At 63.0% G+C, this 56,629-nt stretch carries 55 protein-coding genes, 1 tRNA gene and 2 pseudogenes (2 of these 58 only partly in view); 38 read left to right on the top strand and 20 right to left on the bottom strand.

Translation table 11 applies throughout. The features are described 5' to 3' along the window. Positions 1-140: the 3' portion of a hypothetical protein gene (locus tag IVB26_RS30070; RefSeq protein WP_246931699.1), read on the top strand. The gene continues 70 nt to the left of window position 1, outside the view; 140 of the gene's 210 nt are visible here — the last part of the coding sequence; the start codon falls outside the window, past its left edge; its stop codon occupies positions 138-140. Positions 141-217: 77 nt separating this feature from the next. Continuing rightward, a complete protein-coding gene (locus IVB26_RS30065; RefSeq protein WP_247968684.1) occupies positions 218-1,687 on the top strand; it encodes a carboxylesterase/lipase family protein in 1,470 nt (489 codons plus the stop codon). A gap of 7 nt (positions 1,688-1,694) precedes the next feature. Here IVB26_RS30065 and IVB26_RS30060 read toward each other — a convergent pair whose 3' ends face one another. Continuing rightward, complete coding sequence (locus IVB26_RS30060) at positions 1,695-1,874, bottom strand: hypothetical protein (protein WP_246930086.1); 180 nt, start codon at positions 1,872-1,874, stop codon at positions 1,695-1,697. Positions 1,875-2,027: 153 nt separating this feature from the next. Between IVB26_RS30060 and IVB26_RS30055 the strand changes: the two genes are divergently transcribed. Further along, positions 2,028-2,822, top strand: coding sequence for a DODA-type extradiol aromatic ring-opening family dioxygenase (locus IVB26_RS30055; protein WP_247968683.1), 795 nt, complete (start codon positions 2,028-2,030; stop codon positions 2,820-2,822). 130 nt (positions 2,823-2,952) lie between these two features. On the opposite strand, the gene IVB26_RS30050 is transcribed toward IVB26_RS30055, so the two are convergent. From IVB26_RS30050 to glgC, 3 genes are read right to left on the bottom strand one after another with little or no spacing between them, the layout of a single operon-like run. Then, on the bottom strand, positions 2,953-3,213 hold the full coding sequence (locus IVB26_RS30050) for a SemiSWEET transporter (protein WP_247968682.1): 261 nt from the start codon (positions 3,211-3,213) through the stop codon (positions 2,953-2,955). A gap of 37 nt (positions 3,214-3,250) precedes the next feature. Continuing rightward, positions 3,251-4,705, bottom strand: a complete 1,455-nt coding sequence (gene glgA / locus IVB26_RS30045; RefSeq protein WP_247968681.1) for a glycogen synthase GlgA — start codon at positions 4,703-4,705, stop codon at positions 3,251-3,253. Continuing rightward, positions 4,702-5,964, bottom strand: coding sequence for a glucose-1-phosphate adenylyltransferase (gene glgC, locus IVB26_RS30040; RefSeq protein WP_247968680.1), 1,263 nt, complete (start codon positions 5,962-5,964; stop codon positions 4,702-4,704). Before glgC ends, glgA begins: the two co-directional genes overlap by 4 nt. A gap of 282 nt (positions 5,965-6,246) precedes the next feature. On the opposite strand from glgC, the gene IVB26_RS30035 reads away from it, so the two are divergent. Further along, complete coding sequence (locus IVB26_RS30035; protein WP_247968679.1) at positions 6,247-6,738, top strand: hypothetical protein; 492 nt, start codon at positions 6,247-6,249, stop codon at positions 6,736-6,738. Between the two features lie 124 nt (positions 6,739-6,862). Here the strand turns inward: IVB26_RS30035 and IVB26_RS30030 are convergent, their stop codons facing one another. After that, a complete protein-coding gene (locus IVB26_RS30030; protein WP_247968678.1) occupies positions 6,863-7,843 on the bottom strand; it encodes an ABC transporter substrate-binding protein in 981 nt (326 codons plus the stop codon). 474 nt (positions 7,844-8,317) lie between these two features. Between IVB26_RS30030 and IVB26_RS30025 the strand changes: the two genes are divergently transcribed. From IVB26_RS30025 to IVB26_RS29990, 8 genes are all read left to right on the top strand, one after another. After that, entirely contained in the window at positions 8,318-9,421 is a 1,104-nt protein-coding gene (locus tag IVB26_RS30025; RefSeq protein ID WP_247968677.1) for an ABC transporter substrate-binding protein, read from the top strand. Beyond that, the gene (locus tag IVB26_RS30020) at positions 9,399-10,421 is read left to right on the top strand and encodes an ABC transporter permease (RefSeq protein ID WP_247968676.1); all 1,023 of its coding nucleotides are present in this window, start codon (positions 9,399-9,401) and stop codon (positions 10,419-10,421) included. Before IVB26_RS30025 ends, IVB26_RS30020 begins: the two co-directional genes overlap by 23 nt. Continuing rightward, positions 10,415-11,212 (top strand): ABC transporter ATP-binding protein, encoded by a 798-nt coding sequence (locus tag IVB26_RS30015; RefSeq protein WP_247968675.1) that lies wholly within the window; start codon positions 10,415-10,417, stop codon positions 11,210-11,212. Before IVB26_RS30020 ends, IVB26_RS30015 begins: the two co-directional genes overlap by 7 nt. Further along, a complete protein-coding gene (locus IVB26_RS30010; RefSeq protein WP_247968674.1) occupies positions 11,206-12,378 on the top strand; it encodes an acyl-CoA dehydrogenase family protein in 1,173 nt (390 codons plus the stop codon). Before IVB26_RS30015 ends, IVB26_RS30010 begins: the two co-directional genes overlap by 7 nt. A gap of 30 nt (positions 12,379-12,408) precedes the next feature. Next, positions 12,409-13,509, top strand: coding sequence for an LLM class flavin-dependent oxidoreductase (locus IVB26_RS30005; protein ID WP_247968673.1), 1,101 nt, complete (start codon positions 12,409-12,411; stop codon positions 13,507-13,509). Positions 13,510-13,797: 288 nt separating this feature from the next. Further along, positions 13,798-14,643: a CmcJ/NvfI family oxidoreductase gene (locus tag IVB26_RS30000; protein ID WP_247968672.1), complete on the top strand. Its 846-nt coding sequence runs from the start codon at positions 13,798-13,800 to the stop codon at positions 14,641-14,643. A gap of 101 nt (positions 14,644-14,744) precedes the next feature. Beyond that, positions 14,745-15,062: a septal ring lytic transglycosylase RlpA family protein gene (locus IVB26_RS29995; protein WP_247968671.1), complete on the top strand. Its 318-nt coding sequence runs from the start codon at positions 14,745-14,747 to the stop codon at positions 15,060-15,062. Between the two features lie 46 nt (positions 15,063-15,108). Beyond that, a complete protein-coding gene (locus tag IVB26_RS29990) occupies positions 15,109-16,278 on the top strand; it encodes a Gfo/Idh/MocA family protein (RefSeq protein ID WP_247968670.1) in 1,170 nt (389 codons plus the stop codon). 257 nt (positions 16,279-16,535) lie between these two features. Here the strand turns inward: IVB26_RS29990 and IVB26_RS29985 are convergent, their stop codons facing one another. The 3 genes from IVB26_RS29985 to IVB26_RS29975 form a co-directional block, all read right to left on the bottom strand. Next, entirely contained in the window at positions 16,536-17,846 is a 1,311-nt protein-coding gene (locus tag IVB26_RS29985; protein WP_247968669.1) for an ABC transporter substrate-binding protein, read from the bottom strand. Positions 17,847-18,079: 233 nt separating this feature from the next. Further along, the gene (uvrA, locus tag IVB26_RS29980; RefSeq protein ID WP_247968668.1) at positions 18,080-20,590 is read right to left on the bottom strand and encodes an excinuclease ABC subunit UvrA; all 2,511 of its coding nucleotides are present in this window, start codon (positions 20,588-20,590) and stop codon (positions 18,080-18,082) included. Between the two features lie 248 nt (positions 20,591-20,838). Further along, positions 20,839-22,074, bottom strand: coding sequence for an SMP-30/gluconolactonase/LRE family protein (locus IVB26_RS29975; protein WP_247968667.1), 1,236 nt, complete (start codon positions 22,072-22,074; stop codon positions 20,839-20,841). Positions 22,075-22,391: 317 nt separating this feature from the next. Between IVB26_RS29975 and IVB26_RS29970 the strand changes: the two genes are divergently transcribed. The 5 genes from IVB26_RS29970 (at position 22,392) to IVB26_RS29950 (ending at position 28,034) form a co-directional block, all read left to right on the top strand. Continuing rightward, complete coding sequence (locus IVB26_RS29970) at positions 22,392-22,655, top strand: hypothetical protein (RefSeq protein WP_247968666.1); 264 nt, start codon at positions 22,392-22,394, stop codon at positions 22,653-22,655. Positions 22,656-24,168: 1,513 nt separating this feature from the next. After that, positions 24,169-25,731 (top strand): 2-isopropylmalate synthase, encoded by a 1,563-nt coding sequence (locus tag IVB26_RS29965; protein WP_247968665.1) that lies wholly within the window; start codon positions 24,169-24,171, stop codon positions 25,729-25,731. 284 nt (positions 25,732-26,015) lie between these two features. Beyond that, complete coding sequence (locus tag IVB26_RS29960) at positions 26,016-27,020, top strand: TRAP transporter substrate-binding protein (RefSeq protein ID WP_247968664.1); 1,005 nt, start codon at positions 26,016-26,018, stop codon at positions 27,018-27,020. A 195-nt stretch (positions 27,021-27,215) separates the two neighbouring features. Then, entirely contained in the window at positions 27,216-27,791 is a 576-nt protein-coding gene (locus IVB26_RS29955) for a Spy/CpxP family protein refolding chaperone (RefSeq protein ID WP_247968663.1), read from the top strand. 167 nt (positions 27,792-27,958) lie between these two features. After that, positions 27,959-28,034, top strand: a tRNA-Lys gene (locus tag IVB26_RS29950). Positions 28,035-28,095: 61 nt separating this feature from the next. Here the strand turns inward: IVB26_RS29950 and IVB26_RS29945 are convergent. Together IVB26_RS29945 and IVB26_RS29940 are read right to left on the bottom strand one after the other, a co-directional pair. Beyond that, positions 28,096-28,740, bottom strand: coding sequence for a site-specific integrase (locus IVB26_RS29945; protein ID WP_247968662.1), 645 nt, complete (start codon positions 28,738-28,740; stop codon positions 28,096-28,098). A gap of 270 nt (positions 28,741-29,010) precedes the next feature. Beyond that, positions 29,011-29,262, bottom strand: coding sequence for a DUF2937 family protein (locus IVB26_RS29940; RefSeq protein ID WP_247968661.1), 252 nt, complete (start codon positions 29,260-29,262; stop codon positions 29,011-29,013). 149 nt (positions 29,263-29,411) lie between these two features. Here IVB26_RS29940 and IVB26_RS29935 point away from each other — a divergent pair, with 149 nt between their 5' ends. The 6 genes from IVB26_RS29935 (at position 29,412) to IVB26_RS29910 (ending at position 34,771) form a co-directional block, all read left to right on the top strand. Further along, positions 29,412-30,344, top strand: a complete 933-nt coding sequence (locus IVB26_RS29935; RefSeq protein WP_247973306.1) for a LysR family transcriptional regulator — start codon at positions 29,412-29,414, stop codon at positions 30,342-30,344. 397 nt (positions 30,345-30,741) lie between these two features. Beyond that, positions 30,742-32,331: a Na+/H+ antiporter gene (locus IVB26_RS29930; RefSeq protein WP_247968660.1), complete on the top strand. Its 1,590-nt coding sequence runs from the start codon at positions 30,742-30,744 to the stop codon at positions 32,329-32,331. A 116-nt stretch (positions 32,332-32,447) separates the two neighbouring features. Further along, positions 32,448-32,726, top strand: a complete 279-nt coding sequence (locus IVB26_RS29925) for a hypothetical protein (protein ID WP_247968659.1) — start codon at positions 32,448-32,450, stop codon at positions 32,724-32,726. Positions 32,727-32,795: 69 nt separating this feature from the next. Continuing rightward, positions 32,796-33,689 carry a pirin family protein gene (locus IVB26_RS29920; RefSeq protein ID WP_247968658.1) on the top strand — a complete coding sequence of 298 codons (894 nt, stop codon included), beginning with the start codon at positions 32,796-32,798 and terminating at the stop codon, positions 33,687-33,689. A 46-nt stretch (positions 33,690-33,735) separates the two neighbouring features. Continuing rightward, positions 33,736-34,179 carry an OsmC family protein gene (locus IVB26_RS29915; protein ID WP_247968657.1) on the top strand — a complete coding sequence of 148 codons (444 nt, stop codon included), beginning with the start codon at positions 33,736-33,738 and terminating at the stop codon, positions 34,177-34,179. 76 nt (positions 34,180-34,255) lie between these two features. Next, entirely contained in the window at positions 34,256-34,771 is a 516-nt protein-coding gene (locus tag IVB26_RS29910; protein WP_247968656.1) for a nuclear transport factor 2-like protein, read from the top strand. Between the two features lie 280 nt (positions 34,772-35,051). On the opposite strand, the gene IVB26_RS29905 is transcribed toward IVB26_RS29910, so the two are convergent. The 8 genes from IVB26_RS29905 to IVB26_RS29870 all read right to left on the bottom strand — a co-directional run bounded on the left by IVB26_RS29905 (position 35,052) and on the right by IVB26_RS29870 (position 40,816). Continuing rightward, entirely contained in the window at positions 35,052-35,450 is a 399-nt protein-coding gene (locus IVB26_RS29905; protein WP_247968655.1) for a RidA family protein, read from the bottom strand. 32 nt (positions 35,451-35,482) lie between these two features. After that, positions 35,483-36,349: an alpha/beta fold hydrolase gene (locus IVB26_RS29900; protein WP_247968654.1), complete on the bottom strand. Its 867-nt coding sequence runs from the start codon at positions 36,347-36,349 to the stop codon at positions 35,483-35,485. A 75-nt stretch (positions 36,350-36,424) separates the two neighbouring features. After that, positions 36,425-37,165, bottom strand: coding sequence for an SDR family NAD(P)-dependent oxidoreductase (locus tag IVB26_RS29895; protein ID WP_247968653.1), 741 nt, complete (start codon positions 37,163-37,165; stop codon positions 36,425-36,427). A gap of 439 nt (positions 37,166-37,604) precedes the next feature. Next, positions 37,605-38,327 (bottom strand): SDR family NAD(P)-dependent oxidoreductase, encoded by a 723-nt coding sequence (locus tag IVB26_RS29890; RefSeq protein ID WP_247968652.1) that lies wholly within the window; start codon positions 38,325-38,327, stop codon positions 37,605-37,607. Positions 38,328-38,426: 99 nt separating this feature from the next. Continuing rightward, positions 38,427-39,458, bottom strand: coding sequence for an LLM class flavin-dependent oxidoreductase (locus tag IVB26_RS29885; RefSeq protein WP_247968651.1), 1,032 nt, complete (start codon positions 39,456-39,458; stop codon positions 38,427-38,429). Between the two features lie 44 nt (positions 39,459-39,502). Then, positions 39,503-39,763, bottom strand: a complete 261-nt coding sequence (locus tag IVB26_RS29880; protein WP_247968650.1) for a hypothetical protein — start codon at positions 39,761-39,763, stop codon at positions 39,503-39,505. Between the two features lies 1 nt (position 39,764). After that, on the bottom strand, positions 39,765-40,046 hold the full coding sequence (locus IVB26_RS29875) for a MoaF-related domain-containing protein (RefSeq protein ID WP_247968649.1): 282 nt from the start codon (positions 40,044-40,046) through the stop codon (positions 39,765-39,767). Positions 40,047-40,153: 107 nt separating this feature from the next. After that, positions 40,154-40,816 carry a hydrolase gene (locus IVB26_RS29870; protein ID WP_247973305.1) on the bottom strand — a complete coding sequence of 221 codons (663 nt, stop codon included), beginning with the start codon at positions 40,814-40,816 and terminating at the stop codon, positions 40,154-40,156. A gap of 130 nt (positions 40,817-40,946) precedes the next feature. Between IVB26_RS29870 and IVB26_RS29865 the strand changes: the two genes are divergently transcribed. Next, positions 40,947-41,855, top strand: coding sequence for a LysR family transcriptional regulator (locus tag IVB26_RS29865; protein WP_247968648.1), 909 nt, complete (start codon positions 40,947-40,949; stop codon positions 41,853-41,855). Between the two features lie 405 nt (positions 41,856-42,260). Continuing rightward, a complete protein-coding gene (locus tag IVB26_RS29860; protein ID WP_247973304.1) occupies positions 42,261-42,497 on the top strand; it encodes a GreA/GreB family elongation factor in 237 nt (78 codons plus the stop codon). Here IVB26_RS29860 and IVB26_RS29855 read toward each other — a convergent pair. Beyond that, complete coding sequence (locus tag IVB26_RS29855; protein WP_247968647.1) at positions 42,444-43,424, bottom strand: LysR family transcriptional regulator; 981 nt, start codon at positions 43,422-43,424, stop codon at positions 42,444-42,446. The two genes, IVB26_RS29860 and IVB26_RS29855, sit on opposite strands and share 54 nt — an antisense overlap. 102 nt (positions 43,425-43,526) lie before the next feature. Between IVB26_RS29855 and IVB26_RS29850 the strand changes: the two genes are divergently transcribed. The 12 genes and pseudogenes from IVB26_RS29850 (at position 43,527) to IVB26_RS29795 (ending at position 52,844) form a co-directional block, all read left to right on the top strand. Next, positions 43,527-44,471 carry a ketopantoate reductase family protein gene (locus IVB26_RS29850; protein ID WP_247968646.1) on the top strand — a complete coding sequence of 315 codons (945 nt, stop codon included), beginning with the start codon at positions 43,527-43,529 and terminating at the stop codon, positions 44,469-44,471. A gap of 4 nt (positions 44,472-44,475) precedes the next feature. Next, positions 44,476-44,862: a VOC family protein gene (locus IVB26_RS29845; protein ID WP_247968645.1), complete on the top strand. Its 387-nt coding sequence runs from the start codon at positions 44,476-44,478 to the stop codon at positions 44,860-44,862. 13 nt (positions 44,863-44,875) lie between these two features. Beyond that, on the top strand, positions 44,876-45,346 hold the full coding sequence (locus IVB26_RS29840; RefSeq protein ID WP_247968644.1) for a MaoC family dehydratase: 471 nt from the start codon (positions 44,876-44,878) through the stop codon (positions 45,344-45,346). Continuing rightward, complete coding sequence (locus IVB26_RS29835) at positions 45,343-46,569, top strand: CaiB/BaiF CoA transferase family protein (protein ID WP_247968643.1); 1,227 nt, start codon at positions 45,343-45,345, stop codon at positions 46,567-46,569. Before IVB26_RS29840 ends, IVB26_RS29835 begins: the two co-directional genes overlap by 4 nt. A 3-nt stretch (positions 46,570-46,572) precedes the next feature. Then, positions 46,573-47,400, top strand: a complete 828-nt coding sequence (gene aroE / locus IVB26_RS29830; RefSeq protein WP_247968642.1) for a shikimate dehydrogenase — start codon at positions 46,573-46,575, stop codon at positions 47,398-47,400. A 15-nt stretch (positions 47,401-47,415) separates the two neighbouring features. Then, positions 47,416-48,270, top strand: coding sequence for a shikimate dehydrogenase (locus tag IVB26_RS29825; protein WP_247968641.1), 855 nt, complete (start codon positions 47,416-47,418; stop codon positions 48,268-48,270). A gap of 51 nt (positions 48,271-48,321) precedes the next feature. Beyond that, positions 48,322-48,990: an amino acid ABC transporter permease gene (locus IVB26_RS29820; protein ID WP_247968640.1), complete on the top strand. Its 669-nt coding sequence runs from the start codon at positions 48,322-48,324 to the stop codon at positions 48,988-48,990. A 10-nt stretch (positions 48,991-49,000) separates the two neighbouring features. Next, on the top strand, positions 49,001-49,657 hold the full coding sequence (locus IVB26_RS29815; protein ID WP_247968639.1) for an amino acid ABC transporter permease: 657 nt from the start codon (positions 49,001-49,003) through the stop codon (positions 49,655-49,657). A gap of 48 nt (positions 49,658-49,705) precedes the next feature. Then, the gene (locus IVB26_RS29810; protein ID WP_247968638.1) at positions 49,706-50,533 is read left to right on the top strand and encodes a transporter substrate-binding domain-containing protein; all 828 of its coding nucleotides are present in this window, start codon (positions 49,706-49,708) and stop codon (positions 50,531-50,533) included. 59 nt (positions 50,534-50,592) lie between these two features. Then, positions 50,593-51,339 (top strand): amino acid ABC transporter ATP-binding protein, encoded by a 747-nt coding sequence (locus IVB26_RS29805; protein ID WP_276578699.1) that lies wholly within the window; start codon positions 50,593-50,595, stop codon positions 51,337-51,339. A 13-nt stretch (positions 51,340-51,352) separates the two neighbouring features. Then, the gene (aroQ, locus tag IVB26_RS29800; RefSeq protein WP_247973302.1) at positions 51,353-51,802 is read left to right on the top strand and encodes a type II 3-dehydroquinate dehydratase; all 450 of its coding nucleotides are present in this window, start codon (positions 51,353-51,355) and stop codon (positions 51,800-51,802) included. A gap of 6 nt (positions 51,803-51,808) precedes the next feature. After that, positions 51,809-52,844 (top strand): annotated as a pseudogene (locus tag IVB26_RS29795) (Gfo/Idh/MocA family protein). A gap of 231 nt (positions 52,845-53,075) precedes the next feature. Here IVB26_RS29795 and lipA read toward each other — a convergent pair. After that, a pseudogene (gene lipA, locus IVB26_RS29790) lies at positions 53,076-54,031 on the bottom strand (lipoyl synthase). A 633-nt stretch (positions 54,032-54,664) separates the two neighbouring features. Here lipA and aceE point away from each other — a divergent pair. Beyond that, positions 54,665-56,629, top strand: the 5' portion of a protein-coding gene (gene aceE, locus IVB26_RS29785) for a pyruvate dehydrogenase (acetyl-transferring), homodimeric type (RefSeq protein ID WP_247968637.1). The gene runs 723 nt beyond the window's last position; 1,965 of the gene's 2,688 nt are visible here — the first part of the coding sequence; it begins with the start codon at positions 54,665-54,667; its stop codon lies beyond the right edge, outside the window.

Here is a 56,629-nt window from a genome sequence, read left to right as displayed (position 1 = left end):
CGTATGGTGGCGATCACGACAGCCGCAGGTTCATCGCCGAGCGCCTGATCGAGGCGGCAGGGGCTGGCCACTCCACCCTCGGCGAGCTCGGCATCGTCGCGCGCCACGCGCTGGCGGAGCTCATTGCCAAGGGCGGCTAGGTCGCGCGAGGCTTGCCTCTCTGACGGCCGCGGACGTAATCTGCAGGAAACCGTCCGCGCATCGAGATGCTCCGAAGATGCAACCCCTGCTCGCGCTTGTTGCGGCTTCCATTGTCCTGTGCTGCGCCGGCTCGGCCGTGGCTCAGCCGGTCGGACAGTTTCCATTCGCACTGACGCGTGAAGGGCAGATGCTCGGCGCCGTCGAAGGCGAGGTGGCCTCGTTCAAGGGGCTGGCCTATGCTTCGCCGCCGGTCGGTGCGCTGCGCTGGCGCCCGCCGCAGCCGACGCTCGAAAGTTCGGAGATGCACACCGCCTACGAGTATGGCGCGCCGTGCCTTCAGCCGGCGCTACAGGCTTCGAGCGAGGATTGTCTCACGCTGAACGTGTTCCGTCCCTTCGGGGTCGACGGTCCGCTGCCGGTGATGATCTTCATTCACGGTGGCGGCTTTATCGGCGGCACGGCGAATGATCGGCTGTACGACGGCGCCAAGCTCGCGCAGGCCGGCCTCATCGTGGTCACCGTCAACTATCGCCTTGGTGTGCTCGGCTGGCTCGCTCACCCGGCGCTGTCGCAGGGCTCGGGCAATCACGGGCTGATGGACCAGATCGCGGCACTTCGATGGGTTCACGACAACATCGCGGCCTTCGGCGGCGATCCTGACAACGTCACCCTGTTCGGCAGCGATGCAGGCGCGACGTCGATCGCGCTGCTGATGCTGTCTGCGCAATCGCAGGGTCTCTTCCAGAAAGCCATTCTGCAATCGGTCCCCGCTCGCGCGCACCTGCGCTCGGCACAGGACGCCGAAGCCCTCGGCCGTCAGTTCGTCGCGGCGCTTGGACCGCAGGCCGATTGGCGTGCCGCCGAACCGCGGTACCTGCGTGCGGCCGAAAGCAGTCTGTTGCGGAAATCGCGACGCTGCTTCGCGCCAACCATAGACGGACGTCTCGTGACCGAGGAGATTGCCGCCGGCTTTGCGGCCGGACATCAAAGCCGCATTCCCCTGATCATCGGCTCGAACGATGACGAGACCGGTTTCGACAGTGAGTTCGAGATCAAGGAGGAGGTCGCATCTTCGGGCATCACAAACGATGAGCTGCACAGGCTCTATCCCGACCTTGCCAGGCCTTCGGAGCTTGCGGCACGGTTCTATACCGACAAGGTCTTTTCCGAGCCCGCAAGATTGCTGGCCCGCCTACATGCCGCAGGCGGCGCGGCGACCTTTCGCTATCGCTTCGCCTATGTGCCTGAGTCCGGCCGCGCCAATCCCGAGGGCGGGCACGGGCGGGAATTGCAGTTCATCTTCGGTGTGGAAGGCGTGCCAGGAGCGGGCATCCTCTCGCGAGGTGATCGCGAGGTCGCAAGTCGCATGCGGTCCTATTGGATCAACTTCGCCAGGAGCGGTGATCCCAACGGTCTCGATCTGCCGCATTGGAACGCCGCGGCAGGCCGCGATCGCCTGCTGCTGATCACGAACGATCGCATCGCGAGCGGGGACGATCCCTTCGCGGAGCGTCTTGACCGGCTCACAGGCGAGAGCAGAAATTGAGTTGGACTTAAGCCGCGAGCTCGACGCGCGGCGCCGGGCTCAGCCGGTCTTCCTCCAGATAGTCCATCGCACCGTCCTTCTCGACGGCGTAGAATTGCTGGCCATCCCGCGACTTGAAGGCGGCGCGAACGATGCCGCGGCGGCCCTTGTCACTGTTGACGACGTCCCCCAGCGCAAACTTCTTCATCTCACGTCTCACCTGTCTTCAGGCCGACTGCTTCGGCCACGTCCGGATTTTGGGCGGCAAATCGTTAACGACTTGCTAACCATGCCGGTTTGCCTATGCTCGCCGCCGGTCGCGCGGGCATTTGCACGCGCATGTTGCCGACGAGACGAACCCATGACGCGATTTCCGACCCTCTTCCTGTCGCATGGCGGCGGTCCTTGGCCGTTCATGGACGACAGGCGGGTGCAATATGCCAAGACCGCGGCGGAGTTCGGCCGGCTGCCGCAGCTGTTGCCGGCGAGGCCGAAGGCCGTGCTCGTCATCACCGGCCATTGGGAGGCCGATGCCTTCACCGTGTCGACCTCGGCGCATCCGCCGATGGTGTACGACTACTACGGTTTCCCCGAGCATACCTACCGCCTCAAATATCCGGCGCCGGGCCAGCCCGAGCTCGCAGCCGAGGTGAAGGCGCTGCTCGCGCGCGCAGGCCTCGATTGCCGGGAAGATCCCAATCAGGGTTTTGATCACGGCACCTTCGTGCCGCTCGGGCTGATGTATCCGGACGCCGACATGCCGATCGTGCTGCTCTCGCTGAAGTCGAGTTATGACGCGGCCGAGCACGTCAAGGTCGGGCAGGCGATTGCATCGCTCCGCGATGAAGGCATCCTGATCGTCGGCAGCGGGCTGACCTATCACAACATGCGCGGCTTCAACCGGCCGGAGTCCAAGCCTGTCTCCTACGATTTCGAGGCCTATCTCAATGAGGCGATCAGCAACCCGGATCCGGCCCGCCGCAACGCGATGCTGGTTGATTGGGACAACGCACCGAGCGCGCGCCTGGCCCATCCGCGCGAGGACCACCTGCTGCCGCTGATGGTGGCCGCCGGCGCGGCCGGCAGCGACGTGGGTCACCGTGTTTTCGTCGACGAGGTCGCGAGCGTCGCGATGGCGTCGTATATGTTTGGATAGTCGTAGTATCGTAGGGCGGATTAGCCTGCGGCTGCGCGAAGCGCAGTCCGCTGGCGTAATCCGCCGTCGTGCTGCAGCAAAGGTGGCGGATTACGCCTTCGGCTAATCCGCCCTACGGATCTGCGCTACCTCACCCGTATTTCAGCTTCATGAACAGGATGCCGCCGGCGAGCACCATGGTGATGGCGTTGGCGGCGACCAGCGGGGCATCGCCCGAGAGCAGGCCGTAGACGAGCCAAAGCGCCAAGCCCAGCACCATGACCAGGAACATGCCGAGCGAGATGTCTCCGGTGGAGCGGGTCTTCCACACTTTGATGGCTTGCGGCGCGTAGGCCACGGTGGTGCAGGTAGCGGCGGCAAAGCCGATCAGCTTGATCACGAAAGGGTCCATGGCGGCTCTATAGCATGGATTCGACGACGGCCACGCCTCACGCGCGGGATGTCATGAGATCGCGATAGAGCGCGGCATAGTCGCCGGCGCGGTTGCGCCAGGACACGTCGGTCGCAAGGCCGTTACGTTGCAGCCGGCGCCAGGTCTGCTTGTCGTGGAAGGCGGTGTTGGCCTTGCGCAAGCTGCCGGCGAAGGCATCCGCCGTCACGGGTGCGAACTTGAATCCGGTGGCATCGCGCCCGGAGGCGTCGGCCTCGCCGACATCGACGATGGTGTCCTCGAGCCCGCCGACGCGTGCGACGATCGGGACGGCACCGTAGCGCAGCGCGCACAGCTGGGTCAGGCCGCATGGCTCGAAGCGCGAGGGCACGAGAAGCGCGTCCGAGCCGGCCTGGAGCAGATGCGCCAGGATCTCGTCATAGCCGATCACGACCCCGATCCGGCCGGGATTTGCGCGGGCCGCGGCCTGGTAGCGATCCTGGAGATCGCGGTCGCCGCTGCCGAGCAGCGCGAGCTGCATGCCTTCGCCCAAGATGGTTGGAATGACCTCGAGCAGGAGATCGAGCCCCTTCTGCCACGACAGCCGGCTGATGACGCCGAGCAGCGGCGCTTCATCCGAGGAATCGAGGTTGAACTGCTGCTGCAGCACCGCCTTGTTCGCGGCCCGGAACGTCAGGTCCTCCGCGCCGTAGCGGTAGGCGATGTGCGGATCGTCCTGCGGATTCCACACCGAGATGTCAATGCCGTTGAGGATGCCGCTGAGCACATGCGCGCGTGCGCGCAAGAGGCCGCCGAACCCCATGCCGCCTTCGTCGCTCTGGATCTCCCGCGCGTAGGTCGGCGACACCGTGGTGATGCGATCGGCGAATTGCAGGCCGGCTTTCAGGAAGCTGATGCCGCCGAAATATTCGAGTTCATCGACGTTGAAGGAATGCCAGGGCAGGCCGATCGCGCCGATCAGCTCAGGCGCGAATTTGCCCTGATAGGCCATGTTGTGGATGGTCATCACGGTCGCGGGCCGCGGGCGATTGTCGTAGTGCAGATAGGCCGGCGCGAGCCCGGCCTGCCAGTCGTGGGCGTGCACGACATCGGGCACGAAGGCCGGGACGAGGCCGTGGCCGATATCGGCGGCGATGCGCGACAGCGCCGCGAAGCGCACGCCATTGTCCGGCCAGTCGACGCCCTCGCTGGTGACGTAGGGGTTGCCCGGCCGCGCATATAGATGCGGCACGTCGAGCACGAATAGGTCGAGCCCATCGTGGGAGCCGGCGAGCAGCCGTCCGGGGCCGCCGAAATAATCCGGCCAGTGCCGGATCTCCTCGGCGTTCGATACGAGCCGCATCACGTCGGGATAGCCCGGCATCAAGGTGCGCATCTCGACGCCATGCGCCTTCAGCGCGATCGGCAGCGCGCCGGCGACATCCGCGAGGCCGCCGGTCTTGACGATGGGATAGACTTCAGAAGCGACCGCGAGGACGCGAACAGGCGTCATTTATTGAGCCCGTCGATCATCGGCTGGGTGATTAGCGAGATGCCCTGCTCGGTGGTGCGGAATCGTTTCATGTCGAGCTCGGGATCTTCGCCGACGACGAGGCCTTCCGGAATCTCGACGCCGCGGTCGATCACGACGTTCTTCAGCCGCGCGCCGCGTCCGACATTCACATAGGGCATGATCACGGCGTTCTCGACATTGGCATAGGAATTGATGCGCACGCCGGTGAACAGCAGCGAGCGGCGCAGCGACGCGCCGGAGATGATGCAGCCGCCCGAGACCAGCGAGCTCACGGCCTGGCCGCGCCGGGCCTCCTCGTCATGAACGAATTTCGCCGGCGGCGTGATCTCCGCATAGGACCAGATCGGCCAGGCGCGGTCGAACAGGTCGAGCTCCGGCACGACGTCGGTGAGATCGATATTGGCGGACCAGTAGGCGTCGACCGTGCCGACGTCACGCCAATAGGCGCCGTTGTGGCCGTTGGAGCGCACGCAGGAGGTCGAGAACTGGTGCGCGATCGCGCGGCCGTTCTTGACGAGGTATGGAATGATGTCCTTGCCGAAATCGTGGTTGGAGTTCGAGTCCTCGGCGTCGCGCTTGAGTTGGTCGAACAGGAATTTCGCGTTGAAGACGTAGATGCCCATGCTGGCGAGCGAGACGTCCGGCTTGCCCGGCATCGGCGGCGGATCTTTCGGCTTCTCCAGGAACTCCTGAATCCAGCCGTTCTCGTCGACGTGCATGATGCCGAAGCCCGAGGATTCCGCGCGCGGCATCTCCAGGCAGCCGACCGTGACGTCGGCGCCGCTCTCGACGTGCTGGCGCAGCATCACCTCGTAATCCATCTTGTAGATGTGGTCGCCCGCCAGCACCACGATGAAGCGGCAGGCGTGGGATTCGATGATGTCGATGTTCTGGTAGACCGCGTCCGCCGTGCCGACATACCACATGTTCTCGGAGACGCGCTGACTCGCGGGCAGGATGTCGAAACTCTCGTTCCGCTCGGGCCGGAAGAAGTTCCAGCCCATCTGTAGATGGCGGATCAGGCTATGCGCCTTGTACTGGGTCGCCACCGCGATCCGGCGGATGCCTGAATTGACGGCATTCGACAGCGCGAAATCGATGATGCGGGATTTTCCGCCGAAATAGACCGCGGGCTTGGCACGCCGGTCGGTCAGCTCCAAAAGCCGGCTGCCGCGCCCCCCGGCCAGGACGAACGCCAGCGCCTGACGGGCAAGCGGCTCATTACCGACGGCACTCATGTCATCCTCCCACTCTGGAATTTCGGGACTTTTTGTCGCGAGAAGGCCCCGCGGTCCCGCGCCCACTGGAACCGATAGTAACGGCACGCATAGTAAATCAGGAAGTAGGTTGTTGGTTGCGAACGCGGCAAGCTTAATGCTTTCGCCTTGGCGATCCAGCAGCGCGCCGTGGGCGGGACTTGTGCGCCGCACGCAAAATCCGGCTTTGACTCGGCGCCGGGATACCCGATCATGGTGTTGCGATCCTTTTTCCAAGCGAAACGTCAGACAGGGAGTAAGACGATGAGGATTTGGAGAACGGCAATTGCCTGTGGCCTGGCCGGCGCGGTCGTCGCCGGCGAAATTCAGCAGGTGGCGGCAGCCCCGCTGCCGACCAACGTCGCGACGATGAAGGCGGCAGTCGGAGATGATGTCACGCCGGTATATTGGCGCGGTCGCGGCTGGGGTGGCGGCTGGGGCTGGGGTCTCGGCGGCCTCGCAGCCGGCGCGATCATCGGTGGTGCCATCGCCGCCGGCGCGCCTTACGGCTATGGCTACTATGGCGGTGGCCCGTACTACGGCGGTTATGGATATCCGGGCTATGGTTACGGCTATGCGCCGGCCTATTATGGTGGTGGCTATGGGCCGTACGCCTATGGTCCGGGCTACGGTTATGGGTATCGTTCGTACTACCGTCCCCGTCCCTATTACGGCTACCGCTATGGCTACTACCGGCCTCGGGCGTATTACCGGCCTCGGGCGTATTACCGGCCTTACTACCGCGGCTATTGGTAAGCACCGCGCGGCTAGAGCGACAGCCACACGATCAGGCTCATGCAGGCGAAATGCGCGAGCACGATCGCGGCGAGATGCAGCGGGCCGGCCTTGAGGCGAAGCCTGCGCATCCCGCCGCCGTCGCTTAATTCGATCCCGCGGCCGCAGCGGTGAAGCTGCGGTCGACGGCTTGGCTGACGTCGAGCTTCTTCGGCAGGATGCCGTAGCGCGTTGAGCGGTCGGAGGCAGCCTGGATTTCCTTGACCACGTTCTCGTCGATCACGATCGGGCTGGTGCGCTGTGCGGTGTAGGCCGAGAGCAGCACGTCTTCCGGCAGCTTGGTCAGTTCGGCCGTGTTCCTGGCGTACTCGGCAACATGATCCAGCGACCATAGCCGCGCCTTGTTGAGCCGCTGCACCAGGTCCTGCACCGCCGCGCGCTTGGTGGCGATGGCGTTGTCGGATGCGACGATGAACGTGATGGTCGGCGTCAGGCCTTCGCCGTCGGCGACCACCCGGGCCTTGTCCTTCAGCGTCGCGAACGAGACGTAGGGCTCCCACACCGCCCAGGCATCGATCGAGCCGGCGAGCAGCGCGATCTTGGCGTCGACCGGCCCGAGCGGTGCGAAGGTCGCATCCTCCAGCTTGATCCCTGCTTTCTCCAGCGTTGCGTCGATCAGGAACTGGCCCCAGCCGCCGCGCGTGCCGGCGAGCCGTTTGCCCCTGAGATCAGCAGCCGATTTGATCGGCGAATCCTGGCGTACCAGAATGGCCTGCGTCTTCGCGTCCGACCTGGTGCCGCCGATCGCCTTGATCGGCGCGCCGGCCGCATAGACCGACAGGAACGAGAGATCGCCGGTATAGCCGACGTCGAGCGCACCGGCGTTGAGCGCTTCGAGGATCGGCGCGGCCGCGGGAAATTCCGACCATTCGATTTTGTAGGGCAGGTCTTTCGCGTAGCCGGAGATCTCGAGCAGCGACCGGTTGCCGCCCTTCTGGTCGCCGACGCGCAGTACGACGGTGTCGGCCGCGAACAATGTGGCAGTCGTCGACAAGGTGACGGCGGCGGCAAGCAGCGATGCCGCGAGACGGCGGGTGATGAGATGATGACGGGAGTTGATGCGCATGTGGCCTGTCTTGTTGCTTTGCTCACGACGCGTGAGCGAACGATGCAGCGAGACGATCAAGTCTATGATCGCGCTATGCGCAGTCAATGAAATGGCCGTCCGTATTGCGCGTGCGTCAGGCAAGGACGTTTCATCGAATGGCCGCGCGCGAGAAGATGGCATGCTTGCTAGGGAGATGTGCACAGGAATGATGCGCATGTGTGGTCGTCCCGCGCGGAGTTGCCAGCCGCATTCGCAAAAATCCTTTCATCGTTGCCGCGTGCGGCGATGGAGAGAATGACTTCGCTTCGCGCAACATTCGAAATTCCATTTCATTGACGATGCGTCGCGTGCGCCGCATGATTTACGCATCGCATCAACGCGGCGCATGATCGCCGCAGAACGACATTCTCTCAACGCATCTCCGCACGGAACATGCGCAACGCGACACGTTGCGTAAGCGGCGGAGCTGTGCCAGCGCAGGAGCGGGGACTGATGAACAACGACAACAAGCGCAGCGGTTCAGGACTGGACCGGCGCCATTTGCTTCAGGCGGGACTGGCTGCAGCCTTCGCCGCGCCGCTGGGCGCCCTTGGTGCGGCGCAGGCCTTCGCGCCGGGCGGGATTGCGACCGGCGTCGATTTCTCGGAGTTTCCGCTGTGCCGGACGGCATCGGATGCGCCTGCGCTCACCGGCGCGCCGCGCAAGCTGAAGCTGTCGTGGAACGCCGGCGCGGTGTGCTTGGCGCCGGTGCCGGTCGCCATCGAGCACGGCTTCTTCCAGAAGCACAATCTCGACGTCGAGCTCATCAACTATTCCGGCTCGACCGACCAATTGCTCGAGGCGATCGCGACGGGCAAGAGCGACGCGGGTCTCGGCATGGCGCTGCGCTGGCTGAAGCCGCTGGAGCAGGGCTTTGACGTCAAGATCGCCGCCGGCACCCATGGCGGCTGCATGCGCGTCCTGACCCGCGCGGATTCCAGTGTAAGCAAGCTCGCCGATCTCAAGGGCAAGATCGTCGCGGTTGGCGATCTGGCAGGCCCCGACAAGAACTTCTTCTCCATTCAGCTCGCAAAGCTCGGCATCGATCCCAACAAGGACGTCGATTGGCGCGCCTATCCCGGCAACCTGCTCAACGTCGCCGTGGAGAAGGGCGAGGTGCAGGCGTTTCTGTCGTCCGATCCGCTCGGCTATCTCTGGCTCAAGGACAGTCAGTACAAGGAAGTCGCGTCCAATCTCGACGGCGAGTATCGCGACAAGAGCTGCTGCATCCTTGGCCTGCGCGGCTCGCTTGTGCGCGAGGAACCTCAAGTCGCTCGCGCGCTGACCCAAGCGCTGCTCGACGCCGCGACGTTCACCGCGCAAAATCCGGCCGTGACGGCAAAGTCGTTCCAGCCCTACGCGCCGAAGACCGCGTCGCTCGCCGACATCGAGGGCATGGTGCGCTACCACACCCACCATCATCATCCCGTCGGCGAGATCCTGAAGCGCGAGCTCAAGGGCTATGCGGACGATCTGAAGAGCGTGCAGGTCTTCAAGCCGGGCACCGACACGGCCAAATTCGCGGAGCGCATCTATGTCGACGTATTCGCTGTCTGACGGCCTCGCCTCTGGCGCGCCGCGTCTCTCCCGCGCGCCGCTGCTTGCGGGCTGGATCCGGGAGTCCGGCGCCGGAGTTCTCGCCAGCATCGCCTGGATCGCCTTCGGCCTGTCCTGCCTGTGGTGGCAGGATGTCGGCGACTGGACGCGTACGCATTCGCTCGGCATTGCCGCCTTTGTCATTGCGGCGATCGCGCTGTTCGGAACCGTCGGCGCCGACTATTTGGGATCCGCGGGACGGGCATTGCACAAGCGCGCGCCCTGGCTCCTCGCACTCGGCGCGTTCCTGACCCTGTGGGAGGTCGCGACCGCCAAATTCGCCTGGCTGCCGCTGCCGTTCTTCCCGCCGCCGCAGGCGATCATCGAAGTCTATACCGATGATCTGCCGAAGCTGCTCGATAGCGTCTTTGCCTCTGTCAAGCTCCAGCTCGGCGGCTATCTGATCGGCGCGACGGTCGGCTTTCTCACCGGCGTCTCGATCGGCTGGTCGCGCGCAGTCGGCTATTGGGTGCATCCGGTGCTGCGATTCATCGGCCCGCTGCCGGCGACCGCTTGGCTGCCGATCGCTTTCTTCACGTTCCCGTCGAGCTGGAGCGCCTCGACCTTCCTGATTGCGCTGGCGACCGGCTTTCCGGTCACCGTGCTGACCTGGTCGGGCGTCGCGAGCGTCAGCAACGCCTATTACGACGTCGCGCGCACGCTGGGCGCAAAGCCATCCTTCCTGGTGTTGAAGGTCGCGATCCCCGCAGCATTGCCGCACGTCTTCGTCGGCCTGTTCATGGGACTGGGCTCGTCCTTCGCCGTGCTCGTCGTTGCCGAGATGATCGGCGTCAAGGCTGGGCTCGGCTGGTACCTGCAATGGGCGCAGGGCTGGGCCGCCTACGCCAACATGTATGCGGCGCTGATCGTGATGTCGCTGCTCTGCTCCGGCGCGATCACGCTGCTGTTTGCCATCCGCGACCGGCTGCTGGTCTGGCAGAAGGGGACCGTGAAATGGTAGCTACAGGTCTCGCCGAAGCGATCACGCATCCGGCCGCCGGCGCCGCGCTCGACATCGAGCAGGTCAGCCACGCCTTCGACATCGACGGCACCACACTTCCGGTGCTCAGCGACGTCAGCATCTCCGTGGAGCCAGGCGAGTTCGTGGCGCTGCTCGGGCCCTCCGGCTGCGGCAAGTCGACCTTGCTGCGGCTGGTCGCCGGCCTCGACAAGCCCAAAGCGGGGAGGCTGCGGGAGGACGAGCAGCGCATCAGAAGCCCGCATCCATCGCGCGTGGTCGTGTTCCAGGATCCGACCCTGTTTCCCTGGCGGTCGGTCTGGGACAACGTCGCCCTGGGCCTCGAGGCCCAGGGCATTTTGAAGAGCCAGCGTCACCGCGTCGACGCCGCGCTCGATCTGGTCGGCCTGTCGTCGTTCCGCAACGCCTATCCGCACCAGCTCTCCGGCGGCATGGCGCAGCGCGTCGCGCTGGCGCGTGCGCTGGTCAACGATCCAAAAATCCTGATCCTCGACGAGCCGCTCGGAAAATTGGACTCGCTGACCCGCATCACCATGCAGGCCGAACTCGTCGCGCTGTGGCAGCGCAAGGGCTTTACCACGCTGCTGGTGACGCACGACGCCGAGGAGGCCCTGGTGCTCGCCAACCGCGTCATCGTCTTCAGCGATCGCCCGGCTCGCGTGAAGGCCGACATCCGCGTCGATCGGCCCTATCCGCGGCATCGCGGCGATCCATATCTGGCCGATCTGCGCCGCCAGATCCTCCGCCTGCTGGGACTGGATGCGACATGGTGACTCCCGCAGCCAAAGGACGGATGCCGCATAGCGAACCCGATTACATCGCCCGCGCCGAGGCGCTGGCGACGGGCTTTGCCGCGCGCGCGGCCGAGCACGACCGCACCGGCAGCTTCCCGTTCGAGAACTTTCGCGAATTATCGGAAGCCGGCCTGTTGTCGCTGACGGTGCCGGCCGTCCATGGCGGTGCCGGAGCAGGCGCAAGATATTCCGCGCGCGTGATCGGCATCATCGGCAAGGCCGATCCGTCCACGGCGCTGGTGCTGTCGATGCACACGATCAATCATCTGGTCATGGCGCGAAGCCCGACCTGGCCGGCGCGGCTGTCGCGCAAGCTCGCGCGCGAGAGCGTCGAGGGCCTCGCGCTCGTCAACGCGCTGCGTGTCGAGCCGGAGCTCGGCTCGCCCGCCCGCGGCGGCCTGCCCGCGACGATCGCGCGGCGCACCGAGACCGGCTGGCGGCTCTCCGGCCACAAGATCTATTCGACGGGCTCGCCGATCCTGAAATGGTATCTGGTCTGGGCTCGGACCGACGAGGTCGAGCCGCGCGTCGGTCAGTTCCTGGTGCCGGCGGGTCTGCCGGGCGCCAGCATCGTCGAGACCTGGGACCATCATGGCCTGCGCGCCAGCGGCAGCCACGACGTGATCTTCGACGACGTGGTGATTCCGCTCGATGCCGAGGTCGACCTGCGCAAGCCCGCGGACTGGCGCACGCCCGACGTCACGCAGGCGACCATCCACACAATGTTCGTCGCCGCGATCTATGACGGCGTCGCCCGCGCCGCGCGGGACTGGCTGATCTCCTTCCTGAAGCAACGCGTTCCCGCCAGCCTCGGCGCGCCGCTCGCGAGCCTGCCACGGGCGCAGGAGATTCTCGGTGCTATCGAGGCGCGGCTCGCGGTCAATGCGCGGCTGATCGACACGTTTGCGCGTGATTTCGATGACGGCGTGCAGCTCTCTGCGAGCGAGTCCAACGTCGTCAAGCTCACCGTGACCAACAACGCCGTTGCCGCGGTGGAGGACGCGCTGTCGCTCACCGGCAATCACGGTCTGTCCCGCGCCAATCCGCTGGAGCGCCACTATCGCGACGTGCTGTGCGGCCGCGTGCACACCCCGCAGGACGATTCCACGCGCATCGGCCTCGGCCGAGCCGCATTGGGCCTCTAGCTTTTCCCGGAAAACAATCAGGAGACGGACATGTCGATCGAGTTCATCGGCTTCATCAGCAACAACAATTCGTCCGAAACCGTCGTCCGCCAAGGACCGGTGCTCGACCCCACCCACATCGTGACGGTGGCGAAGGCGCATGAGAACGCCGGGTTCGATCGCGCACTGCTGGCGTTTCATTCGACCTCGCCGGACGCGCTCCAGGTGGCCCAGCACGTCCTCAACACGACCTCCCGCCTCAACGTGCTGATCGCGCAGCGGCCCGGATTCACCGCGCCGACGCTGCTGGCGCGGCAGTTCGCCGTGCTCGACCAATTTTCGCGCGGCAGGGTCGCGCTTCACGTCATCACCGGCGGCAACGCCGCTGAGCTCAGGCAGGACGGCAATACGCTCGACGACAAGGACGAGCGTTACGCGCGCACCTCCGAATTCCTCGATGTGCTCAAGCTGGAATGGACCAGCGACAAGCCGTTCACCTACAAGGGCAGTTACTATCAGGTCGAAAATGCGTTCTCACAGGTAAAGCCGTATCGCCCCGACGGCATCCGCATCTATTTCGGCGGCGCCTCGGATGCGGCAATCGACGTCGCCGGCAAGCACGCCGACACGTTTGCGCTATGGGGAGAATCCTACGCGCAGGTGCGTGACGTCACCTCCCGTGTTCACAATGCTGCGGTCCGCCAGGGGCGGCCGACGCCGCGCTTCAGCCTGTCGGTCCGTCCGATCATCGCCGCCACCGAAAAGCAGGCCTGGGAGAAGGCGGAAGAGATTCTTGCGCGCGCCACAGCGCTTCAGGACAAGACCGGCTATCGCAAGCCCGCCGACGGCCACGCTACCGCCGGCGCGCGACGCCTGCTCACGCTCGCCGACCAGGGCAGCCGCATCGACAAGCGGCTCTGGACCGAGATCGCAAAACTCACCGGCGCCAACAGCAACACCACGGCCTTGGTCGGCACGCCCGAGCAGGTCGCCGAGGTCTTCGGTGACTATTACGACCTCGGCATCGGCCATTTCCTGATCCGCGGCTTCGACCCGCTGATCGATGCGATCGAATATGGCCGCGAGCTGATCCCGCTGACCCGGGAGCTGATCGCCAAGCGCCAGGCCGTCCGCGGGGAGGCTGCGGAATGATGGCCACGGAGAGGGTCTCGCCGCGCAGCGGCGAGACGGGTGAGGGGTCTCTCTCCGCGATCACATCTCTGACATCTTGAACTCGCGGATACACACCCCTCATCCGGCGCTACGCGCCACCTTCTCCCACAAGGGGAGAAGGTGGCCAACGCGCACCGGCTGCCCTCGAAATATTCCTTCTGCATTCCCTGCCGCCCACAACACCCCCATTGCTATTTGCACCGCCTCCCTTGCGCCCCTTCGCATCCCCGCAAAAATCAATCCGACGACCACATCGGGAGACCGGCCATGGGCCTGCAAGAAACAAAAATCGAATCGCTTCCCTTCGTCACTGCCGAACTCATCTATCTCGCACCTGTTACAACCAAGCCGCGCACCTATGCCTTCGATCCGCCGCCGGGCGAGCCAAAGAGCACTGCGCTCGCCGAGCCGCATCAGGTGCCGATCTTCGATGCGCGGCTGATCGCCCAGAATTTCTCGCTCGACCGCGAAGGCTTTGCGCTGGTGCGCCATCCGACCCGGGTGAAGGATTTTTTTGACGAGGCGGAGGTGAGGGCGGTCTACTATCCCGCCGTCGAGGCGTTCCTGCGCGCGACGCTGCAGGCCGACCGCGTCGTCATCTTCGACCATACCGTGCGCAAGCGCGTCGAGGGTGCCGCCGACATTCGCGGCGGCGGTCCGCGCCAGCCGGCAACGCGCGTCCATGTCGACCAGACCGACGCCTCCGGCGCCAACCGCGTGCGCGAGCATCTGCCTGACGAAGCCGAAGAGCTGCTCAAGGGCCGCGTGCAGGTGATCAATCTGTGGCGGCCGATCCGCGGTCCGTTGCGCGATTCACCGCTGGCGATGGCCGACGGCACGACGGTCGCGCCGGATGATCTGATCGCCTCCGATCTGATCTATCCCAACCGCCGCGGCGAGACCTATTCGGTGAGGTACAACCCGAACCATCGCTGGTTCTACTTCCCCGAGATGACACCGGACGAAGCCCTGCTGCTCAAATGCTATGATTCCGCAACCGACGGCCGCACCCGCTTCGGGCCGCACACCGCGTTCGTCGATCCGACCACGCCGCAAGACGCCGCACCGCGCGAAAGTATCGAGGTGCGGACGCTGGTCTTTCACAAACAGTAACAATGTGTGATGGCGCTGCCGGGTGCAGCCCGGCAGCGTTTGGAACCTTAGGGAACAAATCCACGTTTGGCAGCCGGGCAGGGCCAACCCGGAGCGGTGCCGTGCGAACGCAGACCACCCTATTCTTCTCTTCCCTTGCCAGTTTTTCGCTTTTTGCATTTTCTGTTGCCCATGCCGAAAGCGGGCTCGCCTCCTATTACGGCTATGCGAAAGCCGGCAAAGCCGGCGAGCTGACCTGCGCGCACCGGACGCGCCCGTTCGGCAGCGTGCTCAGGGTGTCCTATGGCAGCCGTTCGATTCAGTGCCGCGTCAACGATCGCGGCCCCTTCATTCGGGGCCGGATCGTCGATCTCTCGGTGCCGGCCGCCCGCGCACTCGGCATGATGAGCGCCGGCGTGGTGCGAGTCTCCGTGGAATAGGCCGGCCCGCGCGCTATAGTGCCCTGGAAAGCAAGGGAGGGGCGCCATGGCCAGGATCAGGGTCGGACTTGTCGGCTGCGGCTTCGTGTCGGAGCTGCACATGTATGCGTTCAGGCGCGTCTATGGCGTGGACGTCGAGGTCGCGGCGGTCGCTGCGCGCGGCGATCACGTCGTCGCATTCGCTGATCGCCACAGCATCCCGCGCGTCTATCGCAGCTTTGCCGAGCTGATCGCGGACCGCGAGCTCGACGTCGTCGACATCTGCACGCCGCCCAATCTTCATGCCGAGATGATCGTCGCGGCGATGCGGGCCGGCAAGCATGTGATCTGCGAAAAACCATTCGCCGGCTATTTCGGCCGTGACGGCGATGCGCAGCCGATCGGCAGGCATGTGCCGAAGGCGCTGATGTATGAGCGCGTGCTCGAGGAGATGGACAAGACGCGCGCGGCGATCGAGCGCACCGGCAAGCTCTTCATGTATGCCGAGGACTGGATCTACGCGCCGGCGGTGACCAAGACCGCGGAGATCCTGAGAGCAACGAAGGACAAGGTCCTGTTCATGAAGGGCGAGGAGAGCCATTCCGGCTCGCATGCGGCCCACGCCGCGCAATGGGCGATGACCGGCGGTGGCTCGCTGATCCGCATGGGCTGTCACCCGCTCTCGGCCGTGCTCTATCTCAAGCAGGTCGAGGCGAAGGCGCGCGGCGAGACCATCCGCGTCGCCAGCGTCACCGGCGATGTCGGCAACGTCACCGCAGGCCTCAAGCCCGAAGAGCGCACCTACATCAAGGCCAATCCCGTCGACGTCGAAGACTGGGGCACGCTCACCGCCACCTTCTCCGACGGCACCAAGGCGACCGTGTTCTCAGGGGACATGATCATGGGCGGCGTGCGCAACCTGATCGAAACCTACACCAGCGGCGGCTCGCTGTTCGCCAACATCACGCCGAACACGCATCTGATGAGCTACCAGACCAGTGAGGAGAAGCTCGCCTCCGTCTACATCACCGAAAAGGTCGATCGCAAAACCGGCTGGCAATATGTCTGCATCGAGGAGGAATGGACGCGCGGCTATTTGCAGGAGATCCAGGATTTCATGGAATGCGTGGCCACGAGGCGACAGCCGCTGTCCGACCTCGCGCTGGCCTACGAGACGATCAAGGTGAACTACGCGGGGTACTGGGCGGCGGAAGAGGGGCGGCGGGTGGTGTTGTGAGGGGGCGCTGCTGCCGCAAGCACGCTGCAATCCTTCTCCCCTTGTGGGAGAAGGTGGCGTAGGCGGCCTTCGGCCGCCGTTCTTAGGAACGCCGAAGCTAAGCTTCGGCTATGGCGCCGGATGAGGGGTTCTCTCCGCGAAGTCAAACGCGAGAGGCTCACGCGCGGAGAGACACCCCTCACCCGTCTCGCCGCTACGCGGCGAGCCACCCTCTCCCACAAGGGGAGAGGGTGCACCGCCCGTGCAGCGTGATCATGTTAGGTCCCGTAGGTCGAGCCCTTCGGCAGCGGAAACACCGGGTCCTGCGTCCTGATATTCGTCGGCCACACCACCGAGATGTGCTCGCCCGCGTTCTGCATCACAACCGGCGTCGAGCGTTCGTTCTGGCCGGAGAGCGGCGTGCCCGGCGGGAAGAATTTCACGCCATAGCCCTGGATGGTGCCACCGGCGGGAATGTCGACGTCGAGCGCCGCCTTGCGAATGGCTTCGGGCTCGAAGCTGCCGTACTTCTCCTTGGCAACCGGCAGCACGTTGTTGAGCAGCACCCAGGTCTGGTTAAAACCCATCGAGCAGTGCGGCGGCACGTCGGTGGCGCCGGTCTTGGCCTGGTAGCGCGAGACCATGGTCTTGATCAGCTCGCCCATGCCCGGCGCGAGCTTGGCTGGATCGAGCAATTGCGCCGGCACCGGATCGATATTGCAGAAATTGTCGATGTCGGCGCCGAAAGTTGCGCGCAGCTTGTCGAGCTGGCTGTAGCCGGCGCCGGCGCCGAACAGCATCTTGAAGCGCAGGCCGCTCTCGCGCGCCTGGCGCAGGAACAGGGTGATGTCGGGGTTGTAGCCGGCATGCGAGATCACGTCGGCCTTGGCGCGCTTGATCTTGGTGACGAGCACCGAGAGGTCGGGCGCTGAAGCCGAATAGCCTTCACGCAGCACCACCTGAATGCCGGCTTGCCTGGCGTAGGCCTCGTCGGCTGCGGCGACGCCGACGCCGTAGGGGCCGTCCTCGTGGATCAGCGCGACCTTGACGTCCTTTGCCTCCATGCCGAGCTTGCCTTGCGCATGCTCGGCGAGGAAGCCGGCAAAGGCCTGGCCGTACTGGTCGGAATGGATCTGCGCGCGAAACACGTATTGCAGGTTCTTGTCCTTGAACACGGCGGTCGAGACCGCGGTCGTGATCCAGAGGATCTTCTTCTGCTGCTCGACCTTCGCCGCCATCGGCACCGCGTGCGCGCTGGAATAGACGCCGTTGATGATGTCGATCTTTTCCTGGCTGATCAGCCGCTCGGCCTCGTTGATGGCCACATCGGCCTTGCTCTGCGAGTCCGCCGCAACGGGTACGATCTTGGTCTTGCCGCCGATGCCGCCCTTCTCGTTGACGAGGTCGATGGCGATCTGTGCGCCGACCGAAGAAGCGACCGAGCCGCCGGCCGCGAACGGGCCGGTGAGGTCGTAGATCAGGCCGATGCGCAAATTCTCGGCCTGCGCCTGGGCCCGTGTCCAATCGAGGCTGAGTGTGGCGGCGGCAGCCGCCGTACCCTTCAGCAGCTGCCTGCGTGAAGTCGGCATCCTATCCTCCCTTAAAACCGTCTTATGATTGGTTGTTGTTTTTTGCGAAGTATGGGGAAGGGGATCGTGGAAAGTCAACATGGCGAAAGTCGGGGCTCCCCGGCAACCGCATATGACGTGTGCGGGTAGGGGTGCCGCCAGTCTCCACGACGTCATGGCCGGGCTTGTCCCGCCTGCGCGGCCGAAGCCGCTTCGGCGAGGCGAAGGCCCGGGCATGACGATGAGGCTGAACGCTACTGCTTGAGGCGGCGCGCCAGATAAGGCGCCGTCTTCCCGCCGGCTTTGGCGACCTGCTCCGGCGTTCCCGATGCGACGATACGGCCGCCCTCGTCCCCGGCGCCGGGGCCGAGATCGATGACCCAGTCACTGTGACTGACGACGTCCATGTCGTGCTCGACCACGACCACGCTGTTGCCGGCGTCCACGATCCGTTCGAGCTGGGCGATCAGCCGCTCGACATCCCGTGGATGCAGCCCGGTCGTTGGTTCGTCCAGGATGTAGAGCGTATGGCCCCGTTGCGGACGCATGAGCTCGGTCGCCAGCTTGATGCGCTGAGCCTCGCCGCCGGACAATTCGGTGGCGGATTGGCCGAGGCGGATATAGCCGAGGCCGACCTCGCGGACGACCGACAGCGACCGGTTCAGTGCAGCATCGCCCTCGAAGAAGTCGAAGGCCTCGTCGACGCGCATCGCCAGCACGTCTGCAATGGATTTCCCGCGGATCTTCACCTCGAGCGTCTTGTCGTTGTAGCGGGCGCCCTTGCAGGTCGGGCAGGGCGCGTAGACGCTGGGCAGGAACAGCAGTTCGACGCAGACGAAGCCTTCGCCCTCGCAGGTCGCGCATCGTCCTTTGGCGACATTGAACGAGAAGCGTCCGGCATCGTAGCGGCGGGACTTTGCCTGCGGCGTCGCGGCGAACATCCGCCGCACATGGTCGAACAGGCCGGTATAGGTCGCAAGGTTGGAGCGAGGCGTACGGCCGATCGGCTTCTGGTCCACCACGACGAGGCGGTTCACCTGGTCGAGGCCGGCAATGATCTTGCCGCCGATCGTCTCGACCGTTGGGGTCAGGCTGCCGTCGTCTGCGTCAGTGGCAAGCGAATGGCCGAGATGCGCGGCCACGGTATCGACGAGGAATTGGCTGATCAGGCTCGATTTGCCCGAGCCGGACACGCCGGTGATGCCGGCGATGATTCCGAGCGGAATGTCGACGTCGAGGCCGCGCAGATTATTGCGGGCCACGCCCCTGAGCTTCAGATGTCCCTTCGGCTCGCGGCGGACCGCCGGCAGCTTCTTGCGCGGACGAGCGAGGTAATGGGCGGTGCGCGATTGCTCGATCTCGCCAAGCCCTGAAGGCGGCCCGCTATAGAGAATGGATCCACCGCCTTCCCCGGCGTCGGGCCCGACATCGACCAGCCAGTCGGCGTGACTGATCACCTCGATCTCGTGCTCGACCACGAAGATCGAATTGCCGGCGTGCTTCAACCGGTCCAGTGAGCGCAGGAGCGCCTCGGTGTCGGCGGGATGCAGGCCTGCGGAGGGCTCGTCGAGCACGTAGACGACGCCGAACAGGTTCGAGCGGACTTGCGTCGCAAGACGCAACCGTTGCAACTCGCCCGGCGACAGCGTTGGCGTGCTGCGTTCGCAGGCGAGATAGCCAAGGCCGAGGTCGAGCAGGACGGTCAGCCGCGCCGACAGATCCTCGCAGATGCGCCTGGCAACGACGGTCTTCTCCGACCTGTCCGTCGAGGCTGTTGCGAATGGCTTGACCAGCTCATGCAATTGCTTGAGCGGCAGGTGCGACATCTCGGCGATGTCGAGGCCGGCGAACTTGACCTTGAGCGCCTCGGGCTTCAGCCGGGTGCCGTGGCAGGTCGGGCAATCCCGCGTGATCATGAATTGCGCGACGCGGCGCTTCATCATCGCGCTCTCGGACTTGGCGTAGGTCTGCATCACGTAGCGTTTGGCGCCGGTGAACGTGCCTTGATAGCTCGGCTCTTCCTTGCGGCGCAGGGCGCGTTTGACCTCGATGGCGTAGTAACCGGCATAGACCGGAACGGTCGGCTGCTCGTCGGTGAACAGGATCCAGTCGCGCTCCTTTTTGGGCAGCTCCCGCCACGGCTTGTCCACGTCGTAGCCGAGCGTGGTCAGGATGTCGCGGAGGTTCTGCCCCTGCCAGGCGCTCGGCCAGGCCGCGACGGCGCGCTCGCGAATCGTCTTGGTGTCGTCGGGCACCATCGACTTCTCGGTCACGTTGAGCATCCTGCCGATGCCGTGGCAGGTCGGGCAGGCCCCCTCGGGCGTGTTCGGCGAGAATGCTTCCGCATAGAGCATCGGTTGTCCCCGCGGATAATCGCCGGCGCGGGAATAGAGCATCCTGAGCAGGTTCGAGATGGTGGTCACGCTGCCGACGGATGACCGCGTCGTCGGCGCGCCGCGCTGCTGCTGGAGCGCGACCGCGGGCGGCAGGCCCTCGATGTCGTCGACTTCAGGGACTTGCATCTGGTGGAAGAGCCGCCGCGCGTAGGGCGATACCGACTCCAGATAGCGCCGCTGCGCCTCGGCGTAGATCGTCCCGAAGGCGAGCGAGGATTTCCCGGAGCCCGACACGCCCGTGAACACGACGAGCGCGTTGCGAGGAATGCGAACGTCGACGTTCCTGAGATTGTGCTCGCGCGCGCCGCGCACCCGCACGAAGCCGTCATCCTGCATCAGGCTGTCGGATTGTCTTGGTCGATCGTCCATCTCGCCTCCTCCGGCTCCCCGTGAGGGATCAACGGCAGGATCGCAGGATGGGTCCCATGACGCCATGGGGGAGTGCTGTAGAAAGCGGCGGGCGCCGGCGGCTTCGAGGCGCCCTGCTCGATCGTGCTTGGCTCAGTGCCGTAGGGTGGGCAAAGGCGCAGAGCGCCGTGCCCACCACCTCGTTCCGTATCTAAGGGATCGTGGGCACGCTTCGCTTTGCCCACCCTACGATAGCGGTAACTCTCGTCTCAGCCGGGCCCTGCGCCTTGCGTCGCCGTGTACACCGCGTAGAGCGACTGGCTCGCCGCCATGAACAGGCGGTTGCGCTTGGGGCCGCCGAAGGCGACGTTGCCACACACTTCCGGCAGGCGGATGCGGCCGAGCAGCTTTCCCTCCGGCGACCACACCGTCACGCCGCTGTAGCCGACGGCGCGGCCGGCATTGCTGGAGGCCCAGACATTGCCGTTAACGTCGCAGCGCACGCCGTCCGGTCCGCACTTCACGCCGTCGATCACGCAATCGCTGAACTTCTTGTGGTTGGAGAGCTTGTTGTCGGCGCCGACGTCGAACACGAAGATCTCGCCCTTGCCGCCCGGCCCGGTGTCGCCCGGGCCCTTGCCGGTGGAGGCGATGTAGAGCTTCTTGTAGTCGGGCGAGAAGCACAGCCCGTTCGGATCCGGCACCTGGTCCTCGGTGACGACGAGGTCGATACGGCCTGAGGGATCGATGCGATAACAATTGGTCGGCAACTCGCGTTTGCCTGGTGTGAAACCGGCTGGCTGTCCGATCCGCGGATTGAGCTTGCCGCCTGCATTGCTCGGGCCGCCCTCCGCATCCGGCTCGCCTTCGTAGAGCTGACCGCCATAGGGTGGATCGGTGAACCAGTAGCTGCCGTCGGGATGCGCAGCGATGTCGTTCGGCGAGTTCAGCCGCTTGCCTTGATAGGAGTCCGCCAGCACGGTGGCGGTGCCGTCATGCTCATAGCGCGTCACCCGCCGCGTCAGATGCTCGCAGGAGAGCTGGCGGCCCTGGAAGTCGAAGGAGTTGCCGTTGGAATTGTTCGAGGGTGAGCGGAACACGCTGACGTGGCCGTCGTCCTCGCTCCAGCGCATCTGCCGGTTGTTGGGAATGTCGCTCCACAGCAGATACCGGCCCTGCGCGCTCCACGCCGGCCCTTCCGCCCACAGCAGGCCGGTGTGCAGGCGCTTGATTGCCGTGTTGGGCTGCGCGAGATCGTTGAAGGACGGATCGACCGCGATGATGTCGGGGTCCCAGAAATAGGTGGTCGGCGCACCACGCGGGCTGAAATCGCGCGGCGGGGTGGTGATGGTGGTCGGCGGTGCGGCGGGTCCGGTCTGTGCCAATGCGGAGCCGGCTCCGGCTATGGCGGCCGCACCGATTGCAAGTCCCTGTACGAGCGTTCGTCGTGAAAGCGCAGCATCCTGGTCACGCTGCTCTTTGTCACGAGCCTCTTGGCGTGTCATCGCGTCCTCCCGATCATGTTCGCTGGCCGGTTGATCCGGCCGAGCAAGAGCGCAGGTTAATGCGGTCCACAGCCGGTTGCGAGGGGTGGAATCGCATCCTTTACGCGGTGTCGGGTCGCAATCCGGTCATATTCGAATGCAGTGGAATTGGACGCGCATTCGGAGCCGCGTTGCGCCACCACCAAAGCTCGAAAATGTTCCGCGGGTTTGAGCAATAATTTTCTTGGTGCGAAGCGCGGGGTGGAGCGCGCTTGGTGCCTTGATTTCGCGCGCATTGCCCCGCAGAAACCGTCCGGGGGCGATGGACGGAGTTGATTGTGGCTGGCGTCATCGTATTGATCATATTGCTGGGAATCGCGTTTGCGGCCGGCTATTTCACGCGTGAATTCATCTCCAACAAACGACGTGCGGAAGCACGCCGCTGGCGCGAGTATAACGAGCCGGATTGGCTCCCCGCCAACGCGCCCGCCAACACCAACGAGATCGCGAGCGCCATCCCCGTCATACCCGTGGTCAACGGTGAGCTCGGCCAGATGCTGAACCGTTGGGAGACGAGGGCCCGCGCCCGCCGCGCGGGATAGCTCGATGTTCTCGTAGGCCGTAGCCCGGATGAGCGAAGCGACATCCGGGACTTTTGTGCCTGCCGCACCAAGCCCGGATTACGCTTGCGCTCCATCCGGGCTACAAGACCTTGCGCTGCCCGACGGGCAACACACGCCAGCCCTTGGTCAATCAAACTCGCTCAAATATTCCGCTTTACCGAAATTCGGTTTCGGCGTATGTGTCGGCCATCCTGATCCGGCGAAAGGGGCGGTCGTACGTCGTTTCGAACCGCGGATCGGGGAGCGGTGGACGCGGCAGCGTCGTGCACGAGAGGCGGGAACAGGGCGGGATCAATCCCGTGAGGTCCCGGCCGCGTGCGGACGAGCGGCGCTGAAGCGTACGGCCAAATCGCGTGGTCCTGGCTGTCGTTGCTACAGCCAAGCCTTGCGGAGGTGCGGGCCGCCCGACCGGGCGAAGCGCACCGCCAATTCGCGAGGTGACGGAGGCAAGCAGGAACTCGTCTCCGGGGAGAGCGCGCCATACGCCGTCAAACATCGCGCAGGGAAGGCCGGACGTTTCCGGCTTCACCTGTCATCCGTTGTGCATTGCGTGTGCATTCTCATCGCACGACGGACAAGCGGGTGCCAGCCGGCGCCCGGCCTTCCTGCGCCCTCTTGGATTTTGAGGGTGGAGTGATCAAGCAAAGCTCGGGTGATTCAAGCCGCGAGATCGAAGAGCTATGTCTGCCGCCATACACGTGGTGTCATCGCCCGGCTTGACCGGGCGATCCAGTACTCCGAGACGGTCGTGATCGAACCGAGAAGCCGCGGCGTACTGGATTCCCCGCTTTCGCGGGGAATGACAGCGTCACTTGGGGAAGCAACTTGTCACCTCATCCTCCGTCATTGCGAGGAGCGAAGCGACGAAGCAATCCAGAATCCCTCCGCGGAAAGACTCTGGATTGCTTCGTCGCAAGGGCTCCTCGCAATGACGATGTGGTGAGGGCGTGCGTCCCACTCCACTTTCGTGGCCCGGACGCAGCGCAACGCTTCCAGCGATGCGAAGCATCGTCCGGTGCAGTGCGCTGCAAAGCCGGGGCCCATCTCGCCGCGTTCTGGCCTGCCGCCTTCTGGCTCCCGGCTCTGCGCCGCAACGCGTCCGGGACACAAGGAGCGAGGGGCGCAAGCAACCAGGTCAGTCCCCCTGACCATCTTTTGGCGTTGCGGTTGCTGCCATTTTTCGTCTAGAAACAGGCCAATGAGCCTCCCGGCAACCAACCGTCAACGGTTTTGGCCGAGGATTCGTGGGCTCAGAAGGGTCTGGCAATGCTGATTCGCGGCCAAATCGAGGGTTCGGGGGAGGTGGCTCTGGCCGCCGCCACGATCCCGGCCGCGCTGCTGCCCACCCTCCTTATTGGCGGCCTTCTTCTTACTTGCCCCTGAGGGCCGGCTGGGCGCCACGCGCCTGGGCGCTCAGGGGTTGGTCGAGATCACCGGACACCTCAAGCGCCCAGAAGATTGAACGGCGCAAAAAGCTCAAAAGGAATTTGAAATGGCCACCGCGAACAAGTCCGACAAGGACCGCGTCATCATTTTCGACACCACCCTGCGCGACGGCGAGCAATGCCCCGGCGCCACCATGACCTTCGAGGAAAAGCTCGAGGTCGCCGAGCTGCTGGACGATATGGGCGTCGACGTCATCGAGGCGGGCTTCCCGATCACCTCGCAGGGTGACTTCGAAGCGGTGAGCGAGATCGCCCGCCGCTCCAAGAATTCCGTCATCGCCGGCCTGTCCCGCGCGCATCCGGCCGACATCGACCGCTGCGCCGAAGCGGTGAAGTTTGCCAAGCGCGGCCGCGTCCACACCGTGATCGCGACCTCGCCGTTGCACATGCGGGTGAAGTTGAACAAGACGCCGGAAGAAGTGCTCGAGACCTCGGTCGCCATGGTCGCGCGCGCCCGCAACCAGATCGACGACGTCGAATGGTCGGCCGAGGACGGCACCCGCAGCGAGATGGACTTCCTGTGCCGTATCGTCGAGGCCGTGATCAAGGCCGGCGCCACCACGGTGAACATCCCCGACACTGTCGGCTACACGGTGCCGGAGGAATACACCCACTTCATGAAGACGCTGATCGAGCGCGTGCCGAATTCAGATAAAGCGGTGTTCTCCGTGCACTGCCATAACGATCTCGGCATGGCGGTCGCGAACTCGCTGGCCGGCGTCGTCGGCGGTGCGCGCCAGGTGGAGTGCACCATCAACGGCATCGGCGAGCGTGCCGGCAACGCCGCGCTCGAAGAGATCGTGATGGCGATCAACGTGCGCAACGACAAATTCCCCTACTGGAACAAGATCGATACCACCCAGCTCACCCGCGCCTCGAAGGTCGTCTCGGCGGCAACCTCGTTCCCGGTGCAATACAACAAGGCGATCGTCGGCCGGAACGCGTTCGCGCATGAGAGCGGCATCCACCAGGACGGCGTGTTGAAGGACGCTTCCACCTACGAGATCATGCGGCCCGAAATGGTCGGCCTGAAGCAGTCCTCGCTGGTGCTCGGCAAGCATTCCGGCCGCCATGCCTTCGTGCACAAGCTGGAGGAGATGGGCTACAAGCTCGGCCCGAACCAGCTGGAGGATGCGTTCACACGGATGAAGGCTCTGGCCGACCGCAAGAAGGACATCTACGACGAGGACATCGAGGCGCTGGTCGACGAAAAGATGGCGGCCTCCCACGACCGCATCAAGCTGACCTCGCTGACCGTGATCGCCGGCACCCATGGCCCGCAGCGCGCGACCATGAAGCTCGACGTCGACGGCCAGATCAAGATCGAGGAGGCCGAGGGCAACGGTCCGGTGGACGCCGTGTTCAACTGCATCAAGCGCCTGGTGCCGCACGAGGCCAAGCTCGAGCTGTATCAGGTCCACGCGGTCACCGAAGGCACCGACGCGCAGGCGGAAGTGTCGGTGCGGCTGTCGCAGGAGGGACGTGCGATGACGGCACGCGCGGCGGATCCGGATACGCTGGTGGCCTCGGCCAAGGCCTATCTCGGCGCGCTCAACAAGATCGTCATGAAGCGCCAGCGCGACACGGTGACCGCGGCCGCGGCGAGCTGACAAGGAAGCTGCGGGTTGTTGCGCCTCTCCCGCTCGCGGGAGAGGTCGGGGCGCGGCGCCGGGTGAGGGCGCTCTTCACGGGGGCTGTTCCGATGCGGAAACACCCCCTCCCCAGCCCTCTCCCGCAAGCGGGGGAGGGAGTGCAGTTGCGTTCGCGGTGAGCGTGAATACCAGCCCTGCTAACGGCCAATAGCAGCGCGGACCGACGGCCTGTATTGATGCTGCCGGCATAAGCATTGGCCGCCCGCGCGCCGGGCGGCTCAGATAATAACAGGGGAGAGACTATGCGCACCTTCGCGATCGCTGCGTCCATCGCGGCATTGGCAATCGGGCTGGCCGGGCCGGCGTCGGCCCAATCGCCGATCATCATCAAGTTCAGCCACGTCGTCGCCACCGACACGCCGAAGGGCAAGGGCGCGGAGAAGTTCAAGGAGCTGGCCGAGAAGTACACCGCCGGCAAGGTCAAGGTCGAGGTCTATCCGAACTCGACACTCTACAAGGACAAGGAAGAGCTCGAGGCGCTCCAGCTCGGCAGCGTGCAGATGCTGGCACCGTCCAACTCGAAATTCGGGCCGCTCGGCATCCGCGAGTTCGAGGTGTTCGATCTGCCCTACATCCTTCCGGACCTGAAGACGCTGCGGAAGGTGACGGAAGGCCCGCTCGGCACGCGGCTGCTCAAGCTGCTGGACGCCAAGGGCATCACCGGCCTTGCCTATTGGGACAACGGCTTCAAGCAGATGAGCGCCAACAAGAAGCTGGTCACGCCGGCGGACTATCAGGGCGTCAAGTTCCGCATCCAGTCCTCGCGCGTGCTGCAGGCCCAGTTCAAGGCGCTCAGCTCGCTGCCGCAGGTGATGGCGTTCTCGGAAGTCTACCAGGCACTCCAGACCGGCGTGGTCGACGGCCAGGAGAACACCTGGTCCAACATCTATACCCAGAAGATGCACGAGGTGCAGAAGTACATCACCGAGACCAATCACGGCTACATTGGCTACGTCGTGATCGTGAACAAGAAGTTCTGGGACGATCTGCCGGCCGACATCCGCGACCAGCTCACCAAGGCGATGAAGGAAGCGACCGACTTCAGCAACGCGCAGTCGCAGAAGGAAAACGACGACGCTCTCGCCGAGATCAAGCAGAGCGGCAAGAGCGAGATCATCAAGCTCACGCCCGAGCAGGACGCGGCGATGCGCAAGGCGATGGAGCCGGTCTACAAGGACGCCGCCGGCCGTATCGGCCAGCCGCTGATCGACGAATTCCTCAAGGAAGCCAAGAGCGCGACGAACTGATCCATCCGAACGATCGACGAAAGGCTTCCGTGCCGTCTGCACGGAAGCCTTTTTGTTGCGAATGATTTCCGATCGCGGCTAGAGATAAAATCGGCCGTTAGACCCTGGTAAGGCCGCGCTTCCTGTCCAAGTTGTAATTTGCGTGTCAGCCGTCCAGCGCCCATCTTCATGGACATCCTTCCAGAGGAGGTTCGGATGAGGAAGTTCACCATCGCCGCCATCGCCGTGCTCAGCATTGCCGGCTCGGGCGCGGTCTATGCCCAATTTCATCGCCCGTGGATGGAGCACGTCCGCCACATCCGCATGAACCCGGAAGACCGCGCTGCCTTCGTCGACGCGCGGATCGCCGCCGTCCATGCCGGGCTGAAGCTCAATGCCGATCAGGAGAAGCTATGGCCGCCGGTCGAGGCTGCCGTGCGCGATTTCGCCAAGCTGCGCATCGACCGCGCCAATGCGCGGATGAATGCCGGGCCGGGCGATGCCGACAAGCCCGAGGATCCGATCGCCCGTCTGCGCCAGCGCGCCGAGGACATGGGCGCCAGCTCCGCGGCGCTGAAGAAGATCGCCGATGCCGCCGATCCGCTCTACAAGACCCTGGACGAGGGCCAGAAACGGCGCCTCGCCGTGCTGACCCGCCACCGCGGCCCGTTTGGCGGCGGCGAGGACGGCCCACGGCACCGCCACTTCATGGAACGCGGCATGGACCATTTCCACCACGACCGTTTCGAGCGCGACGGCGGTCCGGACCGCGATCGCGAAGGCCGGCTCTGAGCCATCAGGGATTCTGCGACGATTAACCTTGGCGAAGCCGCTGGAATCCAGCGGCTTTTCGCTTTTCCGGGCCAGTGGAAGAACCTTGGAAAACTTGCGTCCGATCGCTTGCCAGACCCGGATCGCTTTGCTAAACGACCGGCCTCGCAAGGCTTTGACCGGCCTTCGGGCGCATAGCTCAGTTGGTAGAGCAGCTGACTCTTAATCAGCGGGTCCCAGGTTCGAGCCCTGGTGCGCCCACCATATAAATCAAACACTTAGCGGTTTGAGCACACGGCAAAACTAGCGCCGTTTACACCACCGTTTACAGTTTTGTTCTCGCTTCGAGCTTCAACACCGCAGCTTCTGCGAGCTGAATGTCACGACCGAGATAGTGCGCATCGAGAATGGCTCGACGTCCTTCAACGAGTGACCCGTGACGGCCGCAATCTGCGGCACGCTCGCAAGCCTTTCCCCACGACGTGCGAAAGCCATCGGACGTCCAGGGCCGGCCCAGCGTGTTCGTGAGGATAAGCGGCCGCCGGCGGCTCGTCGCATCGAGTAGGGTCCTCAAGGGTGCGCCTGCGGGCATCGCGACCCGGCGGCCGCCTTTCGACTGGCGAAGGCGAATGTAGGGGCTCTCGTAGGCCGACCAGGGTAGGCGCAGCAGGTCGCCCTGCCTTTGCCCGCTCCACAAAGCCAAGATCAGCGCGAGCTGGATCTCGGTGGATGCCACTGCGAGAACCGCGCCGATGTCTTGCTCGGTCCAAATCTTGTCCTTGCGGTCTGCCACATAGAGGCGGCCGCCGCGTTCGCATGGGTTGGTTGCGATGATGCCGCGGTCCTTTGCGAACGACATGACGCGCGCCAGCGTCGTCCAGGCGTAGTCGGCCTTGCGTGGTGTTTCGGCGAACGAGTCGCGCCAGGTTTTGAATTCGCCGCGCACGCGACGGTCGGCCAGAGCGGCCACCGGTAGGTCGCCGAACTCGTTTTCGATCAGCTTGATATAGGCAAGGTACGCGCGGCGGGTCGAAGCCGCGAGGCCAGTGAACTCCGGCGCAGTCTTGTATTCACCTGCATGTCTGACTCGTGGTGGAGCGGCTTAAAGCGCCCGATGCGAGGCTCCCTGTTGGAACGCGTCAGGCGGGCGAACTCTTTATCTTATCCTCGCTCGCCCCGTTGCCTATCTTATCGCATCCACTATGCCGATTGGCCCGTCGCAGAGGTCCGCTAATCTCGGCTATTTCTGCGGCTGGTGCATTTCGCGCGCGGGGTGTTGGAGGTAACGCTCGGCATTTCGACCCATGAGGGCGAGCGCTCCCTGACGATCGTATCCCGAGCGCCGGGAATCTTCGTCGAAGTGATCGACGATGCGTTGCAGTTCTGCAATGGCGCCGCCGAGCCGCTGCGCGTATTGCTGCGCGAATTCGGGCGCCTGACCGACCAATATGGCCAGGAAGGCGGAGATAGCAACGAGAAGCCAAGTACGCATTCCGGACCTCCGCGAGATGATTTCGATCAGGCCGCCATCGATCTCGACATGATGTCGTCGCGATCGATGTCCCGATCGGCGGCGAAGTCGTAGAGCCGGCCGATGCGACGGCCGTCCCAGCGGAAACGGTAGTGAGCGCCTTGGCGAGTTTGGATAAGCTGACCAACATGAAAGCTTTCATCAAGGTCGTAGACCGCGGCAGCCTGAGTGAAGCGGCGAGAGAGTTGCGACTTTCCCGATCAGCTGTGAGCAAATACGTCATCGATCTTGAAGTTGAACTCGGCGTTCAGCCGCTCAATCGCAACACCCAAAACGCAACACCTACCAAGGTAGGCCACCGCTACTACGAGCGATGTATTGCGATCCTGGCGGAAATCGACGACGCAGAAAGATCCCTATCTCAATTCCAGGTCGAGGCGCGCGGCGTGCTTCGCGTAAACGCGCCTATGTCGTTTGGTACCAAGTTTCTCGGACGAATGATTGCGCAGTTCATGGCTCGCAATCCGAGCCTCCAAGTCGAGCTGATCCTAAGCGATCAGCAATTGGATACGGTCCAGGAAGGGTTCGATGTGACCATTCGCCTCACCGACACGCCGCCAGCTAACGTCGTCGCGCGGCAGATCGCTTCTGCGCCGAGGGCGATATGCGCCTCTCCCGACTATCTAGAGAAAGCCGGCATTCCCAAGCGGCCGAAAGATTTACGCACTCACCAGTGCTTGAACTACGGATATCTCGCGACCGGGTCTCAGTGGAAGCTCGCCGGGAAGGATGGTGATCACTGGATCCCAGTCGAGTGGAATTTGTCCAGCAACAACGGAGAAATACTACGGGACGCGGCATTAGAAGGGCGCGGCATCGCTCTTCTCCCAAACTTCATTGTCCAGACGTGTCTGCACGACGGCAGCCTGAAGGAAGTATTGGCTGATTATCGCGCGCCGGAAATGTCGGTCTATGCAATGTTTCCGCCGGCCAGGTATATGCCCTTCAAGCTGCGCGCATTCACGGAGTTCCTGGTGAACTCGCTCTCCGCTTCTGCGGCAAACCCGGACAGGCCTGAACCATCGCATAGATGGGGCGGGTAGTACTGGCCGCTACCTTCCACGGCAAATGACGAATGCGCAGGGACACCCTTACGAAGAATTTGGAAAGGGAAGGCGTCTGCCTGCTGCTCGTCGCATGATTCGTGCGTCCATTGGCTTAGCGTTTTCTCGGCCTGTCCGTAGCAAATTGCCGCCCAATCCATAGACGTCGCGCGATACGAAACTCTGTGTCTCTCAAAGCGGAACGCTTATTTAGCATTTTCATCCCGGAAGTCTCTGCAGGCCCGCTATATTCCGTCGGCACCGTGTACACGGGTTCGCCAACACCGCATCCATCTGGCTGACAAACGCCTAAAGGGTCATTAGTCATCCGGCCGAACCGCCATCTCGTTAATGGGCCGATCAAATGCCTTGATCGGTGAGACAAAAGTAGGAAGACATGACCCCTGTAGCGCGCTTTGAGATCATGCTCCTGCTGTTGGCCATGATCGTCATCCTAGAGGTACTCGCGCGGAAGCTTCAGCTTCCTCGTGCTGCGGCACTTATCGTAGGCGGAATTGGTCTTGCGATGGTCCCGGAAGCTCCGAACATCGAACTCGATCCCGAACTGGTCCTAGTTCTGTTCTTGCCACCATTATTGATGGCCAGCGCGTGGTTCACCGCTTGGCGGGACTTTCGCGCCGACATAAGGATCATAATGCAACTGGCCGTCGGTGCAGTCGTCTTCACGACGTTGGTCGTCGGCGTTGTAACTCACCTGGTGCAACCGGCCCTTCCATGGGGAGCCTGCTTCGCACTAGGGGCGATTGTCTCGCCGCCAGACGCCGTCGCAGCGAAGGCGGTGCTACAGAAACTGCCTTTGCCGCAGCGGATCGTTGCTTTGCTCGAGGGCGAAAGCTTGGTCAATGACGCGTCCGGACTCGTACTTTTTCGACTCGCGGTGGCCGCAACGCTTACCGGAGCGTTCAGCACGACCTACGCTGTATTCCAGTTTTCCTGGCTCGCGGTTGGCGGGGTGGCGCTAGGGGTGGCATCCGCCTACGTATCAATTTCTGTTATCAAGCGCATCGCCGATGCCGACCTTACCGTCGTCTGGGGCTTTTTGACCGCCTGGATTTCGTACATCGCGGCGGAGAAGTTAGGCGTCTCCGGAGTTTTGTCCACTGTAGCATGCGGAATGGTCATGGGCTGGCACCAGCACGAACTTCTATCAGCCGTCACTCGCACGCGATCGACCGCCGTCTGGGGCGTTTCTGTTTTCTTGCTGGAATCGTTGATTTTCATCCTTATCGGCCTATCGCTCCGCGGCATATTGACAAGGCTCGGCGGACTGGAAACTTTGCTCGGGCTGCTGCCATCAATGATGGCGATCGTCGCAGCCGTGATCGTCGCAAGGTTCGTTTGGATTTTCCCGACAACGTACATTCCCCGCGCGTTGTCCTCGACGTTGCGTGCGCGAGATCCTTATCCTCCGCTATCGGTACCCTTCATAATGAGTTGGGCGGGCATTCGCGGCGTGGTAAGCCTGGCTGCGGCGCTCTCGCTTCCTGAAGCGTTTCCCGGCCGCGACCTCATTTTAGCGGTAACGTTCGCGGTCATTCTCGTCACGGTTCTGATACAAGGCGCGACATTGGCGCCCCTCGTACGTCTGCTTTCCGGAGCGGGATTTGTCTCTTCGAGCACCTCAAAGCTTTCGGAGGCGGAGGCCCGCGCCCGCATTGCTGCCGCTCAACTGGCGGCAGTCGAAAAAGAGTCGCTCGATCCGGATGGCAGCCACCGCCATCCGCGACTGATGGAGCAGTATTCCTATCGAGTGCGCGCTTCGGCGCGGTTCTCCGAAGAGCCGGATACGTTCGCCTCACACCGCGTTGATCACTTCAGGGCCGTGTTGTCAGCGATTTCCGCCGGCCGCAACGAACTGCTGCGTATGCATCGCGCCGACCAGATACACGATAGCGTGCTCCACGCAATCGAGCAGGAACTCGATCTAGAGGAGATCACGGTAACGCGGTTTGTAGACGCGCGCTAGAGCTCGTCGAAAAGCCTCCCTATTGCGTTCCACTTTATGCGACACAGCTACTCACTTTCCGAACCTACCGTAAGCACGCGCCACAATGTTACTTCAGTGAAGAAGCGGAGCGTTGCGTGCTGAAGATTCTTAATAATGAATGTCGGCCACCTGCCGACCTCCGACCGACATCAACCAACAACCGGGGGGACACCGAGTTCAAGCACGCGGTCAGCAATCGGTCGACGAAAACCATCGTGACCGCGCTCTGGACAAGGGCCTGCCTCAAATCCCCCGCCGTCGACGCTATGCCGGCGCAATTTTCGGGCCGAGGCATCAACTCGCAGTTGGCGCGCGGCGTGTTCGAAGCGCTTCGGGCCGCCGGGCGCAGGCCTTTCTTGCTTGTCCTTTCATGATTGCCTTCTACGCGCGCCACCCAGAATATTTAGACGTTGTCGATGACACGGCTCAACAGGAGAATAGACATGATTGAGATGGTCATCGAACAGCGGCGCCGAGATCTCGGCGGTGGCTTCGAGGTCGGACGTGTGCTGCCATTCGCCAAGCGGCGCATGGTGGGCCCGTTTATCTTTTTCGATCACATTGGGCCGATTGATATCGCGCCCAGCGATGATCGCAGCTTAGACGTCCGCCCACATCCGCATATAGGCCTCTCGACTGTGAGCTATCTGTTCGCTGGCGAGATCATGCATCGCGACAGTCTCGGCTACGAGCAGGCGATCCGTCCACAGGAAGTCAATTGGATGACAGCAGGCAGCGGTATCACCCATAGTGAGCGCTTCGAGCATGCCCGGGTGAATGGTGATCGCGTGCACGGTATCCAGGCCTGGGTTGCACTGCCAGTCGAGCAGGAGGAGGCCGCCCCTTCCTTTTCACACCATTCAGGCGTCGATCTGCCGCAGTGGAACGAGTCGGGGGTCATGGGTCATCTCATTGCCGGCAGCGCCTACGGCCTGGTGGCCGGCTCCGTAACGCACTCGCCGCTGTTCTACGCACATCTCGACATGTCGGCCGGGGCAGCGGCAGAGGTTCCGGTCGGCCACAAGGAGCGCGCCCTATACGTCGCTACGGGCGCAGTCGAGGTGGATAATCGCCGCTATGAGGCAGGTAGAATGCTGGTGCTTGGTGCGGGAATCTCGCGCGTAAAGGCGTTTGAAAAATCGGCTGTGATGGTGCTCGGGGGCGAACCCGTTGGTGAGCGCTTCATCTACTGGAACTTCGTCTCATCTTCGAAGGAGCGGCTCGCTCAGGCGGCCTCAGATTGGAAAGCGGGACGGATGAAGCTTCCGGATGCGGACGACGCGGAGTTCATCCCACTGCCGGGTCAACCCGAGCCGCCTGCTTCGGCCAGCTCCTAAGGGCGAGGTATCGCGAAATCGGCTTTTGTCGCTATTGGATGAGGAGATGATGATGGCTGCGCCGCGCGCCCATGTAACAGCTTCAGAGACCGGAAGAAGCACTTTCGCTGTTCGCATCGAAATGAGCAGTCACGTGCTTACCGGCGACGAACCCGTGGATGCTGGCGGTGGCGGACTTGGTCCAAGCCCTTTTGAATTTCTCTCGGCTGCACTGGCAGAATGCACGGCCATGACAGTGCGTTGGTACGCCCGCCAACAGCGCTGGCCGGTAGAGCACGTGTCGGTGGTGGTCGATTACGGGAAAAGAGTGCCTGCCGGCGCTTTTAGTCCCGTGGATGTGTTCGAGAAAACCATCTTCATTCGCGGTGCCCAGCTTACCGACGAGCAGCGTTCACGACTGTTCGATGTTGCTTCCAAGTGCCCCGTTCAACGCGTTTTGGAGAGCTCTCCTTCAATAAAGTCAGAGTTGGAAGCAAAAACTGGCTTGTGACCCGGTAGTCGAGGGCGCCTGCCTCATCCTACGCTTACACCTCTATTCCGAGATTACCTAAAAGGAGGAACCCACAATGTCCACCCGTGCGCACGCTCTTTCCCAGAAGTCGTCTACAGCCGAACCCGCATCGGCGGCATCGCCCTTGGCGGTACTGCGGTCGATCTTGTCGAACCCTACCGATCTGGATTTCGTCAAACAATTTACGACTGATGACTTCATATATGTATCGCTCAACTATGAGCACGCGGAACTGAAGCAGATCATGCCTTGGGCCGGAACCAACGAAGGCACCAAAGGATTGGTTCAGACCTTCATCGACGTCAGCCGTTACTGGAGGGTCGACGGCTTCCAAATTCAGGACAGCTTTGAGAATAAGAACGGCGCAGCGATCTTTGGCTCCTTTACTTACACATCAAACATTTTGGGAAAAACGGTGACATCACCCTTCGCGGTTCTGGCGCGCGGCGAGAACGGCAAGCTGTCATACGTGCAGTTTATGGAAGATACCTTCGCGACCGTCCGCAGTTTTAGAGAAAGCGGCGAGTACCTCATCAAAGCAAATCCAGACGGATCGGAAACCAGCGTCTGAAAGCAAGGTTAAGATCCGCCCGGGATAAGTCATTTCATTTGCTTCAAGGGACTAGGCTACGTCCGGCCGACTTCGAGCCGTCCGGACTAGTTAGAGCCACCTTGACCTCCGCGAGGGGGCTGCAAGGCCGAGTTGGCTCTCAAAGGCCAGCTCCGAAGCTCGTCACCGACCAGGACCTGCGAGCCATCCTGCACCGCCATGCCGATCTAGATCCCCGGCAGTTCTGCCAGCCAGGTTCTAGGACATTGGTGCTCGCCCATCGCTTGAAACCGGCAGCCGCTCAATGTTGACTTGGAATGCGGGCAATCGCCTTGATTTCAAAATCGAAGCCGGCCAGCCAGGTCACCCCTACCGCCGTCCAGTTAGGGAAAGGCGGATCGCCGATCTCGTCAGATCGGACCTTCATAACGGTTTCGAACTGCGCTTCGGGATCGGTGTGGAAGGTGGTGACGTCGACCACGTCAGCGAGCGTGCAACCGGCCGCGGCCAGAACAGACCTGAGATTAGCGAAGGCGCGCCGCACCTGTTTCTCGAACACCGGTTCGGGCAAGCCGTCTTCGCGACTCCCAACCTGCCCGGACACGAACAGCAGGTCGCCGGACCTGATCGCCGCCGAGTAGCGATGCTCGTCATAGAGGGCGTGGCGCTGGACCGGGAAGATCGGCTCGCGTGTGGACATCGGTATCTCCTAAGTGAGGTGGACAGGTCGCGTCACGTTTCGAATGAGCGTTGAAGAAAGTTGCGGATGATGACGGCTATCTCCCGATGGTGCGTCTCCAGTGCAAAGTGGCCCGCGTCGAGCAGGTGCACCTCGGCATCCGGCAGGTCCCGCCTATAGGCGAGCGCTCCTGCGGGAACGAACGCAGGATCGTGACGCCCCCATGCTGCCAGGAGCGGCGGGCGGTGTTCGCGGAAGTAGGCCTGAAAGGCCGGGTAGAGCGCGACGTTGCTGCGATAGTCCAGGATGAGATCGAGCTGTATGTCCTCCGCACCCGGACGCGCCATGTACGCGATGTCGAGCTCGTATCCGTCAGGACCGAGCAGATCCGCATCCGCGCCTGTCCCATATTGCCAGCTGCGGATCGTCTCAGGCGACAGCGACGCGCGACAGGCCTTGCGATTTGCCTCAGTGGGCTCGCGCCAGTAGGCCTGCCACGCGCCCCATTCGTCACTAAAGCCCTCCTCGTAGGCGTTGCCGTTTTGGGAGATGATTGCGGTGATGCGATCCGGGTTCTTCGTGGCGAGCCGCAGGCCGATCGGCGCTCCATAGTCGAAGATGTAGAGGGCGAAGCGGTCAAGCCCGATCGCATCGACGAACTCCTCAATGACCTCGGCCAACGCGTCGAAGCTGTAGGTAAAGGAACCGCGCTCGGGCGCCCGCGTCTGGCCGAATCCGGGCAGGTCCGGCGCGATGATGCGGTAACGGTCCGCCAGCAGCGGAATCAAGTCCCGGAACATGTGGCTTGCCGTCGGGAAGCCATGGAGTAACAGCAGGGCCGGGGCGTCGACGGGGCCGGATTCCCGATAGAAGACCTCGACGGCCCCGACCTGTTGGGTGCGATAGCGGACGCTCGACATCTGTCTGCCCTTTATGATTGTAGCGATGGTGCCGGCAAGCTGCACTTGGCCGACCCGCCGGCGCGGTGTCGAAGCCTAGGCGAGCGCGCCCGCATCGGCGTTGAGGATCGTGCCGGTGATCACGCTCGCGGCCGGGCTCGCAAGGAAAACGACCGCATTGGCGATCTCGCGCGGCTCAGCGTAGCGTCCGAGCGACGTCATGCCCCGCTGGAAGTCGGCCGCGTCGCCGTCCGCGGGGTTCGCATCGGTGTCGGTCGAGCCGGGCTGCACCAGGTTGACAGTGATGCCGCTCGGCCCGAGCTCGCGCGACAGGCCGCGGGTGAACGAGGTCAGCGCCGCCTTCGAGGTGGCGTAGGCCGACACACCCGGAAAAGGAACGCGCTCGGCGAGACCGGAGCCGATGGTGACGATGCGGCCCCCTGCGCGAAGGTGCGGGATGACAGCCTTGGCGAACAGCATCGGCGCGCGCACGTTCACGTCCATCAGCTTCTGGTACTCGCCGAGGTCCAGCTCCGTGAGCGGCCCATAATAGCCGATTGCCGCGCTGTTGATGAGGATGTCGATGCCGCCAAGCTCGGTCACGGCCTCGTCGACGGCGCGCGTGATCGCCACGGGATCGGCGCTGTCGGCCTGGATGATGACGGCACGACGTTCGGTCGCCTTGATCGACGCAGCTACTGCCTGGGCCTTCTCGGCGGAGTTATGATAGGTGAACGCGACGTCGGCGCCGTTTTCAGCGAGCGCCAGCGCGATCGCGGCACCGATTCCCCGCGATCCACCGGCCACGAGGGCTCGCTTTCCACTCAGATCGATCATTTCCTTTTCCTTCTGCCATCCATGAAGTCGGCCGCTCCAGCCGGAGAGCGCGAAGCGGCGATGGGATCACATGCTCGGCATATCTTGGGGAGGGGCGTTCGCCTTCATTAGTGGCGAAACGTGCCGAACTGTGTTGCAGGGAATGGAACGCCGCGATCGGACGCTTGAGGACGGCGGGGGATCGACGACCCGATACCGCGCTGGCTTCAGCAGAACGGGTTCGATACCCCTTCTCCAGGAAAACAGCATTTGGTTGTCTCAGTCGTCGGCGCTGAGCTCTCAGCCATGATGGAACGTGAAAGGTTGTGCATCGCGTCTTGCGTGGTGATATTGGCCAAGGGTTCATCTCCGTGTTTCCGCGATCCCCGATTCAGTTAGCTGGTGCCATTGGCTCCAGTGGCATTCCATCCGGTGATCGTCGGATAGATGCTGACTTGCCCTAAGCTGCCTCCGCATCGGACCCAACGGCGACCCGGCTTGGCACGGGTTCCTGGTCGAGAATCCCGATCACGCGCGCAGCAGCTTCACAGGGATCCAAAGCGTTAGCGCCCGGCTCTTCGTTACTCTTGGAATATTTTGCAAGCCGCCTACCATACAATTCGCGCTGCTCAGGGCCCATGTTCTTGGCGGCGCTCATCAGAGCATCTGAAGTCGTCGATACATCACCGCCTTGGATGCGGCCCATCGATACCGTCGTGACGTGCACGCCGAACGGCTTGAGGTCGGCCCGGTAAGCGGACACGAGCGCCTCGAGCGCCGCGTTAGATGTTGCCGCAAGCCCACAAAAGGTAATTGGGGTACTTCTACTCGCGTCGATGATTTGGACGATCTGGCCGCGCGCTCGGCGAAGCGCCGGCAGAAAGGCATTAATAACGCTCATCGCACCAAGGACGTTCTCCTCAAGAGCATGCCGTGCCGTATCAATGGAGACCGCTTCGAGCGGGCTTGGGGGGATGATATGTGAATTGTTGATCAGGAGGTCGAGTCCGGCCCCATCGAGCGCCTCCGACACGCCTTCCGCCCAAATTTTGCCTTTGGTGAATTTGGTGACATCGCTCACTGCGAGGCTGACGCGCCCACCCGATGCAGTTCTGAGCTCTTGCACCTCAGCGGCAGACCCTGCAGTACCGAAGACGACACTGCCTCGGGCGGCGTAGCTCAACGCGAGCTCGCGACCGAGACCGGTACCGGCTCCCGTGATCACGACCGAACACCAGCGACGTCGGGGGCGGGATGCCATAACTACTCTCCTGGCCAGCTTTCAAACGATGCTCCTGGCGACGGGAGCGACTTCATTGCCAAGAAGCTCGATCGCGCGCCTCATCGCAGCGGAGTCTTGCAAGGCGGTGCTCATTTGAAAAGTGATACGTGAGAGCCCGCCCAGGACTGCACTTGCCTTCTGGATCTTGGCCACAACTGTCGTCGGATCACCTACCAGGAACGCGCCGTCAGGGCCGGCCATGGCGTCGAAGTGCGCGCGCGTCGGAGGTGCCCAGCCCCGCTCGCGCCCGACGGTCTCGGTGAGGTGGGCCCAGCCGGGGAAGAAGGCGTCGCCGGCCGCCACGTTGGTTTCGGCTACGAATCCCATCGCGTGGACGCCCACCTTGAGTGTGGCGCGATCATGCCCCGCCCGCGCGCCCGCTTCGTAATAAAGGTCGACGAGGGGGCGGAAGCGCTCGAAGGTTCCGCCGATAATCGCCACCATCAGCGGCAGACCGAGCACGCCGGCGCGCGCGAACGACTGCGGCGTGCCGCCCACGCCGCTCCAGACGGGTAGCCGTTCCTGGTACGGACGTGGGAACACGCCCTGACCGATCAGCTCCGGCCGGAAGCGCCCCTGCCAGCGCGGGTGGCTGGTTTTGCCGAGATGCATGAACAGGTCGAGCTTCCCGGCGAAGAGGTCGTCATAGGCGCGTGTGTCGAGGCCAAAGAGCGGGAAGGCCTCGCCGAAGGATCCGCGGCCGACGACGAGCTCGGCCCGGCCCTTTGAGATCAGGTCAAGCGTAGCGAACTCCTGGAACACGCGTACGGGATCGGCCGCGCTCAGCACCGTCACCGCGCTGGTCAGACGAATTCGCCTGGTTCGTGCGGCCGCGGCGGCGAGGATGATCGCCGGCGCGGAGTCGAGGAACTCCGCGCGATGGTGCTCGCCAATTCCGAAAACGTCGAGACCGACCCTGTCTGCGACCTCGACCTCGTCGAGAAGCTCGGCCATTCGATCGGTGGCGGACGGCGGCGCGCCAGTCGCGAGATCAGGGAGGATGGCGGCGAAGCTGTCGATGCCGATATCCATTTTGGGTCCTTCGAGGCGCAGGAGGGATCGGGTGGCTGCTCGGCTTAGCCGGCGTCTCGTGGCGCCTGACGCTTCCGTTCCAGAGGATCGAAGATGGAGATGCCGACAGATGAGAGCGCGTTGCGTCCCCGGGCGACGTCGGGATGGTGTTGGACACAGCCAGGTGGGTAGAGCTGTTCGACCGCAGACGGGTCGTGCCGCTGGAGCAGCGCCGTCAATGCAGCCGGCACCAGCGCTTTACTGCGTTCGGGACGATCGTCGAAGATCTGATCGGCCGCCTTAGTGATCTCGAGTTTACCCCGCATCCTAAGGAAGTCCCCCGGCAGGAAGCGTGATGAGCGAGGGGCCCAGTCCGCGATCGTAATCCTGAACGTCCGTGACCGTGCCGCCACTGTCTTCCGCCCAGCTCACCGCGAAGAGGTCTGCTCGAAGGGGAGCAACTTCTATCGCGAACGTCTCGGCGTGGGAGAAGGGACCCTCCATGATCTCGAACGAAAGTTGGGTCCGCGATTGAAGCCGGGGGCTCACCCGAAACTCTGGGTGAGTGACGTCGATCCCCTGTCCGATGAGGAAGCCATCAATCGACATCTTCACGCTCCTAGGCGGCGAGCTGCACCTTTAGGCCGCCGTTTTCTGCGGCGGGGCAGGGAGCGGGTTGCGCCACGGGGCGCATCCCGGTCCCCCCTTCATTCCGATCAGATGCCTGCCGACTGTTCGTTGGGCACTGGTGTGTTCAGCAGCTGCTGCTCCCACAGGTAGGCGACGCCGCTGCCGCCAACGTGATCGATCATGACCTGCGTCAGCGGACCAGCCGTCTTGAGACGCGCCCAGTCGCGCTGCCATTCGGCTGCGAGGGCCAACCAGGTCATCATGTTGATGCCGGCCCCGATCATGCGCTGAATGGCGACCTCGTGGGCCTCAACCGAGGTGCCTCCTGATGCGTCGGTGATCACTGTCACATCCCAGCCTTCGCCCGCGGCCTGGATCGCCGGCATCGCGACGCAGACTTCTGTCCAGAGGCCGGCTATGACCAGCTGCTTACGTCCGGTCGCTTTCACAGCATCTACGACGGCCTTGTCTTCCCAAGTATTGATGAAGGTGCGGTCGATCACCTTCTGGTCTGGGAAGACGTCGGTGATATGCTTGAAGATCAGTCCGCCCCGCCCCGCAATGACGCTCGTCAGGATCGTTGGGACGCCGAAGACCTTGGCGGCCTTGGCTAGTGCAGTGGTATTGTTAACTACTGCCTGAGGATCATGGCTGTTCAGGTTGGCGAGCTGGTAGGGCTGATGGTCGATCAGAACCAACACCGAATCCTCCGGTCTAAGGAGGGAACCGAGACCTTGGCGAAAACTCATGGCAATTCCTTTCCTGCGGGAGCGCTCATTTGCCGCGAGTGCAGCGCAGCGCGCATGTTCGAATGCCATTGCATTTCTCGTGCGTATAGCTTCAAGGAGTGCTGTGCTGAGTTGCGGAACGGGGACGCGATTGGATATCGAGGAACTACGAACATTCGTTGAGGTCGCCGATGCTGGAAGTGTCACGGCAGCTGCGCTTCGTCTTGGCGTTTCCAAGTCAATCATCAGTCGGCGGTTAGCTAGGCTAGAGGCCGACCTGGGTATCCAGTTGCTCGCACGAACCACTCGTGGCGCTGGCCTGACGGAAGCTGGAATAACGTTTCGCGAACACGCCGCGAAGGTTTGCGCAGAGATCGACATTGCTCGAGAAACGATCCTGCCAGCGGGCAAACTACGCGGCAACTTACGGATCGCCGCTCCGCTGACCTTCGGCCCGACGCACTTCGCGCCGGTGATCGCGGAACTGGCGCGCCTGAATCCTGAGCTGCAGGTTCGCGCTTGCTATACGGACCGATTCGTTGATCTGATCGCGGAAGGATTTGATTGCGCCATCAGGATCGGTCACCTCGCCGACTCGAACCTGCTCGCCAGGAAAGTCGGATACACGCCAGCCGTATATGTGGCGACGCCTGAATACATCGAGCGTCATGGTGCTCCAGAAACCCCGGAAGAATTCGAAACTCACGACGTTGTCATGCAAGGGACTGAGACATGGCTGGCACTTGATGGCGACAAGCTGATCACACTGAGGCCGAAAGGGCGCTTTAAAGCGGACAACGCCGTCGCTCTCGTCGCCGCTGCTCTCGCGGGCATCGGGCTTGCAGGTATTCCGAAGGAACTTATCATCGAGCATCTCGAGTCCAGTGCGTTGGTCCCGGTGATGAAGCAGTATCCCCCCCCAAGTTTGGGCATCTACGTGGTACGGCCGGCCGGCCAACATCCAGCCCGAAAGGTGCGGGCGCTGACTGAAATGATGGTTGAATGCTGCGAGGGCCTCTGCAGGGGAATCATGCTGCGGGAAACTCAACGGGCGCGGTAGCAAGCGAACAAACACCATTTCGTGTTGCGCAAACTGCGACACAGAACGACGGCAAACGACACTATTGTCACCCTTGCCCGAAGGGCACCGTCAAGTCGCGGCGCATTTGCCACTTAGCAGGCGCAAGGAGGTGGATGAGCATCGAAAAGCGGCGCGTCACTTTCAAGCACGATGGTCGCGCGATCGTCGGCCACCTCCGCTTACCAGAATGCCCAAGACTAATCGCAAGGACAAGCCTGAAATCGCGTTGCCAGCCATCACGGTGTTGGAGGATGAGGCCGGGTGCCCAAACGCTCTGGCAGTTCAAGCTCGGCGCTCTTCCCGCGCGTGTCGCATCTCCTTGCCGGGGAGATAGAGCGTGCAAGCGTGGTGACAGACAATTCCGATCTGCGCGGCGTGGTCCGCATGGGCTCGCAGGTGCGGTACTGCGATGACACGACTGGTGAGGTACGGGACGTGGTGTTGGTGTATCCGCACGAAGCGGACATAACACTAAAGCGCATCTCGGTTCTTCCGCCGATCGGAGCTGCGTTGATCGGCCTTCGGTTGGCCAAGGCACGGAAGGAGGCGTCTCCTGGACGCTCCCGACTACAAGGGAGAATCGCGAGGCCTTCGCTTTTTTGTCCGACCGGAACGATGTAGACCCCGCACTTCCTGCTGTTGAAAGAGTTCGCCGCAGACGTCACGCAACCATTGGTTTGCCGGGTCGTGATGGAAGCGGGCGTGCCAATATTGCTTCACCGTAAAGCCGGCGATCGCCAGCGGGCAGTCGAGCACGCGTAGTCCGTAATAGTGCGCCAGCGTTTCGCCGATGTGTCTTGGAAGGGTGGCGATCAGGTCAGTCGTCCCCACAATTGCGGGTAACCCCAAGAAGCCCGGTAGCTCGAGCGCAACGTCAAGGACCATGCGCTGCTCCCGTAGCGCGTCCCCGAGCAAGAGATGTCCGGTGCCGGGGCGAATGAGGACGTGGGCCTCACGCCTGAAATCCTTTGCGGTGATGCGGTCGCGGATCCGGGCATGGTTTGCGTTCGCCAAGCAGACCCAATCCTGCGGAAAGAGCACCTGTTGGAAGTGCCCGGCATCGAGATCCGAGATGTAGCCGAGCGCCAGATCGGCCTCGCCAGACTGCAGCATCCGTGGGGTATCGCCGCCGATCTGCGCCGCTTCGATGCGGATGCCCGGAGAAACACGACGAACGTGGCCGAGGATGGCCGGAAGGAGCGTGATATGGCTCGCATCCGTCATGCAGATGATGAAGCGGCGCTTTGCAGTGGCCGGATCAAACTCAGGACGGAGCTCCGCGAGACGCCGCAGCATGTCCAAGGCCTGTCTAGCCGTGCCGATGAGAGCCTCGGCACGTGGAGTGGGCAGCATTCCCTCTGTCGACCGGATGAAGAGCGGATCATCCAGTTCCATTCGCAGACGCGCCAGCCAGATCGAAATGGTCGGCTGGCTTTGACCGAGTTTCTCGGCTGCCCTGGTGACACTACCCGTTGAAAACAGTGCGTCAAACAGCCGGAGCAGGCGCGGCTCCAGCAGGTTCGTCTCGGAGAGGTCCCGGTGCTTCATTACGATCTACAATAATGGTTATAAGGATCATAGCATATCCAAATACAGGGCGGACTGCTACCACGCTTCCGACGCCAAGAAAGGCGCGGGAGAAACGTTCGGATGAGGATCTGCTTTATCGGAGCGGGGGCCCTAGGCTCGACCATCGGCGGCACGCTGGCGCGCGGTGGTGCCGAGGTTTGTTTGATCGACCCGTTTCAGGCTCATGTCGACGCGATCAATGCCGGCGGCCTACGGATGCTCGAAGGCGACGCCGAGACCGTTGTGAAGGTCTCGGCCTGCACCTCCGCGAACCAGGCCGGCATCGTGGCGGACCTCGTCATCGTCCTGGTCAAATCCTACCACACGCGCGATGCGATCCGGGCGGCCGCGCCGATCATCGGGCCGCAGACGGTCGTGATGTCGCTTCAAAACGGGCTTGGTCACGAGGACATTCTTTCGGAGGAAGTTGGTCGTGACCGGGTCATGGCAGGCAAGACCTACGTTGGCGGCGTGCTGCTTGGCCCCGGTCATGTTCGCTCCGGGGTCATCGGCAAGGAAACCATCATCGGCGAACTTGACGGACGCTTGACGGAGCGCGCACGGCGAATTTCCGAGACGTTCAATCGTGCCGGCATTCTCTCACTGCTCAGCGACAACATCCTGGGCACGATGTGGGACAAGTTGTTCATCAATGTCGCCGGAGGAGGGATTACCGCCGTTACCGGGCTGACTTACGGCGGTCTCTATTCGCTGTCGATCCTGGAAGATTGCGCGCTAGCCGCAATCTCCGAGGGCATCGCGGTCGCGCAGGCGGCCGGCGTGAAGATCTCGATTGCCGATCCGCGCCGGGCCTGGACGATGGCGTCTGCTGGACTGCCGCCCGACTTCAAGACGTCGATGTTGCAGAGCCTGCAGTCCGGCAATTTGACCGAGGTTGATTACATTCACGGCTCGGTCGTGCGCTGGGGCGTCAAGCTCAACGTGCCGACTCCCGTCAACTCGACCCTCGTCGCGTTGGTCAAAGGGCTCGAATACGCCCGCAGCGATTATCCGGGAAAGGCCTGAGACGATGTCGTTGCCCCGCGCTTATGTCGAGCACGTCGCGATCCGCGTGCGGGACGTTGATCACCACGTCGCGTTTTTTCGTGAGGTGCTTGGTCTTGCCATTCGCGACGAGCACTCCGCCAATGGTGCACGCCCTCGCCAGGTCTGGGTGCTCGGAAGCGTGCAACTCATTGAGGATCCGAATTTTGCGGGACCGGAAGGGCGTCTCGCCCATCTCGGCATCATGGTCGACGATTACGAAGGTGTGCTCGCCCGCGCCGCGGCCTGGGGCGCCAAGGCACAGCCTGCCGGGCCGAACTGGCTCGAGCTGCCGGGCGGACTCAACGTCGAAATCTTGCAAGCCAGTGTAGGTGCCGTGGAAGCGGTCCTGGCGATCAATCCCCGTGCCTAGAGGAAGACGCGAGATGACCGATGAGCGCTACTGGGACGATGCCAAGGTCGGTGACGAATGCGTCACCCCCGCAGTGACGGTCACTGAAGCGATGGTGAATGCCTATGCCGAACTGACGGGTGATTTCACGCCTGTTCATGTCGACGAGGAATACGCCAAGACCACACCATTCGGTACGCGCGTCGCGCACGGGCTGTTTGGTCTGTCGCTGGCCGATGGTTTGAAGACCCGCGCCGACTACCGCTTCCTTCCGGGAATGTCGCTGGGCTGGACATGGGATTTCAAGCTGCCGATCAAGCTCGGCGACACCGTGCACGTGAAGTTTCGCGTCGGTTCAATGCGCGCCACGAAGCGGGAAGGGTGGGGCATCGTGGTGCTGCCCTCGGAGCTGATCAATCAGCGCGGCGAAGTGGTGCAACTCGGCGAGCATCGGCTGATGATTCCCATGCGCCCGAAGACCGGCGCCGCAGGAGAGCAGGCATGACCGCGCAAGATCTGCCGCTCAAAGGCATTCGCGTCATCGACTACAGCCATTTCCTGGCAGGCCCGTTCATGGGCCGCTGCCTCGCCGCGATGGGCGCTGAAGTCATCAAGGTGGAGCGTCCGAAGGCAGGTGATGCGGGCCGCGCCCATGGCTATTTCAAGGACGGCCAGTCCGGCTACTTCCTGCAGCAGAACATGGGCAAGCAGGGCCTGTGTATCGATCTGCGCGACAAACGGGGCCTCGACATGATGATGAAGCTGGTCGATACGGCCGATGTCTTCATCGAAAACTATCGCCCCGGCGCGCTCGAACGCCTCGGGCTCGGTTACAAGACGCTGTCGGCGCGGAATCCAAGGCTGGTCTACTGCTCGGTCTCCGCCTATGGCCACACCGGCCCCTATGCCGACCGCCCCGGCTTCGGCCTGATCGCAGAGGCGATGTCGGGCGCGCTGGCGCAATTGGGTACCCCCGGCGAAGCCCCGCCGCTGCTTCGTATGCCGTTGGCAGACATGTACACCGGCATTCATGGTGTGGCTGCCATCAATGCAGCGCTGGTCGGCCGCGCGTCGTCCGGGCGTGGCCAGCATATCGATCTGGCGCTGTACGACTGCATGGTCTCGATGCACGATTATGCGGTTCAGCGCTACTTTCTTTCCGGCGGTACGGACCTGCCGAAGCAGACCGGCAGCGGACAACCGGACTCGACTGTCTACGGCGTTTTTCCGGCCAGGGACGGTAATCTTGTCATCGCCGCCCAAGTCGATGATGCATGGCGGCGATTGGCGATGCTGATCGGAGGGGACACGCTGGCATCCGACGAGCGCTTCGCCAAACCCGCCGCGCGGAACGCCCATTATGCCGAAGCGATGGAGATTGTGCGAAACTGGACGCTGTCGCAGCCGTCTCGGGATGCTTGTCTTGCAGCACTCGATAAAGCCAGTGTGCCGTCCGCTCCTGTGCAGACCATCGAAGAGGTCGTGAGGGATCCGCAGATCCAGGCGCGCGGCATGCTGGTCGAGCAGGAGCATCCGGTGCTCGGCAAGGTGACGTTGCCGAACCTGCCTTTCCGTTTCTCCGACTGCGACACCACGGTACGGACTCCGGCACCACTGCTTGGCCAGGACAATCGCCGCATTGCAGAGTCGCTGGGACTGTCGGCCAATCTCGTTGAGGCGATGGTGCGCGACGGTGTCCTCTACAACGAAGCTGCCGTGCAGGAGTAAGCCATGAGCGATCGTTATGCGGTGATTGGCAATCCGATCGGCTTCAGCAAATCACCCTTCATCCATGGCGCTTTCGCCCGAATGACGGGACAGGACCTTGTCTATGAGACAATCGAGGGACCGCTCAACGGCTTCAACGAACGGGTTGATCAATTCCGGACAGAGGGCGCCAAGGGGCTGAACATCACCGCTCCGTTCAAGCTCGATGCCTTCGCCTACGCAAACGAACTTTCCGAGAGCGCCGAACGAGCAGGTGCCGCAAACTGCCTCAAGTTCGACGGCGATCGGGTCATTGCCGAGAATTTCGACGGAGTCGGACTGGTGCGTGACATCACCGTCAATCTCGGCGTCAAAATGGCAGGCCGGCGCGTTCTGATACTCGGCGCTGGAGGGGCCGCACGTGGCGCGCTGTTTCCGTTCCTGCGCCAGGAGCCGTCCGAGCTGGTTCTCGTCAATCGAACGCTGTCGAAAGCCGTGGCATTGGCGGAAGAGTTTGCGGGCTGCGGTCCCCTGATCGTCAGCGGCTACACTGAACTCGCCGATCTTGCCGTGGGTTATGACGTCGTGGTCAACGCGACATCGGCCAGCCTGCGAGGTGAGATGCCGCCACTTCCCGGCAACGTCTTCCGCGGTGCGGAGCTGGCGTACGAACTTGCCTACGGCAAGGGATTGACCCCCTTTCTGCGAGCGGCCCGCGCCGAAGGCGTAGCCAAGCTGGCCGACGGCGTCGGCATGCTGGTCGAGCAGGCGGCGGAAGCGTTTGCCTGGTGGCGCGGCGTGCGGCCGAGCACGGCTCGGGTCATCGCCGAACTGACCGTTCCACTGAGCTGACGGGCGCTGCCGAACATGCATCCGAAGTCCAGCTTCCTCGTCGGCCTGATCGGCAGCGGCATCGCGGCGTCCCGCACCCCGCCGATGCACGAAGCGGCCGCTGACGCCGCCGGCATCCGCTATCTCTACAAGACGATCGATCTGACCGAGCTGAAGCTCGGAGTCGAAGCGCTGCCGGAATTGCTGACGGCGGCAAAGCGGATGGGCTTTGACGGGCTGAACGTGACCCATCCCTGCAAACAGGCGATCATTCCGCTCCTGGACGAGCTTTCGCCCGACGCAGAGGCGCTAGGCGCCGTGAACACCGTGGTCGTCAGGAACGGTCGAATGACCGGCCATAACACGGACTGGTTCGGCTTCGCGGAGAATTTTCGCCGCAACATGCAAGCTGCCCCGCTCGGCCGTGTCGTCCAGTTCGGCGCGGGCGGCGCAGGCGCGGCCGTGGCTTTCGCGCTGATGAAGCTCGGCGTGCAGGAACTGACGATCATAGACCTCGATTTGGCCAAGGCGCAGAGCGTGGTCGACGCATTGTCCCCTCGATTCGTCGAACGGCGCTTGAGGGCCGGCCAGGATGTCGCAGCTTGCGTCGCTGTCGCAGACGGAATCGTCAATGCGACGCCGATCGGTATGGACAAATATCCGGGCACGCCGCTGCCGATGGCCTTGCTGCGTCCCGATCTGTGGGTCGCCGAGATCGTCTACTTCCCGCTGGAAACCGCATTGCTGCGCGCGGCGCGTGCTCTGGGCTGCCGCACCGTCGACGGCGGTGGCATGGCGATTTTCCAGGGCACCGAAGCATTCCGCTTGTTCACGGGCATCTCACCCGATCCAGACGTCTTCTTCGCCACTTTTGCATCCCTGGGAGGGTGACGTCAGGCCGATGGGCGAGCGGTACGCACAACGCCCGAGAGGAAACGCAAGATGGGCTATACGCTCGATTTCTCTGTGGTTTGGCATGCAATGCCCGCACTGCTGTGGGGGTGCGTGGGTACGTTGGGCCTGGCGCTCGCCGGAATGTCGCTCGCGATGCTGATCGGTGTCGGAGGGGTCGCGGCACGCGATTCGAAGGCGGCGTGGTTGCGTGGTCTTGTGATCGGCTTCGTCGAGGTCGTGCGCAACACGCCTTTCCTGGTGCAGATCTTCTTCTTGTTCTTCGCCCTGCCGCTCGTCGGATTGAAGCTCAATCCGACGGCGACCGCCGTCATCGCGCTCGGTATCAATGGCGGCGCCTACGCCATCGAGATCATTCGCGGCGGCGTTCAGTCTATCCACAAAGGACAGGTGGAGGCCGGCTACGCGCTCGGACTGCACAAAGGGCAGGTGTTCCGTTTCATCGTGCTCAAGCCCGCGCTTCGCGCGATCTACCCCTCGCTGACGGGGCAGTTCATCATGCTCACGCTGACATCGTCGATCTGTTCGGCTGTGTCCGCCTACGAACTGACGTCGGTTGCACAGCGCATCGAGAGCGACACCTTCCGCAGCTTCGAGGTCTATTTCTCCGTCACCTTCCTCTATCTCGCGATCTCCTGGCTGCTGATGCTGGGCTTTGCGGTCATCTCTCACCGCTTTTTCTCATATCCGACACGCTGAGGGGAAGATCATGACACCGCATTTTGGTCTTCCAGAGTTCGGCTTCCTGCTGCGTGGCCTGCAATGGACCATGCTGCTCACGCTGGTCGCGTTCGTAGGTGGCTGCACGGCGGGGCTCGCGATCGCATTGCTGCGCACCTGTGGCCACAGGGGCGTGGAATGGGTCACCCGCGTCTACATCGGGATATTCCAGGGCACTCCGCTGCTGCTGCAGCTTTTCGTCGTGTATTACGGATTGGCGCTGACCGGGCTGAAGCTCGACGCCTTCACGGCGGTAGCAATCGGCTTCACCGTGAATGCCTCCGCGTTTCTTGGCGAGATCTGGCGTGGCGCGATCCAGGCCGTGCCGCGCGGCCAGACCGAGGCGGCGATGGCGCTCGGATTGCATTATTCGTCCCGCATGCGCGATATCGTGCTGCCACAGGCGATCCGCATCTCGCTGCCGGCGACCATCGGTTATCTCGTGCAGCTCATCAAGGGCACCTCGCTCGCCGCCATCGTCGGCTTCATCGAGCTCGCCCGCGCCGGTCAAATCGTGTCGAACCAGACCTTCCAGCCGTTGCTCGTCTTCGGCGTGGTCGGCGCAATGTACTTCATCCTGTGCTGGCCACTCTCATGGTGGGGCGGTCGGATGGAGGCCAGGCTCGCCCTGGCCAGTCAAAGATAACAACGGCGCACCTACTCAACAAATAGCCATCACCAGGAGGAGATACTCATGTTGTTTTCACCCAATCGTCGCCAGTTCAGGCTCGCGCTATTGGCATTAGCGGCTCTCGCCATCGCAGGCGAGTCGCAGGCTGGAACTCTGGAAGACGTGAAGAAGAAGAGCGTCGTCGTCATCGGCATTCAGGGGGATAATCCTCCTTGGGGCTATGTCGATAGCTCGGGAAAGCAGGATGGCATCGATGCCGACATGGGCCGCGCCTTCGCTGAATATCTCGGCGTTAAGGCCGAGTTCGTCCCGCTGGCGGTGGCCAATCGTATTCCGGCGCTGACCACAGGCCGCGTCGACATTCTGTTTGCAACCATGGCCATGCTGCCCGAGCGCGCAAAGGCGGTGCAGTATTCCAAGCCGTATGTTGCCAATGAGATCACGCTCGTCGCCGCCCAGGCGACCCCGATCACCGGCAATGCCGACATGGGCAAGTACGTTATTGGCGTTCCGAGGTCCTCCACGCAGGACACACAGGTGACCAACAATGCCCCGTCCGGGACCGAGATCCGCAGATTCGACGATGACGCGGCCACGATCCAGGCGCTGCTCTCCGGCCAGGTCCAGGCAGTCGGTGCGAACCTGTTCTACCCGCAGCGTCTGAATGCCGCAAAGCCCGAACTTGGGTTCGAGCCCAAGCTTCACTTCACGGCTCTGTACAATGGGGCCTGCACGCGCCTCGGAGACAAGGGATGGAACGAGACGGCCAACAAGTTCATCGACGAGATCAAGTCGAACGGCAAACTGGCTGCCTTCTACGCCAAGTGGATGAAGGTGCCCGTGCCGACCTTCCCGGACTCGGTCCCCGGCGTCCCCTTCACAGTCCAGTAGCCACTGCGAGCGGCCGACGCGCGATCCGCGTTGGCCGCCGCCCGACAGCGGAGACCAGCATGCAGGACCACATCCTGATCGAAATGAAGGGCGTGCAGAAGTGGTACGGCGGGTACCAGGCTCTCCGCAACGTCGATCTCACCGTGCGCAGAGGTGAAAAGATCGTGCTCTGCGGTCCGTCCGGTTCAGGCAAGTCGACGCTGATCCGCTGCATCAATCGCCTCGAGCCGATCCAGCAGGGCAGCATCGTGGTGAACGGTCATCGGTTGGACGATAGCATCAAGGCCATCGATGTCGTGCGTCTGGACGTCGGCATGGTCTTTCAGAGCTTCAACCTCTTTCCGCATATGACGGTCTTGCAGAACTGTACGCTCGCGCCCATTCGCGCGCGCCGCATGGGCAAGACGGAGGCGGAGGCGACCGCGCGGAGATATCTCGAGCGCGTACGCATCGGCGATCAGGCCGAGAAGTATCCGGCTCAACTTTCCGGCGGTCAGCAACAGCGCGTCGCGATCGCGCGCGCCCTCTGCATGCAGCCCAAGGTAATGCTGTTTGACGAGCCGACCTCGGCCCTCGATCCGGAAATGGTCAAGGAGGTACTCGATACGATGATCGGACTCGCCAACGACGGTATGACCATGATCTGCGTCACCCACGAGATGGGCTTTGCTCGCCAGGTTGCCGACCGGGTCATCTTCATGGCTGACGGACAGATTATCGAAGAAGGCGCGCCCGATGCTTTCTTCCGCAGTCCACAGCACGCCCGCACCAAGCAGTTCCTCGGCGAGATCCTTGCCCATCACTGAACGGAGTTTTTCCATGAGTTGTCTTGTCTACGTCCTGAACGGGCCGAATCTCAATTTACTCGGCAAGCGCCAGCCCCACATCTATGGCCACGAGACGCTCGTGGATGCGGAGCGGGATTGCCGGGCGCTGGCCGGGGAGCTCGGCCTGGAGATTCGCTTTCACCAGTCCAATAGGGAATATGAGCTGATCGACTGGATCCACGAGGCGCGCGAGACGGCCGCCGGTATCGTGATGAATCCCGCCGCTTTCACCCATACATCGGTCGCCATCCTGGATGCTTTGAACACGTTCGAGGGGACAGTGATCGAGGTGCACATTTCCAACGTGCACAAGCGCGAGGAGTTCCGCCACCATTCGTTTGTCTCCAAGCGAGCTGATGGAGTCATCGCAGGCTTCGGCACTCAGGGTTATCTGCTCGGCTTGCGCCGCGTGGCCCAGCTGCTTGACGAGAAGAAGGGATAGCATCGTATGACTGCACCTGTCCGCCTGTCGGTGATGGGAGCGGGTCTCATCGGCAAGCGACACATTGAACACATTCTCGCGCGGCCGGAGGCGATACTGTCGTCGATCGTCGATCCGATGCCGGCTGCCCGAGAGTTGGCGGTCTCGCCGAACGTGGACTGCTTTCCGTCGTTTCAGGACATGCTCGCCGAAAACCGGCCGGACGGGGTGGTCGTCGCCACCCCTAAGCAGATGCACGTGGCCAACGGCATGGATTGTATCGCAGCCCGCATCCCGGCGCTCATCGAGAAGCCGCTAGCGGATGACGTCGTCGCCGCGCAGACCCTGGTCGAAGCTTCCGAGCGAGCAGGGCGTGCCGCTGCTCACCGGCCATCATCGCCGCCACAACCCGATGATCCAGCGCGCCAAGGCGGAGATCGATAGCGGCCGGCTCGGCCCGATCGTGTCGGTGCATGGCATGTTCTGGCTGATCAAGCCGGACGATTATTTCGATGTAGCCTGGCGTCGCGAAAAGGGGGCGGGGCCGGTCTTCTTGAATCTCATCCACGATGTCGACCTGCTGCGGTACCTGTGTGGGGATATCGTGGCGGTCCAAGCTGCCCAATCCAATCGGCTGCGTGGAAATGCCGTTGAAGATACGGCGGTGGTCATCCTGCACTTCGTCTCCGGTGCGCTGGGAACGGTCAATATCTCCGACACCATCCAGTCGCCTTGGAGTTGGGAATTCACGGCTGGTGAGAACCCGGCGTACAGTCATACGCAGGAGACTTTTTACCAGATCGGCGGCACGAGGGCATCGCTGTCTATTCCGCAACTCGATCTTTGGCATCATCCAAGCAAGGCCAGCTGGTGGGCGCCGATAGAGCGCGAGCGGCTGAGATACGAGAAGGAAGACCCGCTTGGCCTACAGATTGCCAATTTCTGTGCGGTTATCCGCGGCATAGCCGCTCCTGTGGTAAGCGCGCGCGAAGGTCTCAAAACCCTCGAAGTGATTGACGCAATCAAGCGCGCAGCGGAAACCGGAGATCTCGTGTCGTTTTGAAGCCGGAAAGCACAGGCGTCAACGCCAGAGTAGAGGGCGGCATGTGCACAACTTGTGCGCCAAGATCAAGGAGAATCTCAGGAGAGCTAACGAATCCATCCGCTTGAGAGCACGACGCGCGGATATTGGCTGCCAATCTGTTCAGCCTAAGCTACGGCTAAGCCGTGCGCATGGATCACGGTTTGGGCTAGCTGTCCGTTTAGGGAGTAGCGCGATCCAGCCGCGGAGGAGTTAAACGTGCCGGCGCTCGCGCAGCTCGCGGAAGTCGTCACCAGCGTGGTGTGAGGATCGCGTCAGTGGTGTGGCCGAGACCATCAGAAATCCCTTGGCGTAGGCCGTCTTCTGATAGGCCTCGAATTCATCCGGGGTCACGAAGCGCATCACGGCATGGTGCTTGCGCGTCGGTTGGAGATGTGGCCGATGGTCAGGAAATCGACGTCGGCGGAACGCAGATCGTCCATCAATTGCAGCACCTCGCTGCGGTTCTCGCCGAGGCCGACCATGATTCCCGATTTGGTGAAGATGCGGGAGTCGAGCTCCTTCACGCGCTGCAGGAGTTGGACAGAATGGAAATAGCGCGCACCGGGGCGCACCGCCAGATATTTTGACGGCACCGTTTCCAGATTGTGATTGAATACGTCTGGCCTCGCCGCAACGACCGTTTCGAGCGCGCCGTGCTTGCGCAGGAAATCAGGCGTGAGGATTTCGATAGACGTCGCCGGCCTCGTTGCACGGATCGCCGCAATGGTCGCGGCGAAATGGACGGCGCCGCCGTCGGCAAGGTCGTCGCGATCGACCGAGGTCACGACCACATGCTCGAGCCCAAGTTTGGCCACGGCGTCGGCGACCTTGCGGGGCTCGTCGGCATCGAGCGGGCCGGGCAGGCCGGTGCGCACGTTGCAGAACGCGCAGGCGCGCGTGCAGGTATCCCCCATGATCATGAAGGTCGCGTGCTTCTTCGCCCAGCATTCGCCGATGTTGGGGCAACCGGCTTCCTCGCAGACGGTCACGAGCTTGTTCTCGCGCACGATACGTCGCGTCTCCGTCCATTGGGCGGAGCCGGGAGCTTTCACGCGGATCCATTCGGGCTTGCTTTGCAGCGGGGTGTCCGGGCGGTTGGCCTTTTCGGGATGGCGCGGCCTCTCGGCTCGCGGATCGTTGTTGAGCAGATCGAGTATCACCGTCATGCACCCATCCCCCTGTGATGTGCCAGAGCCGAACATGCCGTCGGCTTCGCTCAAGCTGCGTGATACGTCGCGACTCGGGCAAGCAATCGCGCGGCAACAATGGAGTCACGCGTGCTTGGTCGCTGACCTTCAGCTATCGCGATGGTGCGCGTCAACCTGATTTGTAATCGCGCGTTGTTCGCGCTCGTATGACTGAGCGCACCCTTGCGGATGCTCCAGTTCCAACGGGCTGTCCGGGGTGACGGCAACGCCTGCATTCAGAACCTTCCGTCAGAGCGATCCGATATTTCGGGTGGTCGCTCCAGCCGGTTTTCCGGAGCTTCAGACGGATTCGGCCGAGATGCCCTCGCGGGAGCAACGAGCCATCCGGTAAAAGCCAAGCAAATTGAACAGTATCGCTGGGATACCGTGCTTTTTCGTGCGCTGGCACGAATGCTGCTTAATGACCCGTCAAAAGAAGCGACAGCTTCAAAATAGACAGTGCGAGGGGACGTTCAGATGCCAGCCAACATTCGACTCACGACCTAACGCGACCGGGATCTCGCTCCGTTCGGCATTGCGCGCGTCCGCATGAACGCGGGCCGCAATGAACGTCGACGCTCGACTTCGGCTTGGCATACAAGGGAGAAATTGATGACGAACCCGGACGCTCACGATCAGGACCCGCAGGAAACCCGCGAGTGGCTGGAGGCCCTGTCGGCAATCCGAGGTCACCGCGGCAGTGAACGCGCCGAATTCGTCGTCAACGCAGTCATCGCCGCCGCGCGCGGTGGCGGCCTCGCCATTCAGCAGACGCTGACGACGCCCTATTGCAACACGATTCCGCGGGATCAACAGCCGGCACTGCCGGGCGACCGCGCCATCGAGCACAAGCTGCGCTCGATCATTCGGTGGAACGCTCTCGCCATCGTCCTGCGTGCCAACAAGGAGAGTTCGGAGCTTGGCGGTCACATCGCGAGCTTCCAGTCTGCCGCCACACTCTACGACATCGGCTTCGGCCATTTCTGGCATGCGCCGACGGAATCGCACGGCGGTGATCTGATCTTCGTGCAGGGCCACTGCTCCCCCGGCATCTACGCGCGCGCCTTTCTCGAAGGGCGGCTGAGCGAGGATCAGCTGCTCGGCTTCCGGCAGGAGACCGGCGGCAAGGGCCTGTCGAGCTATCCGCATCCCTGGCTGATGCCGGATTTCTGGCAGTTCCCGACCGTGTCGATGGGGCTGGGGCCGCTGATGGCGATCTATCAGGCGCGGTTCCTGAAGTATCTGGAAAACCACAAGCTGGCCGAGACCGCCAATCGCAAGGTCTGGGCCTTCATGGGCGACGGCGAAACCGACGAGCCGGAATCGCTCGGTGCGATCTCGCTCGCCGGCCGCGAGAACCTCGACAATCTCATCTTCGTCATCAACTGCAATTTGCAGCGGCTCGACGGGCCCGTGCGCGGCAACGGCAAGATCGTTCAGGAGCTCGAAAGCGTTTTCCGCGGTGCCGGCTGGAACGTCATCAAGGTGCTGTGGGGATCGGGCTGGGATCGGCTGCTGGGGAACGACAAGAGCGGGTTGCTGCTGAAGCGCATGGAGGAGTGCGTCGACGGCGAGTACCAGGATTTCAAGAGCAAGAGCGGCGCCTATATCCGCGAGCATTTCTTCGGCAAGTACGACGAGCTGAAGCAACTCGTCGCCGACATGAGCGACGACGAAATCTGGCAGCTCGCGCGTGGCGGTCACGATCCGGAAAAGGTGTTCGCGGCCTATACCGCGGCGGTGAACCACAAGGGACAGCCGACGGTCATTCTGCCGAAGACAGTTAAGGGCTATGGTATGGGCGAGTCCGGCGAAGGCCAGATGATCGCGCATCAGGCCAAGAAGATGACGCAGGACGCGCTGCGCGGATTCCGCGACCGCTTCCAGGTGCCGGTCAGCGACGATGAGCTGGCCAAGGTGCCCTTCATCCGTCCGGCGGAAGACAGTCCGGAGATGAAGTATCTGCGCGCCCAGCGCGAAAAGCTCGGTGGCAGTCTGCCGCAACGCCGGCGCAAATCCGCGTCCTTGCAAATTCCGCCGTTGTCGACGTTCCAGCGGCTGCTCGACGCGACCGGCGACCGCGAAATCTCGACCACGATGGCCTTCGTGCAGATGCTGGGCGCGCTGGTGCGCGACAAGGCGATCGGCAAGCACATCGTGCCGATCGTGCCCGATGAATCCCGGACCTTCGGCATGGAGGGCATGTTCCGCCAGCTCGGAATCTATTCGTCGGTCGGCCAGCTCTACCGTCCCCAGGACGCCGACCAGCTCATGTACTATCGCGAGGACAAGACCGGGCAGGTGCTGCAGGAGGGCATCAACGAAGGCGGCGCCATGTCGAGCTGGATCGTCGCGGCGACGTCCTACTCGACGAACGACGTGCCGATGATTCCGTTCTACATCTATTATTCGATGTTCGGCCTGCAGCGCGTCGGCGACCTCGCCTGGCTCGCGGGCGATATGCGGGCGCGGGGATTCCTGCTCGGCGGCACCGCCGGCCGCACCACGCTGAACGGCGAAGGCTTGCAGCACGAGGACGGCCACAGCCACGTGCTTGCCGGCACCATCCCGAACTGC

Source organism: Bradyrhizobium sp. 195 (genome assembly GCF_023101665.1).
Taxonomy (GTDB): domain Bacteria; phylum Pseudomonadota; class Alphaproteobacteria; order Rhizobiales; family Xanthobacteraceae; genus Bradyrhizobium.
The sequence above is the reverse complement of the archived record's forward strand: the minus strand, read 5'-3'. Positions and strand labels throughout refer to the sequence as shown.

Coding starts and splice junctions, on each gene's coding strand:
- IVB26_RS30005 (WP_247968673.1), top strand. CDS start 12,409: ATGTCGATCGAGTTCATCGGCTTCATCAGCAACAACAATTCGTCCGAA.
- IVB26_RS30015 (WP_247968675.1), top strand. CDS start 10,415: ATGGTAGCTACAGGTCTCGCCGAAGCGATCACGCATCCGGCCGCCGGC.
- IVB26_RS29915 (WP_247968657.1), top strand. CDS start 33,736: ATGATGATGGCTGCGCCGCGCGCCCATGTAACAGCTTCAGAGACCGGA.
- IVB26_RS29900 (WP_247968654.1), bottom strand. CDS start 36,349: ATGTCGAGCGTCCGCTATCGCACCCAACAGGTCGGGGCCGTCGAGGTC.
- IVB26_RS29815 (WP_247968639.1), top strand. CDS start 49,001: ATGACACCGCATTTTGGTCTTCCAGAGTTCGGCTTCCTGCTGCGTGGC.
- aroQ (WP_247973302.1), top strand. CDS start 51,353: ATGAGTTGTCTTGTCTACGTCCTGAACGGGCCGAATCTCAATTTACTC.
- IVB26_RS30060 (WP_246930086.1), bottom strand. CDS start 1,874: ATGAAGAAGTTTGCGCTGGGGGACGTCGTCAACAGTGACAAGGGCCGC.
- IVB26_RS30030 (WP_247968678.1), bottom strand. CDS start 7,843: ATGCGCATCAACTCCCGTCATCATCTCATCACCCGCCGTCTCGCGGCA.
- IVB26_RS29825 (WP_247968641.1), top strand. CDS start 47,416: ATGCATCCGAAGTCCAGCTTCCTCGTCGGCCTGATCGGCAGCGGCATC.
- aroE (WP_247968642.1), top strand. CDS start 46,573: ATGAGCGATCGTTATGCGGTGATTGGCAATCCGATCGGCTTCAGCAAA.
- IVB26_RS30000 (WP_247968672.1), top strand. CDS start 13,798: ATGGGCCTGCAAGAAACAAAAATCGAATCGCTTCCCTTCGTCACTGCC.
- IVB26_RS29810 (WP_247968638.1), top strand. CDS start 49,706: ATGTTGTTTTCACCCAATCGTCGCCAGTTCAGGCTCGCGCTATTGGCA.
- IVB26_RS29895 (WP_247968653.1), bottom strand. CDS start 37,165: ATGATCGATCTGAGTGGAAAGCGAGCCCTCGTGGCCGGTGGATCGCGG.
- IVB26_RS30055 (WP_247968683.1), top strand. CDS start 2,028: ATGACGCGATTTCCGACCCTCTTCCTGTCGCATGGCGGCGGTCCTTGG.
- IVB26_RS30025 (WP_247968677.1), top strand. CDS start 8,318: ATGAACAACGACAACAAGCGCAGCGGTTCAGGACTGGACCGGCGCCAT.
- IVB26_RS29870 (WP_247973305.1), bottom strand. CDS start 40,816: ATGAGTTTTCGCCAAGGTCTCGGTTCCCTCCTTAGACCGGAGGATTCG.
- IVB26_RS29855 (WP_247968647.1), bottom strand. CDS start 43,424: ATGAAGCACCGGGACCTCTCCGAGACGAACCTGCTGGAGCCGCGCCTG.
- glgC (WP_247968680.1), bottom strand. CDS start 5,964: ATGAGTGCCGTCGGTAATGAGCCGCTTGCCCGTCAGGCGCTGGCGTTC.
- uvrA (WP_247968668.1), bottom strand. CDS start 20,590: ATGGACGATCGACCAAGACAATCCGACAGCCTGATGCAGGATGACGGC.
- IVB26_RS29845 (WP_247968645.1), top strand. CDS start 44,476: ATGTCGTTGCCCCGCGCTTATGTCGAGCACGTCGCGATCCGCGTGCGG.
- IVB26_RS29930 (WP_247968660.1), top strand. CDS start 30,742: ATGACCCCTGTAGCGCGCTTTGAGATCATGCTCCTGCTGTTGGCCATG.
- IVB26_RS29940 (WP_247968661.1), bottom strand. CDS start 29,262: ATGCGTACTTGGCTTCTCGTTGCTATCTCCGCCTTCCTGGCCATATTG.
- IVB26_RS29975 (WP_247968667.1), bottom strand. CDS start 22,074: ATGACACGCCAAGAGGCTCGTGACAAAGAGCAGCGTGACCAGGATGCT.
- IVB26_RS29990 (WP_247968670.1), top strand. CDS start 15,109: ATGGCCAGGATCAGGGTCGGACTTGTCGGCTGCGGCTTCGTGTCGGAG.
- IVB26_RS29920 (WP_247968658.1), top strand. CDS start 32,796: ATGATTGAGATGGTCATCGAACAGCGGCGCCGAGATCTCGGCGGTGGC.
- IVB26_RS29875 (WP_247968649.1), bottom strand. CDS start 40,046: ATGTCGATTGATGGCTTCCTCATCGGACAGGGGATCGACGTCACTCAC.
- IVB26_RS29860 (WP_247973304.1), top strand. CDS start 42,261: ATGGGCTCGCAGGTGCGGTACTGCGATGACACGACTGGTGAGGTACGG.
- IVB26_RS29805 (WP_276578699.1), top strand. CDS start 50,593: ATGCAGGACCACATCCTGATCGAAATGAAGGGCGTGCAGAAGTGGTAC.
- glgA (WP_247968681.1), bottom strand. CDS start 4,705: ATGACGCCTGTTCGCGTCCTCGCGGTCGCTTCTGAAGTCTATCCCATC.
- IVB26_RS29965 (WP_247968665.1), top strand. CDS start 24,169: ATGGCCACCGCGAACAAGTCCGACAAGGACCGCGTCATCATTTTCGAC.
- IVB26_RS30065 (WP_247968684.1), top strand. CDS start 218: ATGCAACCCCTGCTCGCGCTTGTTGCGGCTTCCATTGTCCTGTGCTGC.
- IVB26_RS29910 (WP_247968656.1), top strand. CDS start 34,256: ATGTCCACCCGTGCGCACGCTCTTTCCCAGAAGTCGTCTACAGCCGAA.
- IVB26_RS29850 (WP_247968646.1), top strand. CDS start 43,527: ATGAGGATCTGCTTTATCGGAGCGGGGGCCCTAGGCTCGACCATCGGC.
- IVB26_RS30010 (WP_247968674.1), top strand. CDS start 11,206: ATGGTGACTCCCGCAGCCAAAGGACGGATGCCGCATAGCGAACCCGAT.
- IVB26_RS29835 (WP_247968643.1), top strand. CDS start 45,343: ATGACCGCGCAAGATCTGCCGCTCAAAGGCATTCGCGTCATCGACTAC.
- IVB26_RS29905 (WP_247968655.1), bottom strand. CDS start 35,450: ATGTCCACACGCGAGCCGATCTTCCCGGTCCAGCGCCACGCCCTCTAT.
- IVB26_RS29985 (WP_247968669.1), bottom strand. CDS start 17,846: ATGCCGACTTCACGCAGGCAGCTGCTGAAGGGTACGGCGGCTGCCGCC.
- IVB26_RS30050 (WP_247968682.1), bottom strand. CDS start 3,213: ATGGACCCTTTCGTGATCAAGCTGATCGGCTTTGCCGCCGCTACCTGC.
- IVB26_RS29840 (WP_247968644.1), top strand. CDS start 44,876: ATGACCGATGAGCGCTACTGGGACGATGCCAAGGTCGGTGACGAATGC.
- IVB26_RS30020 (WP_247968676.1), top strand. CDS start 9,399: ATGTCGACGTATTCGCTGTCTGACGGCCTCGCCTCTGGCGCGCCGCGT.
- IVB26_RS29880 (WP_247968650.1), bottom strand. CDS start 39,763: ATGCGGGGTAAACTCGAGATCACTAAGGCGGCCGATCAGATCTTCGAC.
- IVB26_RS29960 (WP_247968664.1), top strand. CDS start 26,016: ATGCGCACCTTCGCGATCGCTGCGTCCATCGCGGCATTGGCAATCGGG.
- IVB26_RS29885 (WP_247968651.1), bottom strand. CDS start 39,458: ATGGATATCGGCATCGACAGCTTCGCCGCCATCCTCCCTGATCTCGCG.
- IVB26_RS30035 (WP_247968679.1), top strand. CDS start 6,247: ATGAGGATTTGGAGAACGGCAATTGCCTGTGGCCTGGCCGGCGCGGTC.
- IVB26_RS29820 (WP_247968640.1), top strand. CDS start 48,322: ATGGGCTATACGCTCGATTTCTCTGTGGTTTGGCATGCAATGCCCGCA.
- IVB26_RS29955 (WP_247968663.1), top strand. CDS start 27,216: ATGAGGAAGTTCACCATCGCCGCCATCGCCGTGCTCAGCATTGCCGGC.